Origin of the sequence: Nocardia halotolerans, from assembly GCF_042650145.1 — a bacterium.
GTDB classification, from domain to species: domain Bacteria; phylum Actinomycetota; class Actinomycetes; order Mycobacteriales; family Mycobacteriaceae; genus Nocardia; species Nocardia halotolerans.
In genome coordinates this window covers 55884-112543 of record NZ_JBHSDL010000025.1, presented here as the reverse complement: position 1 = coordinate 112543, position 56660 = coordinate 55884, and the positions used below count along the sequence as shown (strand labels likewise).

Genomic DNA, 56660 nt, shown 5'->3' with positions numbered 1-56660 from the left:
GAGAGTTGGAGCCGGGGGATCGAAGCGTGAGGCTGGCCTGGGTCGATGTTTCGGCCGGCGTGGCGGGAGACATGCTGCTCGGGGCCCTGGTGGATGCCGGGGCGCGACCGCAGGTGCTTCAGGCCGCCGTCGACGCCGTTGTGCCGGGTGCGGTGGAATTGGTGCGCTCCGAGGTCGTCCGCTGCGGAATGCGGGCCTGCAAGATGGAACCCGTCGTCCGCACCGATGATCTGCCGCACCGGCACTGGTCCGAGATCCGGGCCATGGTGGCGGACGCGGCGCTCCCCGAGGCTGTGCGGGCCCATGCGCTGCGGGTGTTCCGCCGTCTGGCGGAGGCGGAGGCAGGCGTTCACGGCATCGAGGTCGATCGGGTGCATTTCCACGAAGTCGGTGCCCTCGATTCGATCGCCGACGTGGTCGGCGCCTGTGCGGCGCTGCACGATCTCGCCATCGACCGGGTGGTGGCCAGTCCCATCGCCCTCGGCTCGGGCACTGTCGCGGGGGCACACGGCACCATCCCCGTTCCCGTGCCGGCGGTGCTGGCCATGACCGGCGGCTGGCAGGTACTCGCGGGCGGTAGCGGCGAGCTGGCGACACCGACGGGGGCCGCGTGGACGACCGCGCTGGCGCAGGAGTGCACGGCGCTGCCGCCGATGCGCCTGGAGTGTGTGGGAGTCGGTGCGGGGACCAAGGACTTCCACGACCGCGCCAACGTGGTCCGGGTCGTGATCGGCGAGAGTGACGATGACCCGTCCACCGCCGCCGACGTGGTCGTCGAAGCCAACGTCGACGACCTGGACCCCCGGGTGTGGCCACATGTCCTGCGCAGAGTCCTCGAAAGCGGGGCCGACGACGCCTGGCTGACCCCGATTCTCATGAAGAAGGGCCGCCCTGCCCACACCGTGCACGCGCTCGCGCCCGCGCGGTACGCGGACGCGGTGTCGTCGGTACTGCTGACCGAGACCAGCACGATCGGCCTGCGCCGGTTCGCGGTGCACAAGACAGCGCTACCACGCACCTGGGTCGAGGTCGAGGTCGAGGGCGCCCGGGTGCGGATCAAGATCGCGCTCGACAACGACCGGATCAGCCAGGCCACCCCGGAATTCGAGGATGTCGCCGCGGTCGCCCGCGCCACCGGGCGCCCACTGCGCGCGGTCCTGAGCGAAGCGGCGGCAGCGGCTGTCGCCGTGGGGTTGGTGGCGGGTGCGCGGCTACCGGATCCGGGACAGGCCGCCGACGGCGGAGGAATCAGGTGAACGGCGCGGCGATCTGTGCGGCGAGATGGCCCGCGCCGTAACCATTGTCGATATTGACCACTGCCACACCGGGCGCGCAGGCATTGAGCATCGACAACAGCGGTGCGAGCCCACCGAAGGCCGCACCGTAACCCACCGAGGTGGGCACGGCGACCACCGGAGCGCTCACCAGCCCGGCGACCACACTGGGTAGCGCACCGTCCATCCCGGCGACGACGACGATGACCCGGGCGCCGCGGAGCAGTTCGAGATGCCCGAGGACACGGTGCAACCCGGCCACCCCGATATCGACGACCATTTCACACCGGCGTCCGAGATAGGTCGCAGTCGTCCAGGCCTCCTGCGCTACCGGTAGATCGGTGGTCCCGGCCGCGACGACCACAACCTTGCCACCGGCCGGCGCGGGCGGATCCGGTGGCCAGACGACTATCCGCGCCACGCTGTCGTGGCGGGCCTCGGGCAGTACCCGCTGGATGGCCGCGGCCTGACCGGGCTCGACGCGGGTGAACAGCGTGACGGCTGCGCGCTCACCGATCTCGCCGGCGATCGACTCCAGCTGTTCGATGGTCTTGCCCTGGCAGAATATCGCCTCGGGGAAGCCGCGCCGGTCGGCTCGATCGTGATCGAGTGCGGTGAACACCGTTGGTACAGACCAGGAGCCGGTCATCGTAGCGACACCAAGGGCAGCGTGAAGGCGCCGGATTGCAGACCGGCCAGATCCAGGGTGGCGAATCGGAATCCCGCCGCGCGTACGGCCGCTTGGATCTGATCGCGTAACGGGGCGGTGGCCGCCCGCGCGATGTCCTCGGGCGCCAACTCGATGCGCGCCACCTCGCCGTGATGGCGCACGCGCAGTTCACGCAATCCCGCACCTCGCAAGGCGTGCTCTGCCTGTTCGATCTGGCTCAGTTTCTCCGGTGTCACTTCCGAGTAGTGCGGTATCCGTGATGCCAGGCACGGGGCGGCGGGTTTGTCCGCGTTGGGCAATCCCAACGCGTGGGCGATGCGGCGGACCATGGCCTTGTCGATGCCCGCCTCGGTCAGCGGCCGCAAGACCGAGAACTCGGTGGCCGCGCGCGTTCCGGGCCGGTCGGGCCGACGGGCATCGTCGGCGTTCTCGCCGTAGGCGATCGCCGCCCACCCCTCGCGCTCCCGCAGTTCCCCCGAAATATGCTGGAACAGGGCATGTTTGCAGTGATAGCAGCGGTCGGGGCCATTGGTGCGGTACTCGGCGCGGTCGCCCTCACGGGTGGTCACCTCCAGCACCCGTACACCGATGGTGGCCGCCACCTCGCGCGCGGCTCGGAGCTCGGACTCGGGCAGGCTGGGGGAGACCCCGATGATCGCGCACACCCGGTCGGCACCCAGCGTGCGGGCGGCAAGGGCGAGCAGGACCGATGAATCCACACCACCGGAGAACGCGACTCCCAATGGTGCGTGCGTACCCACCAGCTCCGCGACCCGTTCGGCCGCTCGTGCGAGGTCGCCGGTCAGCGGCGCCGTGTCGGTGTCTGTCATATTCGTACTCCTGTCGTTCATGTCGGATGGCGATTGCCGGTGCAGTCGCATGACACCCGCGATGTGGGACGGCATATCACCGCACACCTTTGACACCGAACCGGATCACCAAGCCGGCGAGCAGGACCAACGTTGCGGCGATCAGATAGAGCAGGGTGTAGTTGTCGCCGCCGCCGATGGTCAGGACCAGCGGGGCGATCAGCGGCGCGGTCGATCGCGACACCGTGTGCGCGAGCCCCGCGATGGCCATGAACCTGCCCGCTTCCCGCAGATCCGGCAGAATGTCGAGGGTGATTGCCTGATCGACAGCGGCGAAGGCGCCGATCCCGAAATTGCACAGACAGGCCGCCGCCATGAATGTCGCGAGATTCGGCGCGAAGGCGTAAGTCGCCGCACCACAGGCGTAGACGATCGCCGCGACGAGGATGAACACCCGTCGGCGACCGAGGCGGTCGGAGAGATATCCGGCGCCGATGGACCCGAACGTCGCGGCCGCGACTCCGGTCAGGCTGACCCACGCGACAGCGTGCGCGACTTCGGCCACCTCCAGCTCGAGGCGGTGGGCGAGGAAGAAGGTCTGAAAGGTGGTGGCGAGCGCCAATCCGCTGTAGAAGCAGAATTTCCCGAGCCACTCCCAGGAGAAATCCGGATAGTGCCGTGGGTTGTACCGGTACTTCCGCATCATCGTCGGCACGGTCAGCGGTTCATCGAATGTGGCTGCGCGCGTGTCGGCCTCGGCGGCGAACAGGACCAGTGGCAACAACAGCGCCAGCCCGATCAAGCCCGGTACCAGGGTGAGCAACAATCCGTGGTGCGCCAGCAGCCCCGCGACGACCACGCCGAGCACCGGAGCACCCTGCTGGGCGAACCCGGTGAATCCGGCCACGGTGCCACGCTGGTTGCCCGGCAGCTTGTCGGCCTGCAAAGCCGTGATGGAACTCATCGCGGCGCTCCAGCCCAGGACGGTCAGCACCCAACCCAGCGCCAGGACACCGAGATTCGGCGCGAGCCCGACGACGGCCAGCGCCGATGTGCCGACCACCGCACCGGTGACCAAGACCGGCCTGCGGCGCCCGAACCGAGTCCGCACCCGGTCGCTGAGCACGCCGACGACCGGCCCCGAGACCAGCGAGACGACACCGCCGAGACCGGCGAGATAGCCGAGGTATTCGGGATGTCCGGGGGCGAGCGCGTCGACCCGGACGGCCAGCGAGAAGGCCAGCACGGTGATGTAGGCCATGAAGGCTCCACAGCCACCGAGCATGAGCATGGCGATATAGCCCGGTCCGACCTTGGGCCTGTCCGGTGCGGGGGTCGTCGGGGGCGCCGCGACGGGCTCTGTCGTAGGGCGCACGAATCTCCTCTCCGCCCGCGACGACCGCGCGGTTGCTCACCGACCATTCAGCGGACCGGCCGCGGTCGACGGCAAGCGGTTGCCATCACTTGCCCGCCCCCGGTGGCAAACGGTTGCCAAGCCGCAGACGCGTGGCTACTCTCACGGCCACGATGAACGAAGTCTCACGCTCGCCCACCATCTACGACGTCGCAGCGGCGGCGGGTGTGGCGCCCTCGACGGTCTCGCGTGCCTTCTCCCGACCGGGCCGGGTGCGGGCGGAGACCGCGGCGCGTATCCAGGCCGTCGCCGCCGAGCTGGGATACCGCGCCAACCCACTCGCCCGAGCCCTGCAGAACGGCAGGACATCGACGATCGCGCTGGTGGTTTCCGACGTGACCAACCCGGTGTTCTTCGGCATCATTCGTGGCGTGGAGGCCGCGGCCGCGGCCGCGGGGTACGCCATGCTGCTGGCCGACACCCAGGAATCGGAGACGCTGGAGCGAACGCTGCTCGATCGTCTTCTCCAAGGTGTCGACGGGGTGGTTCTGGCCAGTTCGCGGCTGTCGGACCGAACCATCCGCACAGTGGCCACGCAGCGTCCGGTGGTGGTGCTGAATCGGATCGTGTCGGGGACCCGCTGCGTCGTCCCCGACACCGAGTCCGGGGTGCGGGCCGCACTCGGGCATCTGGCGGACTTCGGTCACCGCTCGGTGACGTACCTGGCGGGTCCCGCGGCGTCCTGGGCCGACGGCATCCGGTGGCGTTCGGTGCTCGACACAGCGGGCGAGACCGGGTTGAAGGCCAACCGGCTCGGCCCGTACGTGCCGACGATGGCCGCTGGTGTCGCCGCCGCGGACGAGGTGTTGCGCCAGACACCGACGGCCGTGATCGCCTACAACGATCTGCTCGCCATCGGTCTCATCCGTGGTCTCGGCCAAGCGGGGGTCAGAGTGCCGGAACAGGTGAACGTCATCGGATTCGACAATGTCTTCGGTTCGGATTTCTGCACACCGCCGTTGACCACTGTGGCCGCGCCGTTGCGTGGTATGGGCACCACGGCGTTCCGGGAACTGCACCGCGCGATTCGCGGTGAACCGATGCACGCGCAGGCGATCGTGTCACTGAGCACTCAACTGGTCGTGCGAGGATCGACAGGCCCGCGTAAGCGAAAGAGCACCTCGCCCGCGTCGGGGACGACGAGGGCCGCCGGATCGGCCCGCCAGGCATCGACGTCGATTGCCGCGGGGTCGAGGTAATCCAGTCCGGCGGCGCGCACCCGGTCCTCGGGTATGCCGGTGGCGAGAGTGACTGTGACCCTGGGATGTTCACCGGTGACCTCGTCGAAGGTACCCGCCCCGCGCAGGTGGGTCGAATGTGCGAGGACGCCCCAGTGCAGGTGACGGAAGCGGTCCCACTGCCGGACGAAGTAGTCGCGAGTGTGGTAACCGATGTCCTCGATCTCCGGATGCATCTCGGAGATGGAGGTGATGCCGGGTGCGTAGATGACCACCTGACCGCCGTCGGCGGTGATCGGTTCCACCTTGTAGAAGCCCTTCGCGGCGGTCCACATGTCGTCGTACTTGGCCGGCATGAGCGAGAGCACCCGCCGGACCGGGGCATCGAGGTACCTGATGTGTACCTGGGCCGATACCGCCGCGGCCGCGGCCCACGCCGAGATCGGGTCGCCGAAAGCGGCACTGTGCAGGGCCTCGCTGCCGGATCGCACCACCAGGCACAGGGCGTGGCGCTCGCCGGGGACCAGGGACGCGGCCTCGTGGATGAGCGCCCGCACCGGCGTGATGCCGGTGGTCCCGATGATGTCGCGGCTGGTGAGCAGCGCGCCGAGCCAGTGGGACACGTCGATGACCTCTGGACCGGACAGGCCGGGGAAGAGGTATTTGTTCCCGCCGGAGAAGCCGACCACCTCGTGCGGGAAGACCGGACCGACGATGATCGTGACATCGTGCTCGACGACCGCGCGGTTGACCCGCACGTCGACACCGGTGCGCAACAGTCCATCGGAGAGTTCGGCGATCCGCTCGGCCGGAATATGGCCCGCCGTGTAATACGTTGCCGGGTCCCACCATTCGTGGTTGAGCACGGTCATGTCCGGATACTTCTCGCCCGGCGCGCCGGGCGGGTAGCCCAGCCAGTGCGCCAACCGGTCCGAGTTCATCGCCGCGTGCGTGCCCAGGGCGATGAGGACCGTCATCCGGGTGACGCGGCCGTGCAGCTGCCCGTGCAGGATCGACAGCAACAGCGGCAGCGGACAGCTGCGAGTGGCATCCGGGACGACCAGGCAGACGCTGCGTCCGTCGAGATCGAGCCCGGCCAGTTGCGCGGCGACGAAATCGCCCAGCCGGCGCGCACTCAGCTCATCGTTCGGGCCGCCGATGGTCGCGGCACGCGATTGCGACATGATCGTCTCCCTCCGCAGGTATCACGAACCATGGCGTCGGCGACATCGAGTCGGCAAGGCCCGATGACAACTCGAGGCAACCGATTGCCAATACTCCGGACAACCGCAGACCATGATGGCTATGTCTACCGTTTCCGCGCCGCACCGGGCACCCCACCCCGACCGGTTGTTCCCGGCCGACCCCGGGGTGCGGTCGGTCGCGCAGCGCATTCACCACACAGTGCGCGACGAGCGGATCATCTCACCACACGGTCACGTCGACGCGCGCGTGCTGGCCGACGACGAAGCCTTTTCGGACCCGGCCGCGCTGTTGATCACCCCGGACCACTACGTCACCCGTCTGCTGCACGCCAACGGCATTCCCCTGGACGCACTCGGTGTCGGCCGGGGCGAACTCTCCGAGGCGCAGGCGCGCTCGGTGTGGCGGATCGTCTGCGAGAACTGGGCCGTCTTCCGCGGCACGCCGGTGCGGTACTGGTTCGACGTCGAGCTGGCCGACATCTTCGGCATCACCGAGCAACCCGGCGCGAGCAACGCCGACGCGCTCTACGACCGGATCGCGGACTGCCTGAGCCGCCCCGAGTTCCGGCCGCGGCGGCTGTTCGAACGCTTCGGTATCGATGTGCTGGCCACGACCGACGACCCCTGCGACGACCTGAGCGCCCACGCGCGCCTCGCCGCGGACCCGGCATGGTCGGGCCGGGTGGTGCCGACCTTCCGGCCGGACAGATACCTGGAACCCGCACTGCCGGGATGGCGACAGGCCGTCGATCGGCTGGCGTCGGTGTCGGATGTCGATACCGATGACTTCGACGGGTACCTGAACGCGCTGCAGAAGCGTCGCCGTTATTTCATCGATCACGGTGCCACCGCGACCGATCACAGCCACGCGGACGTCGGCACTCAGCCCCTCGACCCGGCCGAGGCACGACGCATCTATCGTGGCGCCCGAGCCGGATCGGTCACCCTTGCGGAATCGACGGCGTTGCGCCGCCACATGCTGTTCGAGATGGCACGGATGTCCACCGACGACGGGCTGGTGATGATGCTGCATCCGGCCATCCGGCGCGGCCACCACCGCCCGACCGGAGCCGCTTTCGGACCCGACACCGGTCACGACCTACCGCTGCGCGTGGAATTCACCGACGCGCTACGCCCGCTGCTGGAGAACTTCGGTACCCATCACAACCTCAATCTCGTGCTGTTCACCGTCGACGAGACGGCCTACTCCCGCGACATCGCTCCGCTCGCCGGCTTCTACCCCACGGTGTTCGTCGGCGCGCCGTGGTGGTTCCTGGACGCGCCCGAGGCCATCCGCCGCTTCCACGGCGCGGTCACCGAGACTGCGGGGTATCGCAAACTCGCCGGTTTCGTCGACGACACCCGGGGGTTCTGTTCGATCCCGGCGCGCCACGACATGGCTCGCCGCCTCGACGCGGCCGGACTCGCCCAGCTCGTTGCCGAACACCGGCTCACCGAGGACGAAGCCGTGGTCGTCGCCGGCGAACTCGTCCGCGAACAACCGCGACGGGTGTTCAAGCTGTGAAGGCCGCGGTGCGATCGCGCGCTGCCACGTGGCCGACAGCGCGATACAGCACCGAAGTAGATCACGGAGGATCGTGTGCCACCCGTTGAGCCCGGACCTGTGGAACACCTGTCCCGTGTGCAGGACGGTCAGGTGGTCGCGACGATCGACTCGCCCCCCGCGACCACCGGGAATGATCTCGCGCCGGTCGACCGTGGCTTCGTCACGCGGCTGGTGCTGGCGATCGTCGGCACCGGGGTCGCCTACATCGCGGCGATGGCGTACTCCCTCGCGTTGCGAGTCGATCAGCTCGCGCCTGGCCACGAGGAGTATCTCGGCTACCTCACCGCCCTCGGCGGCGTGTTGTCGATAGCGCTGCAACCGATCATCGGCATGCTCAGCGACCGCACCCGGTCACGCTTCGGCCGCCGGCGCCCGTTCCTCGCCGGTGGCGCACTGGTCGGCACGCTCGGGCTGCTGATCATCGCGCTAGCGCCCGATATGGCGGTGCTGACAGCCGGCTGGCTGGTCACGGTCCTGGGCTGGTCGATGGCCGCTCAGATGGCCACCGGAAGTCTGCAGGCCGATCTCGTACCGGAAGCCCAACGTGGGCGCGTCGCGGGGCTGGCCGGATTCGCGACGCTCGCGGCGCCGGTACTCGGCGTCGGCATCGCCGCACTCGGCAGCGGCAACTCGATGGCGCTGATGCTGGGCCCGGCTGTGATCGGCGCCCTGCTCGTGCTTCCGCTCGTCCTCATGGGCAAGGAGGACAAGCCCGCCGTCGAACCGCCCGGGCCGCTGGATGCGCGCGAACTGTTCGCCAAGCTGCTGTTCGATCCGCGCCGATTCCCCGACTTCTCGTGGAACTGGCTCGGTCGCTTCCTGTTCTATGTCGGACTCACGTTCAACACCACCTTCACGACTTTCCTGTTCGCCCAGCGCCTGGGCAAGGACGTCAGCGAGGTCGGCGCTCTGGTGACCGCGGTCGCGGGCGCGGGGCTCGTCGCCACGACGATCGGCGCGCTGGGCGGCGGCTTTCTGTCCGACCGGTTGCGCCGTCGCCGTGTGCTGGTACTGATCGCCGGTTGCGTTTTCGCCGTCGGCGCGGTCGTCATGGCGTTGTCCGGCGGTGTGGCGGGCCTGATCGTCGGCGCTGCCCTCTCCAACCTGGGGATGGGTGCGTTCTCCGCCGTCGACCAGGCGGTGCTGCTCGACGTGCTGCCGGACCGCCGAGAGGCGGGCCGGTTCATCGGGATCATGAACTACGCCACCCAGATCCCACACGGCATCGCCCCGTTGGCGGCCTCGGTGCTGCTCGCCCTTGGCGCGTCCGGGGAGAAGAACTACGCGGCGCTCTATCTGGTCGGTGGTGCGTTCACCGTCCTCGGTGGAGCCGTGATCCACCTGCGGGTCAGGGGAAGTCGCTGACGGCACGCCGGCTGTCGGCCAACTCGAACACAAGGATTCCTATGACAACCGAATTCCCTGCCGGATTTCTCTGGGGCGCCTCGACCGCCGCCCACCAGATCGAAGGCAACAACATCAACAGCGATTGGTGGCAGCGCGAACACCGCTCGCCGCACCTGCAGCACAGCGGCGACGCGGTGGACAGTTACCACCGCTATCCGGAGGACATGCGCCTGCTGGCCGAAGCCGGGCTCAATGCCTATCGATTCAGTATCGAGTGGGCGCGGATCGAGCCGGCGGAAGGCCACATTTCGCGGGCCGCGCTCGCGCATTATCGGCGAATGATCGATACCGCACGGCAGTACGGGCTCGAGCCCGTGGTCACCGTGCACCACTTCACCGTTCCGCGCTGGTTCGCCGAGGACGGCGGCTGGATGGGTGACCGAGCGATCGAACGGTTCGGGCGCTACGTCGAAGCGGCCGCCACCATCCTGGGTGACCTCCGCTGGATCTGCACCATCAACGAGCCCAACATGCTGTCGATGATGATCGCCCTGCAGGAGGCGGCGAGTGCAGGTGGGCCGGGCCCGACCATGGAACAGCGGCGTGCTCGCCGTCTCCCCGACCCGGACACCCGGGTGGGCGAGCGGTTGGCGCAGGCGCACCACACCGCGCGGGCGGTCTTGAAGCGGCACACCGATGCCGCGGTCGGCTGGACCGTTGCCGCCGGCGCCCTCACCGCGACCCCGGGCAATGCGGAAGCGTTGCGCGCGATCCGCTACGTCCGCGAGGACCAGTATTGGGAAGCCGCGCGTGGGGACGACTTCGTCGGCGTGCAGTCGTATTCGAGCCAGGCGGTGGACGAGAACGGCTTGGTCGGGCACCCGGACAGCCCGGACAACACGCTCACCGGAGCCGCCTACCGCCCGGATGCGTTGGGTATGGCGGTTCGCCACGCCTGGGAGGTGACCGGTGGGGTCCCGATTCTGGTCACCGAGAACGGTATCCCGACCACCGACGACGCCCGCCGCATCGCCTACACCGACGCGGCGTTGCGCGGTCTGTTCGACGCCGTGGCCGCCGGCGTCGATGTGCGGGGCTACCTGCACTGGTCGGCATTGGACAACTTCGAATGGGGGCACTGGGAGCCGACTTTCGGCCTCATCGCTGTCGATCGCGAAACATTCGAACGAACCCCGAAGCCGAGCCTGGCCTGGCTGGGCGCGACCGCACGAAAAGGCGGACTGGTATGAGTAGCGACCCCGGCTCGGCGGTCGGCGCCGCAATGCCCGTGGATGATTCCGGTTTCCACGCGATCGGCAGGATGCCGATGCACGGACTTCGGCGCGAACCCGAATTCGCGTTGGACGGTACCTGGGATTTCCAGTTGCTCGACACCCCCACGCAGCCACTGGGCGACCGGTGGCGATCGGTGACGGTGCCCGAGCTGTGGACCATGCGCGAAGACTCGGATCGCCCGCAGTACACCAATATTCCGATGCCCTTCGAGGAGATGCCGCCGCGGATCCCACAGCGCAACCCCACCGGCGTCTACCGGCGAACGGTGGAATTGCCGGCGCTCGGCGATCGGCGGGTGATCCTGCACGTCGGGGCGGCTGAGGGCCTGCTGCGCGCGGTGGTCAACGATCGGCCCGTCGGATTGAGCACCGATTCACACCTCGCCGCGGAGTTCGACATCACCGACGCCTGCGGGCCTGGTGTCAACACGGTGGTCCTCGTCGTCTCGAAATGGTCGTCGGTCTCGTATCTCGAGGACCAGGATCAGTGGTGGCAGTCCGGGCTGAGCCGTTCGGTGTATCTGTATACCGTGGCGCCGCAGCGGATCGCCGATCTGCACGTGCGCGCCGACTTCGAACCGGCCACCGGGCGCGGCGCGCTGCGTGCCGAGATCGCCACGGCCGGCCTGGAACATCTCGCCGAATCCGGATGGACCGTCGACTGTCGGATACTCGGCCGGACCGATACGCTGCCGGTCGAGCCGCGCCGTCCCGCGCCGGCGCTCCCGGCGCCGGTCGACGAGCGAGGCGTCCGGCCCGAACCCCGTTTTCCCGTTGACATGCTGGACCTGCTGAGCCTGCGAGCCGCGGACGCGCCGATTCCGGACCGGCTCGCGCCCTTCGCCTCCCGGTTCGGGCAGTCTCTGCACTCGGGGCCCGCGCCGGGCAAGGCCGTCCTGGAGCGCGACGACCTGGACGTGCGAGCGTGGTCGGCGGAGACCCCGCACCTCTACGAACTAGAGGCACGTCTGCGCGCACCGGACGGCACCGTGGTCGACACCGCCCGTTGCCGGATCGGATTCCGGCGGGTGGAGATCGACGGCCGGGATCTGCTCGTGAACGGCAAACGCATCCTCATCCAGGGCGTGAACCGCCACGATGTGCATTCCAGGACCGGTCGGGTGATCAGCAGGGAAGATCTGCTGGCGGATCTCTCGGTGCTGAAAAGGGGCAATGTCAACGCGATTCGCACCTCGCACTATCCGAATTCGCCGGAATTCACGCAGCTGTGCGACGAACTCGGCTTCTACGTCGTCGCCGAGGCGGATATCGAGGGCCACGCCTTCGCCGCGACGCTGTGCGACGATCCACGGTATCTGCCCACCTTCGTCGAGCGGATCTCGCGGATGGTGCTGCGCGACCGCAATCACCCCTCGGTGATCATGTGGTCGCTGGGAAACGAGACCGGTTACGGCGCCAACCACGACGCCTCGGCAGCCTGGTTACGTCGCTTCGACTCTTCCCGGCCGGTGCACTACGAGGGCGCGATCGCCGCCGACTGGCACGGTGGGCACGCCGCGACCGACGTGGTGTGCCCGATGTATCCGTCCTTCGACGCGGTGCGCGCGTACGCCACGGACCCGCGTGCCGACCGCCCGTTCATCATGTGCGAATACGCGTACTCCCAGGGCAACTCCACCGGCGGCCTCGCCGAGTACTGGCGGATGATCGAGACACTGCCCGGGTTGCAGGGCGGCTTCATCTGGGGATTCAAGGACCACGCGCTCGACCCCGCCGGTGATGGAAAGTACCGGTACGGCGGCGATTTCGGTGACGGTCCGAACAACGGCCCCGCCCTGCTGTACGGGATCGTCTTCGCTGACGGCACACCCAAACCGGCGTGGTACGAGGCTCGTGGATTGTTCGCTGCGGTGCGGATCGTCTCCACCGCGGAGCAGGCGCTGGCCGGTGAGCTCACACTGCGCAACCGGCACACCTTCGCGGATCTGAGTCGCTACGACATCGAAGTCCAGGTCGAAACCGAGGACGGTCCCGCCGCGACGACGCCGCTCGACGTGGGCGCGCTGGCGGCCGGGGCGGAGACGACCGTCGAACTACCCTCGCGCATCATGGCGCTGCTCGCCGAGCACCCGCTGGCGCTGACGGTGACCGTGCACACCAGCGAGACGACACCATGGGCACCCGCGGGAACGGTTCTCGCGCACGAACAGGTTCGGTTTCCACGTCCGGCGGTGACCTTCCCCGGCCCCGCCGCGGTGACAGTCGAGGTGGACGCGGACGGTGCACTGTGGCACCCGCTCCTGCGGCGGGCGCCGCGGCTGTGTCTGTGGCGTGCCCTCACCGACACCGACCGTGCCGTGAAGATGGACCAGCGCTTCGTCCGTTCGGGCTTCTTCCAGCTCACCCAGAAGTCGGTCGAGATCGGTCGCCGCGACGACGACGTGACGATCCGGACGCAGTTCCTCACCGCCTTCGGCGATGAAGTACAGCACACGCGCACGGTCCGTGCGGTCGCCGCGGCCGACTACGTCATCACCGAAGCGGTCAGGTTGCCCGACGGGACACCGGACGGGTTGCGGGTCGGCGTGGAATGGGAGCTCGTCGACGGGTTCACCGACGCGGAATGGGTGGGGCTCGGCCCGTGGGAGAACTACCCCGATCGCCGGAGTTCGGCTCAGCTGGGCAGGTGGCACAGCACGGTCGACGACCTGTCGACGCCGTACCTGCGCCCCCAGGAGAACGGCGGACGTGGCGAGGTCACCGAGCTGATCGTGACGGGCCCGGCCGGGACGGTCACAACGACCCATCAGCCATTGCACGTGACCGTCGGCAGGCATTCGACGGCGCAGCTGGAGGCGGCGGCGCACTGGTGGGAGCTACCCCCCTCGGAGGCCACGGTCGTCCATCTGGATGTGGCGCATCGCGGACTCGGCGAGATCCTCGGTCCCGATACCGCGCCCGAGTTCCGGCTGGACCGCACCGACTACACATGGCAGTGGCGGTTGCGGCTCGAGCCGGGGATGTCGTGAGCGAGCCGCGCCCCCTGATGCGCGACCGCCCGGCTCCGCCCGTCCGCATCGTGCATCTGGGTCTCGGCAACTTCTTCCGTGCCCATCAGGCGTGGTACACCGCGCACGCCACCGACGCGGACGACTGGGGGATAGCGGCTTTCACCGGCCGCGGTCCCGCCACGGCCGACATCCTGAACGCGCAGGAGGGGCTGTACACGCTGGTCACGCGGGCGCCCGGCGGCGACGAGTTCGAAACCGTGTCCACGCTGAGCGCCAGGCACGGTGCCGACGACCATGGCCGCTGGGTGCGCTACCTCGCCTCGCCGGAAGTGGCGATGGTGACCATGACGGTCACCGAGTCGGGATACACCCGCGGCGGTGACGGTGGGCTCGATCGCGAGATGCCCTCCGTCGCAAAAGATATCGCCGCTCTGCGGGCTGATCCGCGGGCGGTCGTCGGCACCGCTGTCGCGCGGGTGGTCGCCGGACTCGCTGCCCGCGCGGCCGCCGGAGGAGGGCCGATCGCACTCGTGCCCTGCGACAATCTGCCGGACAACGGGGCCGTCCTGGCCCGGCTGGTCCGGGAATTCACCGATACCGCCCTGCCCGCGCTCGGTGGCTGGATCGATGCCAACGTCAGCTTCGTCACCTCCGCCGTGGACCGCATCACGCCGGCGACCACACCGGACGATGTGGTGGCGATCGAGAGCGCCCTCGGCTACCGGGACGCGGCGCCCGTGGTCACCGAGCCGTTCCGTGAGTGGGTGCTGTGCGGCGACTTTCCCGCAGGTAGACCGCGGTGGGAGGCAGCGGGCGCCGTGTTCACCACCGACATCGCACCGTACGAGCAGCGAAAGCTGTGGCTGCTCAACGGAGCTCACTCCCTGCTGGCCTACACCGCGCCACTACGCGGACACCGCACCGTAGGGGAGGCGGTCGAAGATCCGGTGTGCCAGGTTTGGCTGGAGCAGTGGTGGCGGGAAGCGGGCCCCTACGTCGGCCTACCCGACGCGGAAGTGCGCTCCTATCAGAGAGCCCTGCTGGACCGCTTTTCGAATCGTCGAATGCGACACCAGCTCGCCCAGATCGCGATGGACGGGTCACAGAAGCTCCCGGTGCGTGTCCTCCCGGTGCTCAGGCACGAACGCGCGGCCGGACGTGTCCCAGCGGGAGCTGTGCGGGCCATCGCCGGATGGGTGTGTCATCTCCTCGGTAACGGTGTCCCCGTGACAGATCCGCGTGTGCCCGGCGTCCGCGATGTCGGCTCTGCGCTGGCCCTGCTCGATCCGGCACTGGTGCCGGATCGAGACCTGCGAGTGGCGATCGAAGAGGAAGTGCGGCGGCTCCAGGGACATTGAGCGCCCGCTCGACGGACAGCGCAGGGAAACCCCGCCCGGGATGAGGGGATCAAGACCGGGCGGGGTTTCGGGACTGGAGACTTCCGCTCAGCCGAGGCTGAAAGGCTGCCCCCAGAGTGTGACGTCCTCGATCGCGTGCTCGGTTTCTATCTCCACCCGTACGAACGCGCGAGCTTGAGCGTAACCGGCACAGCCGGACAGGCCGATGGTCGAATTCTTCCAGGAGACCCCGCCCTTGCCGCTGCGGAAAGGATTGAAATTCGTATGGGTGCTGTTGCCGAACGGATCTTTGCGCTCCTGGTCGAGGATGTAGAAGGACTTGGCCTGACCGGGGCCCAGGCTCAGGTTGCCGCCGAGGTTGGTGCTCGGATTGGGCCGGTTTCCTTCCCAGTCGGAGCTGTATCCGGCACCGCCGGAAACGCCGCCACCACCGATGTTGACCTGGCAACCGACGACGTAGCCGGGCCGGATCTTCCCGAGTTTGAGGGGATTTCCGGTCGCGACCACTTCAGCGGTGCCCGACACCCAGGCATTGCGATGCACCGGTGTCGAACCCAGGGACGGACTGATGTTGGCCGATTCACCCACGAGTTTGACGTTGACGACGGTGCCGTCACCCAGGGTTTCGGTGATCTCCCCGCCGGGAAGCGGGACGAACGTGTCGCCAGTGGCGGTCCCGGTCGCCAGCAGCCCCACGGCGGTGGCGGTTGCGACGCACAGGCCTGCGGCCCGGGCGATCTTCTTGGGGTCAGTCATGATGTGAGAACCTCTTCGGGTTGGAATTCGCCGCGGCGAGAAATGGATCTGTAGCTCCGGACCGCGTCAGCCGATACTGAACGGCTGCCCGTAGAGGGTGGCCTTGGAGTGATGCTCGCCGATGATTTCGATGACGGTGTAAGAGCGTGCCTGGGCGTAGCCGGCGCAACCCTGAATCTCGATTTCGAAATCCCGGTATCCCACGGAATAGTGTCCCGGCTTGAGAATGTCCTTACCGCTGACTCCGACGAATTTGACGTCGCCCGGCCCGAGTTTCAGGCCGCCGGAAGCATTGACGCCGAATCCGTTTGCGCTCATGTTCGCGGACAATCCGGCCGAAACGGCATTGTCGGAGATATTGACCTGGCAACCGACGATGTACCCGGTATTGATCCGGGATGCGCCGTGTGTGTAGGAGTTGTCCGAACCGGGCCGGTTGCTGGGTGCCGTACCCGGACCGGCCTTCTCGACGATTCGCGTTTCGGTGACGTCGGCGGTGATGTCCGCCGTCACCCAGACGACACGACCGACTCCATTGGCCGCCATGGAGGCTGACACGATCGCGTGTTCACCGGTACGGGCGATGGATGCGCCGCGAGTCGACTCCGCGCCATCGGGCAGCGGAACGAACACGTCCGCGGCGGCCGCGCCGGTCGACAGCAGGCCGATGGCCGCAACGGCAGCGCAGCCGAGCCCGGCCAGACGGGCCGCGGTGACCGCCCCGGCGGCGACCGGATTAGTTGAATTCATCAGGTTGACCCTCATCTCGATCGAAATGATGCAGGCATTCGAAAATGCCCTTCCGTGCGGTTCGGAAAACTCGCCGGAAGTCTTCGGAGGCTCGTTTACCACGACGCTTTCTCGGACGTGTGTGTCGCGAACGCCGTGTTGTGATTGGCCTCCATTGCATTGCCTGTGATCAGGCAGGAGGTCCGACAGTGGTCCCGATCACATGGTGTGGTCATACTGCATAGCTGAACGAATTGACCGCAACCTGTTGCCGTGAGTTGCCGTTCCTGTGGCGCTCCGTCGAGAGGGGGCGGCCCAGGTGTGACCTGCATCGTTGCCGCTGCCCGATGTCAGGGTAGTCCGCGGGCTATGGGCCTTGCCGCGAGGCGGTAATCACATTACCGTAGGGGAGAATCCCGTTACCACCAGGAACGGATCCCGTGAGCAGGGAGTTGCCATGAGCGAGAACATCCTCGATGCCATCGACATCGCAAGGCCACTCGTCGACGGCCCTCAGCGCGGTCTCGACACCTCGATCCGTCTCGGGTGGGAACTGACCGAGCCGCGCGAGATCACCGGTGTGCCTCACTTGCCGAACGCGGCACGGCGCGATCCACGGGAACTCAGCAGCACCGAATGCATGGCCCTGATCGATGATTTCGGTCGGGTAGGCGTGTCCCACGTCGACATCAGTGGTGGGGAACCGACTGTGCGTGAGGGCTTCTGGGACTTGCTGACCCACGCCACCGGCCACCGGATATCGGTCGGATTCTCGACCTGTGGAGCCGGGATCACGCCCTCGGCCGCGGCCACCATCGCCACCAGCGGCCGGGTGGATGTGCGGATCGCGCTCGCCGGCGCCACCGAGGTGGCCAACGACGCGGTGGCAGGACCGGGCTCGTACCGGACCGCGGTGCGCGCGATGGAACTGTTCGCTTCGTCGGGGGTATACGATTTCGGGCTCTCGGTGGTGGTGACCAGGCACAATGTCGGTCGACTCGACGCGTTTGCGGCGATAGCCGACCTCTTCGGTGCGCGGCTTCGGCTGAGCCTGCCACAGTCGTCGGGCCGCGGCGCCGGCATCGGGGACGACCACCATCTGCTGCCCGAACAGTACGGTGACCTGCGCCGCTGGTTACGTGATCACGGCGAAGGGGTACACACCGGCGACTTGTCGCTCCCGCTGTTCGGTGACAGCGAGTCGCTCGGCTCGGCGGTCGGCGACCTAGGGATCGTGGCCTGTCTGATCGATTCGATCGGTGACGTGTATGTCCGTCCAGCTCTCGGCCAGGCGGCCCGTAGCGCGGGAAACGTCCGTGCGCCAGGCGGTTTCGGGAGGATCTGGCGGAACTCGGCCGACCGCTCGCGCTACGACGCTCGGCGCACCGACGACCTTCGCGCGTGCTCGTGACGAGGTTCCCGCGATCCACTGCAGTTGAGAGGAAACCGTGATGCGCACCTCGCGCCGACTGGCCGACCTGTCCTGGACTGATGCCCGTGACCTCGCACTGTCCGGTGCGCTGCTCGCGATTCCGCTGGGCGCGACCGAGCAGCACGGCCCGCACCTGCCGTTGTCCACCGACACCGATGTGGCCGTCGCGCTGTGTGACGAACTCGCCGAGACACGTTCGGATGTGGTGGTGGCGCCGGCCGTGTCGTACGGATCCAGCGGTTCGCACGTCGGGTTCGCTGGGACCTTGTCGATCAGCGAGGCCGCCATCGAGCTGCTGGTCACGGAGTTGGGACGATCGGCGTGCCGGACTTTCGGGCACGTGCTGTTCGTTTCCGCCCATGGCGGCAACGCGGCAGCAATCGATCGGGCCGTGCGCAGGCTGTGCGCGGAATCCTGGGACGCGCGGGTTTTCACGCCCCGCTGGGTCGACGACTCCCACGCCGGTCACACCGAAACCGCATTGATGCTGGCCATTCGGCCGCTGTCGGTACGGATGCACCGCGCCGTTGCCTGCAGCGCCGAACCGGTGGGTGCGTCGCGAGGTGAACTACGCTGCGCCGGTGGTTTTCCCGCCGTGAGCGAGACGGGGATTCTCGGTGATCCGGTCGGTGCGACCGGACTGCACGGCAACCTGCTGCTGGATTGTCTGTTCACCGAACTGACGATGGACGTGGCGCAGTGGCGCGGCGAGCGGGCGGCGTGAGGGGGTGCGGTACTGATGTCTGTCAGGGAAGCCGGGCGCGAGGCCTTGATCGAACCGGCGCCGGAGCTGCCGGTTCTCTCGGTGCTCGGTGAGCCGCGCTGCTACCGAGCCGGCGAGGCGGCAGCTGCGGCGGGTATCTCGCTCACGCGAGCACGACGGTATTGGCGCGCCCTCGGGTACCCCACCGTCGCCGACACGGTGGTCGAGTACACCGCCACCGATATCGAGATCCTGCGCTTCATGGCTCGGTATGTCGCCGACGGAGTCGTGGACGAGCCGGAATCGCTGCGCTTGATCCGGGTGATCAGCAGCTGTATCGCGAGCCTGGTCCAGGTGCAGATGGAGATTGTCGCGGACCGCTCCGAGCGGCCGGGTGGGGTGGATGTGCCGCTGGCCGAGCTGGCGAATCGGGTGCCCGAGATCCAGCAGCTTTTCGGTCAGATCTGGCGTCGACAGCTGGACGGGGTCATGTACGGTCGCGATCCGGCGGGTGCCGGCGCCGATCGAGCCGCGACCGGGGTGGGTTTCGTCGACATCGTGGGCTTCACCGAACTGAGCAGGCACCGGTCCGACGTCGAGTTGAGCCGCATCGTTGCCCGGTTCGAATACCGCACGACCGCCGTCGTGGCCGAATGCGGTGGCGCGGTGGTGAAGACCCTCGGCGATGAGGTGTTGTTCACCGCCGAGGGAGCGGCCCCGCTGGCCGATATCGCGACGCGGTTGCTGGCCGGTTTCGCCGACGACCCCGATATCGGTGGTCTTCGAGTGGGATTGGCGCTGGGGCCGGTGGTCCGGCAGCTGGGTGACATCTTCGGCAACACGGTCAACCTCGCCAGCCGGCTCACCCGGCTGGCCACGCCGAACACCATCGTGGTCGACCCCGCCGTGGCTGGTGCCCTCACCGAGCACCTGAATTTCGGTCTGGTTTCACTGCCTGCCGCCGAGATCAGGGGGATCGGCACAGTCGTGCCGGCGCTGTTGCGTCGGCGCTGACCGTCAGAGTGCCCGATGGACGATGTGGCCGTCGACGATCGTGGCCGCGACCAGATCAGAGCTGGATGTGCTGCCGACATCCGCGGGCGGCACCGCCAAGAGCGTGAGATCGGCGACTTCGCCCCGTTCCACGGTGCGCGGTCGTGCGGGCCGGTCGGCCCGGCCGCAGAACAGGGAGACCGCGGCCGACAGACCGATGCGCTCGCCTCGACGGTGGTCTCGGATGCCGGTGAGCTGTCCCGTGGCGGCACGGATCACCGACCAGGGGTCCGAACTCCCGAACGGCGCGTCGGTGCCCGCCGCCACGTCGACACCCACCGCGAGCAGTGAGCCGAGCCGCCACAGGTCCGCGTGATCCGCGCGGGGGACCTCCCGCGCATACTGCTCGGCGCGTTCGACGGCGAAGTGCGGTTGGGTGACGACGGTGATTCGCCGCTTCCGCAACCACTCCCGCGCCTGCGCCGGAATGATCGCCCCGTGTTCGATCCGATCCCCGGCGAACTCACCCGCCTGGTCCATGGCCGCCATGGTGAGCGCCAGCTGTACCCGGGTGACACAGTGGACGGCGACGGGGCGTCCCACCGCGTGTGCGCCGCGGATGCGATCGACGAATTCGTCGAAGGTCGGCAGGGTGTGGTCGTCGAGCAGGATCTTGGTCGGTCCGCCGGTGAATCGAGACACCGGCGGGGCGGTAACCCCCGGCGGCGCCATACAGTGCACCCGCTGCGCAATGCGCCCGGCATCGACGTCGCGTGCCAGATCATCGACTTCGCGCTGTGTGAGATCCGGTGTGGCGTCGGTGAATCCGGTGACGCCCCAGCGCGCGGCGTGCCGGCTCGTTGCGGCCGAATCCAGCGTGCGTCGGCGCAGGCGCTCCCGCAACCAGGAGTCCATGCGCCAGAGCCGCCCGGTCGCGCGGCCGTGCGCATCGCGTTCCACCCCGGGGAGCGGGCAATCGTCCAGCCCCACTTCGGTGCAGGCGCGTGAATTGAGCATCCACAGCGCGCCGGAGCGGTGCTGTATCCGGACCGGGCGTTGGCGCACGGTGGTGTTCAGAACGTCGCGATCCAGCCGTCCGGCGACGGATTCGTGATAGCCGACACCTCGAATCCATTGCTCAGCAGGTAGGTCCGTGTCGGCTCGCCGCAACCGGGCGGCGAGGGCCTCCGGACCGGTGACATCCGGTGGCCCGAGCCGCACCGAGTCGACGGTGGCGGTCAGGGCGCGAAGATGCACGTGATGGTCGTGCAGGCCGGGCAGCAGCCAGCCGCCGCCCGCGTCGATCACCTCCTCGCCCGGAAGCGGCCGCAGGCCGACCCCGCAGTCGGCGATGTGACGCCCGCGGTACCGCACATCGGTGTACTCGGCGCCGAATACCGTCGCTCCCCGGATCAGCACGGCGGCCCGGCCTCGCCGAGTGGTCGAGGAGCCGCTACCACTTGCGTGCGGTCCGAACAGTCGACGAACCACGCACCGTTCTCGGACCGGACGTGGTGCTGCCCGTGCGAAAAGTTCGGCGCGGCAGCGAACGCCGCGGCGACGGCCCGCATGGACAGATCCAGTAGAACTCCACCGCCGGCGCGCACCGCGCACACCACCGCCAGCGCACCACACAGTCCGGTCAGCGGATCGGTGATGGCATCGCCACAGAACACCGGGTCGGCGCCTGCCCACCCCACCAGCCCACCGGCCACGGCGGCATCGTCGCCGAAGGCCACCTGCAACGGCTCGGCACGGCCGTAGCCGGTGAGGCTCAACCACACCCGGCCCGCGCGGTGCGGGCGATCTTCCGGCGCCAGCCCGAGCTGAGCCAGTGCCCGTGGTCGCGACGCCTCGATGACGATGTCAGCGGCGTCGAGCAGCTCCGCCAACGCTGTTCGGCCGCACTCGGATCGGAAGTCGATGACACGGACCTCGTGACCCGTGTGCAGCGATTCGAAGAACCGCCGATCGCCGACGCGGGCGCCGTCACGGCGATGCGCGCTCTCCACCTTGACGACCCTGGCGCCCGCCGCGCCGAGTATCCGGGCGCACAACGGTCCGGCCCACAGTGACGACAGGTCGACCACCAGGCGGCCACGGAGGGAAGTGGCGGATGTGGACGCGGCGATTTCGGTTGTTCGCCACGGCTGAATCCTCGCCGACGGTGCGGTACGGCCGGGCAGCGCCGCCGCGGGCACCCCGAACAGCTGTGCCCGCTGCGCCAATGCGACCGCTGACCAGCGTGGGGCCGCGGATTCCAGTGCCGCCCATGGTTCGTCGATCTGCCGGCTGCCCAAAAGCGCTGGAACGGAATCGAAGTCGTCGGCACGGGCGAGCGTGATCGCACACCAGCCGTCCTCGGTACGCAGCAGGCGACTCGCACCGCCCGCGGACCACTGCCCGCGACGGCGCAAGCCGAGCAGCCCCGCGCGGCCGAACAGTGCCTCGGCCGGATCGACGTCGACGGCCGTGCCCACCTCACCGGTCACCCGGTGCAGCATGCGCGTGATCTCGCGGGCCAGACCGAAGGCCGGGGCGGGGGAGAGCACCGGGGCACCGCCGGCATGCCCGGTCAGCGCCATCCCGCCCGATGCCGCCCACGCCAAGGCTGAACAGTGACCGGCGTCGTCGGTGTGGCCGGTCGGCGCCGTTCGGCCCGGCGCCGTTTCTGCGAGTGCGGGGCAGTGATCGATGTCGTCGTCGGTGTACCCGGTCAGCGCCGTCCCGCCCGGCGGCGCTCCCGCCGGTGCCGAGCAGTCAGCGGTGTCCTCGTCGGCGTGCCCGGCCGACGGGGCAAGGTTGGTCACCCAGGCCTCTGGGGTCGGCCGCTGGATGCCGAGGCGCCGTGTGCGATACACCTGCTCGTTCATCGGCCTGGTTCCTCGATGCGGTCCACCAGTCCCCAGCGTAGCGCCGTGTCGGCGGGCAACCGCTGCCCGGTGAGCATCAGCCAGGCGGCGCGCCAGCGTCCGATTCGGCGGGGAATGCTCACCGTGCCACCAGCACCGGGCACGAGCCCCATCCGCACCTCGGGGAGCAGGAAGTGGGTGTCCGGGGCCGCGACAACCGTCGCGGCGAAGGCCGCGAACTCGGCGCCCGCGCCCACACACGCCCCGTGCACGCGCGTGGTGAGCCGGTCGGCGAGCCTGTCCATGATCCGCCACGGCGCGCGGTCCAGCCGGACCAGATACGCCGACACCGGGTCGGCGGCCGTGCCGAATTCGTCGAGATCACCGCCGCTGCAGAAGGCCGTTCCCGCGCCGCGGAGTTCGATCCGCGTGATACCGGGATCGGCCGCGGCGACGTGCACGGCGTCGAGGAGTTCCTCGCGCATGCGCGCGCTGAACGCGTTGCGGCGCTGCGGATGATCGAGCACGATCGACAGGAGGCCCGCCGAGCGATGCAACCGCACGAGCGCTGTTGACTGCGGCCGCACCGCGCGGGCGGGGCCACGTTCGGTCAGCCATCGAGCGAATTCGGTGCCGCCCAGCAGCATCGAATACACCGCGGCCTCGGCGGCGAGCGCGCTTCCGGTGTCCAGCGGTCCGGTCTGGCGTAGCAATTTCCCGCATGCCAGCGCCGCCCGAGGCGAGTGCGTCACCGCGCTACGCAGTTGCTCGAGTCCGGTCGCGAGATCGTCCACCGCAACGACTTGGGGGAGCGGATCCGAGTCCCGGTGCTCGGTCAGCGTGAAGGTGGTGGCCGCGAGAACGGGACCGAGTGCGGCAGTCGGTGGCCGCCGCAGCACCCCGACCACGAGCGGCAGCGCGTTGCCGGCGGCTTCGGCGATCCGGGAGACCGTCGCCGGATCGGCGTCGTGGAGGTCATCGAGGTCGATGACGAGCAGTGGTCGGTGCGGCGCGCCGGTCGCGGAAAGCTCGAGCTCGGCCGAGACCAGCAGGTCGTGGACCCTGGCGTGCCGCAGTGCGGCGCTCTCGAAATGGGGCGTGGTGTTCACCATGGTGCGCAGGGCATTTCGTCTGTCGCGCGGCTAACGGAGATAGCGCACGAGATGTTCGGCGACGCAAGCGGGGCGAGGCGCTCCCGCCGCGGTGATGGTGATCGTGCGAGTCGCCTGCACCCCGTCCGAGACGTCGGTCACGGCTGTGAGCTCCACGGTGCCGTTGACCCGGCTGCCGGACAGCACCGGGCTGATGAAGCGAACCTTGTCGAGTCCGTAGTTGATCGCCATCCGCGCCGAAGCCACCGACATCACCTGCTGACTGATCGGCGCCAGCAACGACAATGTGAGGAACCCGTGTGCGATCGTGGTGCCGTACGGTCCGCCCGCTGCGCGATCCGGGTCGGTGTGGATCCACTGGTGATCACCGGTGGCCGCGGCGAACAGGTCGATCATGTTCTGATCGACGGTGATCCAATCGCTGGTGCCCAGCTGGGTGCCCACGGCGGCACGCAGGGCAGCGAAATCGGCGAAGACAGTATTCATGGGTAGTGCACCAGTTGCTCTTTCATCACCTTGCCGGTCGCGTTGAGCGGCAGTTCGTCCAGGAATCGCACCGAGCGGGGCACCTTGTACCCGGCCATGCGTTCCTTGCTCCATGCGATCAGTTCTGCCTCGGTGAGCCGGGTTCGAGCCACCACGAAGGCTCTGCCCACCTCGCCCAGCCGTGCGTCGGGCACCCCGATCACCGCGACCTGGGCGACGGCCGGATGCTGCAGCAGCACGGCTTCGATCTCGGCGGGACAGGCGTTGAAACCGCCGACGATGAAGATGTCTTTCTTGCGTCCGTCGATCCGCAACCTGCCGTCGTCGTCGAGACTGCCGAGGTCGCCGGTGTGCAACCAGCCTTCGGCATCGATGGCTTGGGCGGTGGCCACCGGATCATCCAGATAGCCGCGCATCACGCTGTAACCGCGCACGAGCACTTCGCCGTCGGTGGCGATGCGCACCTGCAGTCCGTCGCACGGTGCGCCGACGGTGGTCGCGAGCCGCTCGAAGGAGTCCCCGGGCCGCGACGCGGTGACCGTGCCCGCCTCCGTCAGGCCGTACCCGGTCATGATGGAGCGGAACGGCAGTTCGTCGCGCATCCGCCGGATGAGTTCCACCGGAATGTCGGCCGACCCGGTGACCGCCGCTCGTAGCGAGGAAAGCTGTGGTGACCCCGCGACTTTCAGCAGTTCGTGGTACAGCGTGGGCGGGCCGGGCAACATGGTCACCTCTTCCCGGCCCACCAGATCGACGACATGGTCGATGTCGAAAACGGGAACGGGAAGAATCGTCGCACCGCGGATGAGCGAGGCGATGACGCCGGCCTTGTACCCGAAGGTGTGGAAGAACGGGTTGACGATCAGATAGCGGTCGCCTTCCCGCAGGTCCGCGAGATCGCACCACTCGGCGTACATGCGCAAGGTCTGGCCGTGGTCCATCATCGCGCCCTTGGGTTTGCCCGTGGTACCCGAGGTGAAGACGATATCGGCGATGTCGCTGCCGTCGACCTTCCTTTCGAACGGCGAACCGCTCGAAAGGAAGCCGGACTTCAGATCGATCGTCGGCACCCCGGGCCGGCCCGGATACTCCCGGCCGAGAAAACTCCGCTGCACCAGCACGATCTTCGCGCCGCTGCGGCCGATGACGTCGTCGGCTTCGGCCGCGGTGAATCGGGTGTTGACCGGAACGAGCACGCCGCCCGCGGTCACCAGACCCAGGGCCGCGACGATCCATTCGACAGAATTGGGAGCCCAGATCGCCGCGCGGTCACCCTTGTCGATCCCCGCCCGCGCGAAGGCTCCCGCGGCGCGGCGGATCCGGTCGGCGAGTTCGACGAAGGTGACCCGTTGCGAACCGTCGACGACCGCTTCGGCATCGCCGAAGCGGTCGGCCGCACTCAGGACCATCTCGGGGATGGTCTCCCACTCCATACCGCCGGACCTCAGACCGACAGCAGCCTGGCGAGGTTGCCGCCCATGATCTTGGCCTGATCCTCGACCGGCAGATGGCCGAGTCCTTCGGCGAAGGTGGTCGGCTGCGACAGCCCCTCGGGGTGCGGGTAGTCGGATCCGAAAAGCACCTGGTCCACGCCGATCAGGTCGATCAGGTCGTTGACACCCTCCTCGTAGAACGGGCTGAGGAAGACCTGTCGTTTGATGGTTTCGATCGGGTCCTGCATACCGAAGCCCTCGGGAGCCTTCTTGAACGTATCGGCCAGGCGCTGCATGAGCGGGCCGAGCCACGCCGCGCCGCTCTCGATGATCGCGACCTTCAGCTCAGGGTGCCGTTGCAGCGCGCCGTGGCACAGCAGCGAGGCGAGCGCGTCCTCGACCGGTCGCCACTCGTTGACCATGCTGAAGGTGTTGGTGACGAACGGCAGCATCTCGGCGTTACTGCCATCCCACTCCTGGGTGTAGCGGGCATAGCCACTGTCGGAGGTGTGCATGGTCACCGCGACACCGAGTTCCACCACGCGCTTCCAGAACGGATCGAACTCCGGTACCGCGAACGAGCGCGGGCCCCGGAAACCGGGCACCGGCGCCGGGCGGATCAGAACGGCCTTGGCGCCGCGTTCGACCACCCACTCCAGCTCCTTGATCGCCTCGTCCACGATCGGCAGGGTGATCACCGGGACGGCGAAGATGCGATCCTTGTAATTGAACGACCACTCCTCGTGCATCCACTGGTTCAGTGCGTGGACGATGGCGTGGATGGCCTCCGGATCGTCGCGCAGGCGCTCCTCGACCAGGCTGGCCAGGGTGGGGAACATCAGGCTGCGCTCCACCTTCAGCTCATCCATCAGTGCCAGCCGTGGTCCCGGTTCCCGGAAGGCGTCGATGGCCTTCATCGGCTTGCCGAAGATCTCCCGGCGGCTCTTACCTTCCGGGTTGCCGTTCTTGAAGTAGTCCTCCATGGCACCCGGGCGGGCCACCACCTCGAAGGTGGGGTTCGGGATGTACTGGCTGATCTGACCACGTATCGCGATCTTCGTCCGGCCGTCGACCTCGACGTACTGGATGATCCCCTGGTAGCGCTTCGGCAGGTACCTGGTGAGCGCGTCCTTGGTCTCGTAGAGGTGATTGTCGGCGTCGAAGAGCGGATACGGCAGTGTGCGGGCCGTCATGAAATCCTCCTTTGCGATTTTAGAGAATCCTATTCTCATATGGCCCGCGCCGCAATGTCACCGCGAACCCTGTACTTCTGGACCTTGCCGCTGGCGGTTCGAGGGAAGTCGTCGACCCGGTGCAACTCCTCGGGCCACTTCTGTTTGGCGGCCCCCGCCTGGGCGAAGTGGTCGCGCAGTTGCCCCATGGTCGGCATCGGATGCTCCGGTAGCAGGCGGAGTACGGCGGCGGCACGCTCGCCGTAGCGTGGATCGGGCACGGCGACCACGGCGGCCTCCGCGACGCCGGGCATGCTCAGCAGCACCTCTTCGACTTCGAGGGCACTGATGTTCTCGCCACCGCGGATGATGATGTCGGACTTGCGATCCGTGATCGTGAGGTAGCCGTCCTCATCGAGAACGCCGATGTCACCGGTGTGGTACCAGCCGTCGCGGTCGAAGGTGGTCGCGGTGAGTTCGGGATCGGTGTAGCCGATGCAGAGATCTGGCCCGCGACTGAGGATTTCGCCGTCCTCGGCGAGCTTCGTCTCCACCCCCGAGGTCACTTCGCCATCGGTGAACAGCCGTTTGTCCTCGGGCGCGGTATAGCGCGAACAGGTGATCGAGGGGTGTTCGGTGCTGCCGTAGGAGCGAAACACCGTGATGCCGAGTCGCGCCAGCCGTGTGGTCACCGCGGCGGGCACCGATGATCCGCCGAGACCCGCGTATCTCAGGTGCGGGAGGTGAGCGGCGGTGAAATCCGGATGGTCGAGCAGGCTGGTGACGAAATAGGTCGCACCCCCGCCCATGGTGAGGTCGTGTCGCCGCAGCAACCCGAGCACGCGACCCGGATCCCACACATCGACGAGGTTGACGGGCAGGCCGTCCAGTACGGGAATGAGGAACGCGTTGAGCATCCCGATGAAATGACCGATCGGTGACCCGGTCAGCTGATGACCTCGGTCGGGCGGGAAGAGCTCGGCGAGCTGCCTGGTTTCGTGTCCGAGCGTCTGGTGGCTGTGGATGACACCCTTGGGTTTGCTGGTGGTTCCGGAGGTGAAGGCGATCAGGGCCGGACCCGTCGGGTCGGCGGCCAGGAGACCGGGCATCGGCTCGGCGTCGAGCAGGTCGTCGAAGTCGCGGCCGACGACGCCGACGATCGGGACATCGCGGCACGCGTCATCGGGGAAGGTCGTGCTCGCGAACCGCTCCACGCCGATGAATACCCGAGGTCGGGTCACCTCGAGGATGAAGCCGACTTCTCGTCGCCCGTAGAAGTGGACGATGGGCACCACTGTCGCACCGAGGAACGCCGAGGCCCAGAAAGTGGCGGCGGCTTCCATCCAGTTGGGTAGCTGAAAGGCGACGACATCGCCGGGCCCGACACCGCGCCGCCGCAGACCGCTCGCCAGCCGGCGGGCGATCAGTTCCACCTCGCCGAATGTGCCGTGCCATGGCCGGAACTCCGAGTGGACCCGGAACGGCGTATCCGGTGCCGCGTTCAGGCCCTGCGTCAGCAGGTCGCCGATGGTGTCGTTGGTCCACCACCCTTGCGCTCGGTATCGCTGGGCGAGTTCGTCGGGAATCGTTCGCATGAAGGGGCTCCAAATGCCCAGCTGCGTCATCGACGCGCAGGCGGTGTCAGATCGTTCCGAACAGGGGCTTCGTAGGTGAATATGATATTCTCCTAAAGTAAGAACGTAAATATCACGTCTGGAGAACACTGCATGGTCGACCTCGAGTTGGACCAGGGATCGGCGATCATCACCATCGACCGCCCGCACGCCCGCAACGCCATCGCGCCCGAAACCATGGACCAGTTGGACAAGGCCATCGATGCGGCGAGCGGTGCGCGGGCTCTGGTCATCCGGGGAGCGGGGGACCAGGCATTCGTTTCGGGTGGAGATCTCAAGCAGCTCAGCGAGATTCGCACCCTCGCCGATGCGGAGGCCATGGCTTGGCGTATGCGGCTCATCTGTGACCGCCTGGCCGCCTTCCCGGCCCCGGTGATCGCGGCGCTGAACGGTCACGCCTTCGGTGGTGGTGCCGAGGTCGCGGTCGCTGCCGACATTCGGATCGCTGCCGCCGACGTCAAGATCGCGTTCAATCAGGTGGCGCTGGCGATCATGCCCGCGTGGGGTGGTGCCGAGCGCCTCGCCGCGCTGGTCGGCCGCGGCCGCGCGCTCATGCTCGCCGGCTCGGGTATCGCTCTCGACGCAGCCGAGGCGCACCGGCTCGGTCTGGTCGACCGCGTGCTGGCGCGCGATGACTTCGATGCGGGTTGGCGCGCCCTGGCGCGCTCGCTCGCCAACCGTCCCGCGGGCGAGATCAAGCGCGTGCTGGCGGGAGCTTCGCCGCAGGAAGCTGTCACGGCCTTCGCGCGCCTGTGGATCGAAGACGAGCACTGGACCGCGGCGGACCGAGTGTTGAACCGCCACAAGTAAGCGAGGTCGGCATGCTAACACCCACGACTGCAGACAAATTCTCCTTCGGACTGTGGACGGTCGGCTGGCAGGGCCGCGATCCCTTCGGCGACGCCACCCGGCCGGAGCTCGACGCGGTCGAAGCCGTACATCGGCTCGCCGAGCTGGGTGCCTACGGCCTCACCTTCCACGACGACGACCTGTTCCCGTTCCACGCGACCGCGCAGGAGCGCCGGCGGCGCATCGACCGCTTCCGGCAGGCGCTGGCCGAGACCGGGCTCGTGGTCCCCATGGTGACCACCAACCTCACCGCCCACCCTGTTTTCAAGGACGGCGGTTTCACCAGTAACGACCGTTCGGTCCGCCGCTTCGCGTTGCGTAAGGTACTGCGCAATGTGGAGTTGGCGGCCGAACTCGGCGCGCAGACCTATGTGCTGTGGGGTGGGCGCGAAGGTGCGGAATACGACAGTGCCAAAGACGTCCTCGCCGCGCTCGATCGATACCGCGAGAGCTTGGACGTGTTGACGCAGTTCGTCACCGATCGTGGTTATGACCTGCGGTTCGCGATCGAGCCGAAACCGAACGAGCCGCGTGGCGACATCCTGTTGCCGACCGTGGGTCACGCGCTGGCGTTCATCACCACCTTGGAGCACCCCGACCTCGTCGGCGTGAATCCCGAAGTCGGGCACGAGCAGATGGCGGGGCTGAACTTCGCGCACGGCATCGCCCAGGCGCTGTGGCAGGGCAAGCTGTTCCACATCGATCTCAACGGGCAGCGCGGGATCAAATACGACCAGGACCTGGTGTTCGGGCACGGCGACCTGTTCAACTCGTTCGCGCTCGTCGACCTGCTCGAGCACGGCGGTGTCGACGGCGGGCCCACCTATGACGGGCCACGGCACTTCGACTACAAGCCCTCCCGCACCGAAGATATCGGCGGCGTGTGGGATTCGGCGGCCGCGAACATGCGCAACTACCTGTTGCTGAAGGAGCGGACCGCCGCGTTTCGCGCGGACCCGGAGGTGCGGCAGGCACTGTCCGACAGCGGCGTACTCGATCTTCGGGTGCCCACGCTCTCGCCCGGTGAGAGCGCGCAGGACCTGCTGTCGGATCCGGAGTCCACCGGATTCGACCCCGACAAGGCGGGCGAGCGCGGATACGGATTCGTCCGGCTCAATCAGCTCGCACTCGAACACCTCATGGGCCGGCGCGGAAAGTAGGCACCCATGACACTCGTCGCCGGAGTCGACTCCTCGACTCAGTCGTGCAAGATCGTCGTCCGCGACGCCGACACCGGGCAATTGGTCCGTGCCGGCCGGGCGGCGCACCCGCCCGGCACCGAGATCCATCCGGAGCATTGGTGGCGCGCGTTTCAGGAGGCGAGCGCGGCGGCGGGCGGCTTGGACGATGTGGCCGCCCTCAGCATCGCCGGGCAGCAGCACGGGCTGATCTGCCTGGACGACAGCGGCGAAGTGGTCCGGGACGCGTTGCTGTGGAACGACACCAGGTCCGCGACGGCCGCCGCGGACCTGGTCGGCGAAGCAGGGGCGACAGCTTGGGCGCAGCGGGTCGGACTCGTGCCGGTCGCCGCGATCACCGTGGCCAAGCTGCGCTGGCTGGCCACCCATGAGCCCGGGAACGCGGCTCGAACAGCGGCCGTCTGCCTGCCGCACGACTGGCTGACCTGGCGATTGCGCGGGGACCGCGATCCGGCCATGCTGACCACCGACCGTTCGGACGCGTCCGGAACCGGCTACTTCGACTCCCGCCGCGGCGAGTACTGCCCCGACCTGATCGACTTGGCGATGGGGCGCACAGACCTGGTGTTGCCACAGGTTCTGGGTCCGCGTGAGTCGACTGCGATGACTTCGGGCCCGCGGTTGGGTGCCGGCGCCGGTGACAATGCCGCCGCCGCGCTCGGACTGGCCGTGGGCACGGATGCGATCGTCTCCCTGGGAACTTCGGGAGTCGCCTGCGCGGTCTCGGCCGACCGGCCCGCCGATCCGACCGGCACGGTCGCAGGTTTCGCCGACGCCACCGACCGCTATCTGGCCCTGGTCTGCACGCTCAACGCCGCCCGGGTACTCGAGGCGACCGCCCGAATGCTCGATGTGGACCTGGCGCGCCTCGGCGACCTGGCGATGTCGGCCCCGCCCGGTGCCGAAGGAGTGGTGATGGTCCCGTACCTGGACGGCGAACGTACGCCGAACCTGCCGACCGCGACGGGCGCGCTACACGGACTCACTCCGGCCACGATGATTCCGGCGAATATCGCCCGCGCGGCCATCGAGGGCATGCTGTGCGGTCTGGCAGCCGGGTTGGCAGCGCTGAGCGCGCAGGGTGTTGCGACGAATGGGGTGAGCCTGATCGGGGGCGCCGCCGCCCTGCCCGCGGTCGGGCGGATCGCACCGAGCATCTTCGGAAAGCCCGTGCGGGTACCCACGCCTGGTGAGCACGTCGCCGACGGTGCGGCGCGACAGGCCGCATGGGCCATACGCGGCGGTGATGTGCCGCCGCAGTGGGCAGAGCGCGCTCGCGCCGCCGAACTGTACGAAGCTCCGGTAGCCACCGCGGTACGAGAGCGCTTCCAGAACGCGGCATCGAGGTACCTGGAGCGATGACACGATCAGCGGGCCCGGTGCATCTACGGCATGTGCGGAGAGACAACCTGAAGGCCGTTCTCCTCCGCGATACAGCCGCCCACCGGCGACGATGCTGATGTCGATACCGACGTCGCCGGACACATGACCCGGTCGATGGCACCGAGGTCCGGTGCGCAGCGGCGAGGCTGTCCCAGAGCACGAGAGAAGGGCCGGTCAGGGTGGACGATGATCTCGAATTGACGGCGGCGGACGTCACCGCCCGCATTTCCCCGTGTCTCGGGGGCAGACTCACCGGTCTGGTCATCGGCGGAACCGAACTGCTGCGCCAGGGCGACCGATACGGCTCGTTTCCGATGGCGCCCTGGTGCGGCCGCCTGCGCGACGGCCGTTTCACTGTCGATACGAACGTTCACCAGCTGGCCTTGAACGCGCCGCCGCACGCCATACACGGAACGGTCCGGTCCGGTGCGTGGGAGGTCACGCAGGCATCGCGAACCCGTGCGACACTCGTCCGCTCGCTCGCCGGACCGTGGCCGTTCGCCGGGCAGGTGCTGCAGCGGTTCGAATTGTCCGAACACGCTCTCACCATGGAAATGGAGATCACCTCGGAGGCCGACCGCTTCCCGGCCCAAGCCGGTTGGCACCCGTGGTTCCTGCGCCGACCTCGACCCGACATCGCTGATGTCGGTGTGGCTTTCGAGCCGGCCTGGCAGGAGGAACGTGGCGCGGACCATCTGCCGACCGGGCAGCGGATACCGCCCCGGCCCGGACCGTGGGACGACTGCTTCGCGATGCCAGGGGGCGTCGATGTCGTTCTCGAATGGCCGCCGCTGTTGCGCTTGCGTATCCGGAGCCCGGAGCGGTGGGTGGTCCTCTATGACGAGCAGGTGGAGGCTGTCTGTGTGGAGCCGCAGTCCGGTCCACCGAACGGCCTGAACACGATGCCGCGATTCGTCACCCCCGCGGACCCGCTACGAACGGAAACTGTGTGGACTTGGGAGTACTGCGAGGAGGTGAGCTGAGCGCGCTGCTCGTCAGCGAGCGTCACCGGCTGACAGGTGGCACGGCGGTGTGACCCACAGATTCCGCGTTCGCGGTTCTCGCGGGGTTCACCGGCCACCAGACCCTGTCACCCAGGAGCTCGAACAGTGCCGGAACCACCAGGGTGCGGACCACGAAAGTGTCGAGCAGGATACCGATTCCGACGACGATGCCCAGCTGGGTGAGCGTGATCAAGGGGAGTACGCCCAAAACGCAGAACACCGCGGCCAGCACCGCGCCCGCGCTGGTGATCACCGCACCGGTGGAGGCGACGGCGCGGACCATTCCCCGGGTGGTGCCGTGCGTGCCGGCCTCCTCGCGGGCTCTGGTCACCAGGAAGATCGTGTAGTCCACGCCGAGCGCGACCAGGAACAGGAAACCGAACAGGGGCACGCTGGTGTCCAGCGCCGGGAAACCGAACACTGTGCCGCTGATCCAGCTGCCCGCGCCGAGGGCCGCGAGCGCACTGAGCACCGTGACGCCGACCAGCAGCACCGCCGCCGGGACGGCTCGCAACAGGGCCAGCAGCACCAGCAGCACGACCACCAGGATCAGCGGGATGACCAGCGCCTGATCCCGTCGCGCGGCATCACGGATGTCGAGGGCCTCGGCATCGGAACCGCCGACGAGCGCTTCGGCGCCGGGAACCGCGCCGAGTGCCGTTCGCATCCGCTCGACCGTGCTGAACGCATCGGCCGAGCCGGGCGGTGCGTCCAGGACCACCGACCAGCGCGTCGTGCCGCTGTCGGAGGTGCCGGTTTGCGTAGCCCGCGAAACCCCCTGCACGGTATCGAGTTCGGACTGCACCGATGGTGCTGTCGCGGTGCGCGCGATCACCACCGCGGGGTCGGCGGAGCCGGAGGGGAAGTGTTCGGCCAAGGTCTGCAGTCCGTCGACGGATTCGGCTTGCACACGGAACTGCTCGGTGCGCGACAGGCCGATGTCGGTGGTGGCGAGACCGGTGGCGAAGACCACCAGGACCGCCGACGCGGCCCCGGCGACGAGGGCCGGGCGGCGCACCACGCGCAGCGCCACGGCGGCCCAGAAACCGTGCTCGGCCGGGTCGCGACCGTCGGCGCCGGGTACGAACGGCCAGAACACCTTTCGCCCGCACAACGCGAGAGCCGGGGGCAGGGCGAACAGCACGAATACCAATGCGACGACCAGTCCGGCCGCGGCGAACGCGCCCAAGCTGCGGGTGTTCGGCAACGCGGCCAGCAGCAGGGTGAGCAGAGCGAGCACCACGGTCACATTGCTGGCGAGCACGGCGGGCGCCGCACGGCGTACCGCGGCGCGCAAGGCGGCGCGATGGTCGTCGTGGCGATGGAGTTCGTCGCGGTACCGCGAGACGAGCAGTAGGGCGTAGTTCGTGCCGGCGCCGAAGACCAGGACGCTGGTGATGCCCGAGGTCGAACCGTCGAAGGTCAGGCCGGTGAGTTGCGCCAGCACGGTGCCGACGCTGGTGGCGACGCGATCGGCCAGGCCGACGACCGTCAACGGGACGAGCCAGAGCACCGGTGAGCGGTAGGTGATGATCAGCAGCGCCATCACCACGAGCGCTGTCACGATCAGCAACAGGGTGTTCGCGCCGGAGAAGGAGTCGGCGATGTCGGCGCCGAAGGCGGGCCCACCGGTCACCTGAACGCGCAGCGGTTCGGGTAGGTCCATGGTGAGGGTGCTGCGCAGCTCGTCGATGCGATCGGTGAGCGCGAAGCCGTTGAGGTCGGCCGGCACGGGAATCGGGGCGATGGCGGCGCGGCCGTCGGGTGCCGCGATGACGCGTGGGCCGCCGGTCGCGGGCACGCCTGCCCGGGTGAGGGCGGCGTCGAGAGCTGCCATATCGGGTTCGGTGAGCACGGCATCGTCGGTGCGCGTCGCCACCATGATCGCGGCGGCCTCGTCCGAACCGGGGAAGTCGTCGGCCGCGGCGGCGGCCCGGGCGGACTCGGCCGCGGACGGCAGCGACATCGGTGCCTGTCCGGCGCCCTCGTTGCTACCTGCCAACCCGATGACGGTCATCGCGGCCGCGGCCACCGCGAGCAACAGCACCCACGATCGCCGCCCGCTCACCATCCGGGCGAACCGATCCCATCCCAGCCCGTCGCTGTGTCGCATCACGGGAACGACTATTTCAGAAACTTAACTACCTGACAATGCCGGGTGCGGTAAAGCGGCTAAGCTCGCAGCCGGATCGAGAGGAGACAGGCGTGGGCACCCAGGACACCGAGGACGCCGATCCGGCCCGTGATCGGTCGGAGCTGGAAACCGAGATCGCCCGGGATCTGCGCGCGCTGACCGCGATCTCCGAACAGATCGGTCACGTTTTCGCCCGTTCGAACGATCTGCGTCCCAACGACTTCCGTGCCCTGATGCACGTCGCGACCGCGCAATCCGAAGGCGCGCCGGTGACCGCGGGCCGCCTGAGCAAGCTCATGGGCGTCTCCGCACCCGCGGTCACCTACCTGATCGAGCGAATGATCGAATCCGGGCATCTCGAGCGGGTGCCCGACCCCACGGACCGGCGGCGCGTACACCTCGGCTACACCGAGCACGGTATGTCCGTCGCAGCCGGATTCTTCGGACCACTCAGTACCCGCACCCGGGCGGCCCTGGCCGAGTTGCCCGCCGCTGACCTCGAGGCGGCCCACCGGGTGTTCGTCGGGGTAACCGGCGCGCTGCGCGATTTCTACAGTGAGCTGCCGGGGGATACCGAGGGCTGAGTTCGTCGGCGCGCCGACGTCGGAGGCAGGTCACCTCCCTCCGGCGACCCGGGTTCGGAAGCTGCTCGATCCAGCCGCACCAGCGCGAAAGCCGCGACAGCACCGATCGCGGTCAGGCCTGCCCACACCGCCCAATCGGCTCCCGCGTCGCGGGCGGCGCCGACAACGGCGCCGGTGGCGAGATTGCCGATCAGGATGCCGACGCCGACGACGGTGTTGTAGAAACCGTAGTGCGTGGCGACGAGCCGGTCACCGGACAGGGTGACGACGGTGTCCATTTCGAAGGGGAAGACCGCCGCCGTGCCGATCGCCAGCAATGCCGTCGTGATCAGCAGAGCCGCGATGGCGGGAACCGTCCCGAACGGGCTCGGACCCGACACCACGATCAGCGGGACGAACGATGCGGCGAGCACTGCCATGCCGGCGACCAGGCTGCGGCCCGGACCCCACCTGGCCCGCAGCCACGCGGTGATGCGCAGCTGGCCCGCGACCGCGACCACACCGGAGACGACGAACAGCGCCGAGACCAGGGCCTGAGCCTGAGCTCCCGCGATGAACTCCGCTTGCAGAGGCAATGCGAGATAGACCTGAAAGGACAGCACGTAGGAGCCGATCATGGCTACCGAGAACGCGAGGAACCGCCGATTGGCAACGACGGTGCGCCAATCCTCGAGCACGGAGGTTCGCACTGTCGAGATCTCGCCTCTGCGCGCGGGCAGGGCGAACAGCTGCGCGATGGTCAGCGCCGCGAACACCGCCGCGGCCACGGCCGCGGTGACCCGGAAATCGACCGCCATCAACGCCAGCCCCACCAGTGGGCCCGCGAGAATCCCCGCTTGGTAGAACATGTTGAACACGGCGAAGGCCTCGAGGCGACGCGCGCCGGCGTCGGCGGCGAGATACGCGCGAACCGCGGGGTTGAACAGCGCCCCGGCGAACCCCGTCGCCGCGGAGGCGATCAGGACGGCCGGCAAGGAGTCCGCCACGATCAGCAAGGCGAACCCGCCGGTACGCAGCAGACAGCCGGCGACGATCAGCGGTTTGTAGCCGAGGCGATCGGCCAGCGTCCCGCCGATCAGGAACATGCCCTGCTGGGAGAAGTTGCGAACACCCAGGACGAGCCCGACCGCCCACGCCGCCAGCCCGAGCGGACCGGCCAGGTAACCGGCCAGATAGGGCATCAGCATGTAGAAGCCGAGGTTGATGCCGAACTGGTTGATCATCAGCAGCTGTGCGGGCCGGTCGAAACCGGCGAATTTGGCGAACACGCTCATGAGGCGAACTCCCCGGCCGGCCACGACAACGGGGAACGCACGGTGGAGCACCTGGTCCAGCGCTGCACGACGCGGTCGCCCGGATGCGCGATCGTGTCGGGTTCGATCGGCGCCGTGGTGTCCAGGAGGCCGTGTTCGGCGCAGTAGGCGTCGTTGTAGACCGTGTCGAAATAGCGCAGCGGACCGTCGGGGAAGACCGCCGCGATATTGGTGTCCGGGTCGCTGACCCGGGCTAGCCAGCCTGCGACCACAGCGACCGCACCGACACTCCATCCGCCGGTGGCGTGATGCGTCGAGGCCAGGGTTCGGGCCGCCCACACCGCTTCCGCCGGGGCGACCCAGTGAACTTCGTCGAAGGCGTCGTAGTCGACATTGGCCGGGAAGATGCTCGAACCCAGCCCGCGCATCAACCGCGGGCCGGCGGGCTGACCGAAGATCGTCGAGGCGACGGTGTCGACCCCGACGAGCTTCATCGCCGGATCGAACCGGCGCAGCACTCGCGCGACGCCCGCGGAGTGGCCCCCGGTGCCGACCGCGCAGACCAGCACGTCTACGGTGCCGAGCTGTTCGATCAGCTCGAGCGCCAGAGATTCGTAACCATCGACATTGTCGGGATTGCTGTACTGGTCCGGGCACCAGGCGTCCGGGTCTTCGGCCAGCAGCCGGGTGACGCGCTCGCGACGGGCCTGCTGCCAGCCGCCGCTCGGGTGCGGTTCGGCGACCAGCTCGACTCGCGCGCCGTAGGCGGCGAGCATCTTGGCCACGATCGGTTCCAGACCGGGATCGGTCACCACGGTCACCGGATGCTGGTACACCATGCCGGCCAGGGCCAGACCCAGTCCGAGTGTGCCGCTCGTCGACTCGATGATGCGGGCACCGGGGCGCAGATCCGCGCGTTCACGGGCGCGCCGCACCATGTGGAGAGCGGGCCGGTCCTTCATCCCACCGGGATTGCAGCCTTCGAGCTTGGCCCAGAATCCACGTCCCGCCCGCGCCAACGGTTCCCCGATCCACAACACCGGAGTGTTGCCGACCAGGCCGCGCGGAGCGTGAGTGGCGTCCGGGGCGCCCAGCAAACGAGGGTAGTGGTCGAGCTTCTTGGTGAGCATGACCTTGTTCAAGGTATTTGTCTCTTCCTGCAATCGCGCTCGCAGTCAGCGGCGCGCCACGACGACGGACAGCGGTCCCCGGCCGACCTGTCGAGTCGGCCTGGCGCTGACCGGTCAGCGTCGGGCGATGCAGTGCAGAGTGAGAATGGCGCGACCGCGGCGCGACCACACGCGCCGCGGCGGGCCACGAATGCCGACTCCACCCGCCGGCGGTGTCGGCGTGGCGGCGAACACCGCCGCGATCGCCGCGAGCAGCAGCACCGAGAAGGCGAGTGCGAGGACACCCGGCGGGATCGCTTTGGCCGTGCAGTGGACGGCATCCGCGTCGCAGTGCGCAGCTGTGGTGATGTCGTTCAGAATGTCGTGGGCGCCGAGGATCGAGTGCGGTGCGGCCGCAGCGTGATGACCGTCGAAACCGGTGTGTTCACTCACCAGGGTGCAGTCGAGGGCGGGGACCACGAGCAGCGCTGCCAGCAGCAGCGCGGTCGGCCGACCGGCACGGCGCAACCGAACGATGAGTCGCGCGATGGCCCGATGGGACAACAGGCTCTGAGATCGTGACGCGCTGGGCCGCTCGGCAGCGGTCGGATGTCGGGGGAGGGTGCCTGAACGGTGCGTCGACGCTTCGAGCGAAACGCGCACTTTCAGACCTCCTCCGACAGACGTGTTGGTCACCGACAGCTCGGATGCCCGCGCGCCGGTGGTCGGCTCCTCGGCATCCGCTCGCCAAATTTACTGTCTTGCTACGCGATAGTCGCTGCGGGGTGATCAGGCACACGTCCGCGAGCACGTCGGTGACGACGCCGCACCGGGGTGGTGAAACGCGGGCCGCCACCTGACGCCGATCTCGCGGCGCACCGATCGCACGTGCGAACGAGAGCGCCCGTGGAGCTCGCGGAGCTGTCGGCGAAAGCGGTGCGTGAAGCGGTCGAGAACGCGGGATGGGCTGCGATGCCCACGATCACCCACGCGGTCCGAAGAACTCGGCTCGGGCGATGTCGATGCGTGCCTGGGCCTGAGCGGCGCCTTGGAAACTGACCGCCGCCGACCCGCCACCAGCGAGCCCCAGGGCGAGCAGACCGCCGATCACCGAGAGGAGATTCGGCTCGGGGAGGACGCTCGTGTCGCTGGTGGGTTCGACCTCGTGGACGGGAACCGCGGCACCCCCGCCGGGTGGTGTGGGCGCGGCGGGTGGGTCACCTGCTCCATCGCGCGCCGGCGATCCGGGTGACTCTCCGGTTCTGTCGGGAGCGGAGTCGTCGGGCGGCGCGGCACCGCCACCGCCCGGTGAGTCGCTGCCCGGTGCGCCGCCGGGTTCGGCGGTGTCCGGCTGAGCGGACTCCGGCTCGGGCGGTGTGTCGGGCGCCGGCGCTGCAGGAGGGGGTGCCGGAACCGGCGCCTGCGGCTCGGGCACGTTGCCGGGACCCGGGTTGTTGCCTTGGTTGCCGCCGCCGTTGCCTTGGTTGCCGTTGCCGTTGCCGGGGTTTTGGTTTCCGTTGTTGCCTTGGTTGCCGCCGCCGTTGCCTTGGTTGCCGTTGCCGTTGCCGTTGCCGGGGTTTTGGTTTCCGTTGTTGCCTTGGTTGCCGCCGCCGTTGCCCTGATTGCCGTTACCGCTGCCCGGGTCCGAATTCCCGTTGTTCCCGCCATTGCCGTGGTCTCCCGGGCCGGCGAGGATTCGGGTGGCGTCGCCGTTGCCGAGCCGATGACCGCCTGCGACCGTCGTGGAGCCGAATCCGCCGGCCACAGTGATCTCGTCGTGGACAACGATGGTCGGCTGGGCTGCCGCAAGCCCGCCGTAGCCGAGTAGCCCGAGGGCGCCCGCTGTCCCGGCCACCATCGCTGTTCGTCTGATCCGACCGACTGTCACCCGCGCTCCGTCCCATCCTCGATAGTCCAGCTCACATCATTGCGGTCGGATCGGGATCCCTCCGCGTTACGGACCGCCTCGGCCGTGAAATCGGGCACGACCGAAATCAGGAGTGCTGCCGTGCGACGAGGACCGGTACCGTGGCGTGATCCAGTACTGCCCTGCTCACCGAGCCGAGGGTGAACTCGGCCAGTCCGCGCCGGCCACGGCTGCCGACGACGACCAGCTGAGCGTTCTCGGATTCCTGGAGCAGCCGCCGGGCGGGGGCGTCCTCGGCGACTACCCGTCGCACCCGCACTTGCGGGTACTTCTCAGCGTGCCCGGCCAGGCACTCTGACAGGACCGCCTGCGCGTGCTCGGCGGTCTCGAGGTCCGCCGCACCGGTTCCTGGCGCTGTCCACGCGAGCACCGCGACGACCTCGACGTCTCGGGTGGCCGCCTCCTCGAACGCGACCTCGACCGCGCGCACACTGGCGGCCGATCCGTCGACGCCGACCACGACCGGACGATCGCGGGACGGCGGGTCGGCCGCGGGAATCACCACGATGGGGCAGACAGACCGCCTGACCAGCGCACTGCTGACGGAGCCGAGCAGAGCCCGATCGAAGGCATCCATTCCCCGAGAGCCCACGACGAGTCGTCGTGCCGTGCGTGACTTCTTGGCCAGCACAGGCGCCGGGGCCGGCCAGGCGAGGTCGATCGACACGTCGAGCGTGCCCGGTTCGGCTGTCCGGCGGGCGACGAGCTCGGCGGCGGCAAGCGCGGCGGCCCCTTCGTCGTGATAGGCCTGGTTGCGCAGGCTCACCACACCGAGGCGCGGGCCGAGGTCCCAACCGGTTCCGATCGCGTGCACCAGGTGCAGTGGCGCGTGCTGTAGCGCAGCCTCCTCGGCGGCCCACCGCACCGCCGACAGGGCGTGCGCGGAGCCGTCGACACCGACCACGACGGCGCCCGCGGGCATGGCCGTACCCCCACCAGTGCCGTCGGACAGCGGTTGCCGGTGGTTTCTCATGGTCTCCGTCCCGTGCTCGGTGCGTCATGCCGGAGCGGCGATGACATGTCGAGTGTCGCCGGTGAGAGCAAATCGAGCACCGGCTGGTCCTCACCGGGTCACCCATTCTGCGCGAACACCACCCGGATCACGGGCGGGTGCCGCAGACCTTGGCCGAGCACGCAGCACCGCTCCGTGAGGTCGGCGAGCTTCGGCAGCGCGGCGCGTCGACGCCTATCGTGGCCGAAGGCTGCTCGGCGTTCGAGCCCGCCGCTGTGGGCGTCCATCAAGAGCAGGCTGCCGCAACGACAGGGGCGCCCTGCGAGCTGGTCCGAACATTGAAAAGCCAAGGGCTACCTTGGTATCTTGGGATCGGGGAACCGCCGTTCGGGCTGGTGCACCGAGAGACCGCCCCGAGCATGATCAAGGGGCGCATTCGATGCCGGTATTCATGGTGGAGCGGCAATTCGCCGAACAGCTCGAAGTGGTCCCGGAGACGGCCGCGGAGATCAACCGGGTCAACGACGAGTCCGGTGTGCGCTGGCTCAGTTCCTTCCTGTCGCTGGACAAACGCAAAACCTTCTGTCTCTACGAAGCCGACAACGTCGACGCGATCCGTGCCGCCGCGGTCCGGGCCGGAATCCCGGCCGACGCGATCATGGAACTGTCCGGCACGCTCGCGCCGGACGGGTCTTTCGCGGCGCTGTGACAGCGGGCTGATCGGTCCGCTGCTAGAGCAGCCCGTGTTCGGTGGCGAAGACAGCAGCTCTGGTGCGGTTGGGTGCGGCTGTCTTGATCAGGATGCTGCGCACATGGTTGGCGGCGGTATTGGCGCTGATGAACAAGTGTTCGCCGATCTCGCGGTTGGACAACCCATCGGCGACGAGCCGCAGAACTTCCACCTCCCGCTCGGTCAAGCCGTTCGGCAGGGCCACGCGCTCGGCACGGGGCGCCGGCTCGGCGTCGAGCTCGCGCAGAATGCGGTGGTGTCCGATCCGCCGCGCCAGCGCGCGAGCCTCGGTCGCGAGGTCGGCGGCGGTCGGTCTGGCCACGGCGCCGGAATGCCGGAGCCGATGCCTGCTCCAGGCCGCCAGTGTCTCGGCCTGGTGGGTGACCGCGCCCATCCGGCGGTCCATGGCGAGAGCGCGCTCGAAATGCTGGTCGGCACTGCTCGCACCGAGTACGGAGTCGAGCTCGGCGAGGTAGCGGTCCGCGCTGCCGAAGACCGCGACGCTGGCACCGGCCATCAGGTTGGACCCGGCGTACTCGGCCAGCAACGGGCGCAACCTCGCCGCCGCCGCGGTGTCGTGAAGCCCGACCGCCGCCTCTGTGGCGAAAGCCAGCACCCCCGCCCATTGCGCACCCAACCGATGATCGTCGAGCCGGTCGCACAGGTAAGTCAGCAGGCGCGCGGCCGGCTGCCACATCTCCAACTCCGTGTACAAGGCCAACAGGCCGGGCAACCAGTGATCGCCGAAACTCTCACCCCCGGTGACCAGCGGACGAACCTGTTCCAGGCGGCCGGTGACCCGCCGCAGCATGAACTGCTGCACGCCCCACGATCCCTCGGTGGCACCGCCGAACTCGTGGGCGAACTGGTCGTCGAGCCAGTCGCTGATGCGCTCGGCGCCCGCCAGGTCGCCGACCGCGAAGCGGTGCGCGCCTCGGGAACATCCGGCGACATAGCGGAAGAACGGTTGTCCGCGCGTGAGAGCCAGCTCGGTCAGCTCACACTGGGCGCTGCTCCAGGCGGGCTCGTCGCCGAGCAGATAGGCGAACACTGCGCGGTGGAAGGCGGCGGGACCCCGGTAGTCGTCGTCGCCGAGGCGCGACCCGATCTCGTTGAGCTCGACCGCTCGGGCCAGCAGTTCGGGTGCCAGGTCTGGGCGGATACCCTGCCACAGCGTCGTGCTGAGGGCGTGCGCGAGTAGCTCCGTGTCGCCGATGGCTCTGGCGCGCGTCAAGGCGTCCTCACCGATTCGCCGAGCCTGCTGGAAGTCGCCGGTGAACGATGCGGCACGCCCCATGCTGGCACGAGCCCGGACCGTCAGCGGATCGTCACGATCCAGTGTGGAGGCGCTCAGCGCTTCGCTGAGCAACGCCAGCGATCGCTGACCACTCGCCGACGGGCGCCACGACGCGTTCTCGTAACCGATAGCGGCGGCCAGCCGGACACGGGGATCATCATCAGTGCTGAGATCCTCGTACAGCCGGCGCGCGGTCGGGAAGTCACCGCCGTGCAGGTGACATCGAGCCGCCGCTGAGAGGAGCTCGATCCGGGTCGGTCCGCGCGCGGCGTGCGCCTGCGCGGCGCGTTCGTACAGTACCGCTGCCTCGCGATGGGCGATGCCCCGCTCGGCTTGGCGTGCGGCGAGCACGAGGTAGTGCACAGCCTGGTCTGCGTATCCGAGGGCACGCGCCCGAAAATAGTGGTGAGCCAGGGCGGCCACCTGGGTGGAGTCTCGCGCTTCGATCGCCAGCGCGATCCGGGCGTGCGCGGAGGCGAGATCGCCCGCCGTCATCCGGTCCAGCACGGCTCGGCGTGCCAGGGCGTGCGCGAACCGGTAACCGCCGTCCGCACCCGCGACGAGCAGTCCGGCGCGCACCCCGACGTCGATCCCCGCGAGGACATCGTTCGAGTCGAGCCCCTCGGCCAGGATCTCGGGATCGACGAGGTCGCCCGCGACCGCGGCCAGTTCGATCACCCGCGCGTGGTCGGCGTCGAAGGCCGCCAGCCGGCGGGCGAGTGCGTCCTGGACCGATCGCGGTGCGGCGACGCCGGAACCCACTGCGGTCAAACCGCCTCGGGTCGCCAGGTCGTGCCAGTACTCCTGGAGAAAGAACGGGTTCCCGCCGGTGTGGTCACGCAGTACCGGCGCGGCCGACCTGGCCGATCCGCGTGACACTCCACCCGCCCGGACGAGGTACTCGGCCACATCCTCGGTACTGAGTCCGACGAGATCGATGCGCCCCACACCGTCGAGACGATGCAGTTCGGCGAGGGCGAAGCTGACCGCATCCGTGCGGTCCGGGGCGGTCGTCCGGAGGGTCGCCAGCACGAGTAGCCGTTCACCGGCCGTGGACTCGACCAGATGAGACAGCATCGCCAACGTCGGTTCCGGGGCCCAGTGCAGATCCTCGAGGACGAGCACCAGGGGACAGCGCTCGGCTGCCGCCACCAATATTCGCGTGAGTGCATCGAACAGGGCGGGCCGGGAGTCGCGGTCACCCGGATCCGGTTCCGCCGACGGCCAGTACCGCGACACGCTCGAGGTCAGTCGCCGTAGCGGTGCGGCCGCCGCGGGCGCGACAGCGCGCAGGACTTCCGGCGGGGTCTGCGCGATCGCCTGCTCGAGAATCGCGACGAAGGGCCGGTACGGAATGTCGAGGTCCTCGTGGCACGCACCCCACAGCACTGTGGCACCCTGCGTTCGCAGCGCGGCCGCCGCCTCGTTCACCAGCCGGGTCTTGCCGACCCCTGGCTCTCCGCCCACGAAGACGACCTGCCGTCGATCGCCCTCGACCGCTGCCCAGACGGCCTCGAGCCGCGCGATTTCCGCGCGACGACCGACAAAGGCCGTGGCACTGCTCGGCGGAGTCGATTCCGTCACTTCTCGACCATAGCTGGATTCGATGACCACCGAGATGGTCCGATCTGACCCCCTCGCCGCCGGACCGATTCGATCAGATCAGGTCAGGTGCGCAGGAACGGATCTCCGTAGCGTCACAGGTACCCCGACAGAGGAGTACATCATGGCAACGCCGATCCAGGATCTGCCCATCGAGGTCGCCCAAGGCGAGATGGTGACCCGGTACATCGAGTGGGGCGACATGGCGCTGCGGCACGCCAGCGTGCCGGCGGGAACCGACTTCGGTCCGGTCCTGCAAGGACTGCCCGCCGACCGTTGCCCCTGCCCGCACTGGGGAATCGTGTTGGCGGGGTCGCTGCGGCTCGAGCATGCCGACGGAACGGTGGAGACGGCGAACGCGGGCGAGGTCTACTACTGGCCGGCCGGGCACACCGCCACCTCGGCCGAGGGCGCGGTGTTCCTCGAGGTCGGCCCGGTCGCGCCGATGCGTCAGTTCCACGACCACGCACGGCGCTTGTTCGGCTGAGCGCCGCACCGAGTTCGATTCGACCTCCAGGGAGCAGAAATGAACGGCACGCCAGCACTGACCATGCTCGAATCGGTTCGCGGTGAGGTGATCACGGCGCAGTCAGCCGGGTACGACCAGGCCCGCTCGGTCTACAACGCGATGATCGACCGCAAACCCATCGCGATCGTCGGCGCGGTCGATGTCGCCGACGTGCGGACCACCGTCGACACCGCGCGCGAGAGCGGACTCGACCTCGCTGTTCGCGCCGGTGCCCACAGCGTCCCCGGTTTCGGCACCGTCGACGACGGCATCGTCTTGGACCTCGGCGCGATGACGGGCATCCGCATCGATCCCGAACAGCGGGTAGCCCGGGTACAGGGCGGCTGCACGTGGGGCGACTTCGACCATGCCGCGCACACTTTCGGCCTCGCCACCACCGGCGGGATCATCTCGACCACCGGGGTGGCCGGTCTGACTCTCGGTGGCGGCATCGGCTACCTCGCCCGTGCCCACGGGCTCTCCATCGACAACCTGCGATCCGCCGATGTGGTGCTGGCCGACGGCACCTTCGTGACCACGAACGCGACTGAGCACCCGGACCTGTTCTGGGCACTGCGCGGTGGGGGCGGAAACTTCGGTGTGGTGACCGAAATGGAGTTCGACCTGCACCCGGTGTCCACCATCTACGGCGGTCCCATGTTCTTCGAACTCGCCGATGCCGAAGAATTGTTGCGGACATACCGCGAGTGGATCGCCACGGCACCGCGTGCGATGGGGGCCTTCCCGGGTTTCCAGATCGCCCCGCCGCTGCCTTTCGTTCCCGAAGACCGGGTCGGTGAGCCGTTCCTGCTCCTGGTGTCGTGCTTCAACGGCACCGATGAGGAGGGCGAAGCGCTGCTCGCGGACCTGCGATCGGTCGCGAATCCGGTGGCCGAACACGTCGGTCGTATGCCGTACCCGGCTCTCAACAGCGCATTCGACGGTCTGTTGCCCCCCGGCTTGCAGCATTACTGGAAAGCGGCCTTTCAACCCGAACTCACCGACGGCGCCCTCGCCGCCCACCTCGAGTTCGGCCCGCGAGTGCCAGCGGTGCAGTCCACCATGCACCTCTACTCGGTCGACGGCGCCGTGCACGACGTCGCTGGGGACGCCACCGCGTTCGCCTACCGCGATGCGAACTTCGCTCCGGTCATCGCCGGCATGTGGCCGGATCCGATCGATAACGAATCCAATATCAAGTGGGTGCGCGACTACCATGCCGCGCTGGAACCGCACTCCGCCGACGGCGGCTACATCAACTTCATGGCTGCCGACGATCAGAGCCGCGTCCGCGCCAATTACGGGGCGAACTACGACCGCTTGGCGACGATCAAGAAGACCTATGATCCGGCCAACCTGTTCCATCACAACCAGAACATCGCACCGGCGAGGTAGCTGTGAGGCCCAGGAGGATCAGGTCGTTGCCGGGTCACCGATTCCCAGCAGGCGGCCTGATCACTGGTGCCGGCTCATCGCGAACAGCGCTGCCGCCGCCTGTTCGGCGAGGTCGGGAGCATGGTCGGGGATCTGCTGACCGGTCCTGAGGTAGCGCTTGATCATGGCGTAGGGCAGGTCGACCACGGCGAGGAGCGCGCGGTCGGCCGCGTCGTCGTCGGCCTGCTCTGTCAGCGCGGCCAGGGCGTCGTGCAGCGCGGCGTTGGCTCGCGCGGTCTCCGTACGAGCCTGCTCGCTCCAGTTCTGCTCGTCCAGTTCTCTTGCGCCCGCGAGCAGTACGTGCGCCTCGCGGGGATGGCGGCGTGCCCACTCGAGGCTCGCGCGGGCACTGCGCCGGATCGCCTCCTGCGGTTCTGCGAGGCTCAGTGCGGCGAAGAGTTCCTCGTGGAATCCCCGTAGCGCGCGTGACCACAACGCGGCCAGTAGCGCGGGGCGATCCGGGAAGCGGTGATACACCGACCCGCTCGGCGCACCCGCGGCTCTGGCCACTCCCGACATGGTGACAGCGGCCGGGCCGCCGTCGGCCAGGAGTTCGGCCGCGGCGTCGAGGAGTCGATCGGCATCGTGCCTCGGTGGCCTTCCCATGCAGCAGAGGATAGACGCTGATTTCTTTTTAGAGTAACGTCTCTAAAACTAGGTGATCGGAAGCCGCGCTGTCCGAACCGCATCCGCCGGTCGCGTCACCGACGAGGCGTGGGCAGGTTGCTACGCCGAGCCGAAACGAGGAGCCGATCATGGCCGTTGTCAACATGCACACACGCCACCTGCCCGTACCGGAGGGCGCGGTGGGCGCGCTGGTGGACTCCCTCGCCGGCGAAGACGACGCACTCTGGCCGGCACACCGCTGGCCCCCGATGCGATTCGATCGCCCCCTCGGTGTGGGCGCGGTGGGTGGGCACGGCCCGGTCCGGTACACGGTGGCGCATTACGAGCCGGGCCGCTGGGTGCGGTTTCGCTTCACCGACCCCCGCGGTTTCCACGGTTTCCACGAATTCACCGTTGCGCCCACCTCCGACGGCACCGATCTGATTCACCTGCTCGTCATGACTCCTCGCGGCCCGGCACGACTGACCTGGCCGTCGGCCTACCGGTGGCTCCACGATGCCCTCATCGAGGATTGCCTGGATCGCGCAGAACATGCCCTCCTCGGCTCCGTTTCCCGTCCCGCTCGGTGGACCCGCCGTGTCCGTTTGCTGCGCTGGATCGCCGCACGCACTGTGGGCTGACCGTGCGCCGGCCGGTGCCGCGCGACTTCCAGGAAGTTCCCAGGCCGGGCGCAGCTCGGTTCGGTCCGGTTCTCCGATCCCCCGGTGCGGTCGAAGGCTCGTCCGGGCTGCCGGATGTCGACGCCACCGCAGGACTCGGGCGGAGGACGCACCGACCGGACCCGACGTCGACTGGCGGGTGCTGACCACCACCAACTCCTACGGTTCGGTCACCGTCGGCACACCACTGTCGGAGACCCGGCAGACGATCACCGGGCTCGTGCTCGTCGCGGGCTCCATCGCCCTGCTGCTGCTCGGCGTGGTCGGCTACCTCGTGGTGCAGTGGAGCTTGCGGCCGCTGCGTGGGGCGGAGCAGACCGCGGCGGCGATCGCAGCGGGTGACCTGCACTGCCGGGTGCCGGTGCGCGACGTCGACACCGAAGTCGATCACCTGGCGCGCTCGGTCAATGCGATGCAGACCCGGATCCAGAACGGTGTCGCCGCGACGGAGGCATCGGAAGCGGCGGCCCGCCGCTCGGAGAGCCGGATGCGCGAGTTCGTCGCCGACGCCAGCCACGAATTGCGCACCCCGCTGACCACCATCCGCGGTTTCGCCGAGGTCTACCGGATCGGCCACCACACCGACCCGGAGGCGCTGTTCGGCCGGATCGAATCCGAGGCTGTCCGAATGGGCGGACTGGTGGCCGACCTGCTGATGCTTGCCGACCTCGATGCGAACCGCCCCCTCGATCGACCTGCTCGCCCTGGCGGCCGATGCCGTCGGTGACGCGCACGCCCGGGCGGCGGGCCAGGCCGATACGCGCACGATCGACCTGGCCGTCGCGGGCACGGGAGCCATGGTTGTGCTCGGTGACGAAGCACGGTTGCGGCAAGTGCTGGCGAATCTACTGGGAAACGCGCTGACCCACACCCCGCAGCGCACCGGGCCGCGGAGCGACCTTCACCGTGGTTCTGCCCCGCGCCGGTGGCTGACAGGCACGGTCCCGTGCACACCGAGGTTCAGGCAGGTCAGGACGGGAGCGCGCCGGGGAAACACACCGGACGCCACGGCGTGCCGCAGAAGAAGTTGTTCAGATCGGCGGAACCGCTGGCGATCTCGCCGTTGCTGATCAGCTGGTGTTCGACGGCCTGGGGTCGGGCGAGTGCCTCGGCTTGTGCCGGGGCGACCGACATCAGGACCGCACCGCCCAGCAGCGCGCTCACGATGAGGGGACGATTGACGCGAATCATGGGAAACCGATCTGCTCGAGTTGAATCCGGTCACGGATATGACCTCCGTGACCACATCGGTCGTTTGACCGGCTTCGTTAACAGCCCGAAAGCACTGTGGCATAACCGAACTGATTTTCAGCCGTGGCTCAGGAGGGCCGACCGCGAGCTGTGTTTCGATCCGGGGCCCTGACCTCACGCAACGTGGGGTAGCCGTCCCATGTCGACCGGAGCCGAACGGTGCCGTCTGTGTCGAGCGTGCATCGGGTCAGCTCGACGTACCGCGTGTCTCGATGCAGCAGGCCCACGAGCCAGCGCAGCAACGCCGGACCGCGCTCCTCTCGGCGTTCGTAGCCGAGCAGGCGAATCCGGTGCCGGCCGACGACCAGTCCCTCGACCACGAGCGCGGTCCGGTCGCCCTTGCGCACGGGAATCGCACGCAGGTCGAGTACGACGCCTTGGCGGCCGTCGGCATCCCACACCCGGGCGTCTATCAAGTCTCTAGCCCGCATCATCGGCTCCGGGTATCCGGGCGATGAGCCGGTCTCGAACCCTGCGCCCCGCCGGGCTCTCGGCGCGCTGCTGCGCGGCGGCGGTGATCTCGACCGCGGAATTCACCTCTCGCACCTCGTCGATCGGAACGTGGCGAGGTTCGGTGGAGCCGGTGAGGTCCAGACACCAGCGCAGTGGCCACCGGGCGAGGGCGGGCAGCTGCCCGAGCAGCGCGGCCGCACCGATCACCAAATCGCCGATCTCGAGTGTTCCGTCCTCGGCGCGAACCAGGGTGAGGTCGTCGACCTTGCCGACGGCGGCGCCGTCCGGGCCCATGACCTGCCGGTCCAGCAGTTCCGCGTCCACGTCGAGGGCATGGTGACCGTGCCAATCGTTCATGCGCCCATCCCTGTCATGATCATCAACGGTATGGCCGACACCGCGGCGAGCAGCACGACGAACAGGCCGGCGAGGCCGACGGTGTTGGCGAGGCGGCCGTTGATGTGCTCACCCAGATACCGGCGATCGTTGGCGACGACGAGAACCGGCAGGTATGTCAACGGCAGTGCGAGAGCGGAGAAGATCAGCGAATACTCGGTGATCTTGACCGGATCGATACCGAGCTGCACCACCAGCGCGGCGACCAGGATCGAGAGCCCGACCACGAGATGGAAGCGCGCCGCCTTCACCGGCCGGATCGATTTCCCCCACGACCAACCGAAATACTGTGCGACCGCGTAACCGCAGCTGAGGCCGGTCTCCAGCGCGGCGCCCACGGTGACGGCGAAGAAACCGAACAGCGCGACGGCCACTCCCGCGACGCCGAATGCCAGCGCGACGGGCAGCACCACCTGGCTCAGACTCTGCACATCCAATCCGGCCGGGAGCAGCACCACCGCCGCGGTGGCCATGATGCCGAGGGAAAGCATGCCGCCCAGCGGAAAACCGAGCAGCACATTGATTCGCTGACCACGCAGATCCTTGGCTGTCCACTTCTCCTCCACCCCACCGGAGGAGAAGAAGAACACCTCGTAGGGAGTCATCGCGGCCGCGAACAGGGCGACCGCGTAGAACAGGTAGGTCGGCACCGGTTCGCCGCTCGGCGGACTCAGGCTGCGAGCCTGGTCGGCCAGCGCCGACCAGTCGGGATCGAGCCACCAGACCGAGACCGCGAAGACCAGCACCGCGAGACCGGCCAGCCCGAACACCTGCTCCATCTTCTCGAAACCGACCCGCCACACGATCAGCCACAGTCCGATCGCGATGGGCATCACCCAGACCAGATGCGAGATTCCGCCCGCCAGCTCCACGACGAGCGCGATGCCGCCGATCTGCGCGGTGAGCGTCAACAGGGTGACCAGGAACGAACCGACGAGGTTGAGCAGGGCCGCGCGCGGACCGAGCCGCTCACGGACGATGTCGAAGACCGGGCGCCCGGAGGCCGCGACCACCCGGCCCGACATCTCGGCGTAGGCACAGATGCAGACCACCCCGACAACGAGCACCCAGAGCAGGCTGAGCCCGTATCGGGCGCCGATGGTCCCGCTCGCCACGATGTCACCGATGTCGACGAAACCGCCGACGGCAGTGAGCACGCCCAGGGTGAGACCGAGTAGTTTGCTCATTCCCGCCGCCACCGGTCGAGATCGCCGGACAGGGCCGACAGCTGGTCGCGGATCCGGCGCAACGCGTCGTCGTCACTGGTGTCGAGCGCGGCGCGCTGTTCGGGTAGCAGTTCGCGGGCGCGGTCGATCAGGGCGAGCAGTTCCGCGCGCCGGGGCTGCTCCGGTGACACCCGCACCACCTTGGTGGCCGCTTCGGCCAGGGCGGTGTCGGCGTCGTCGATCACGACGCCGAGCATCACTGTCGGCGCCGGGTCCGACACTCCCGCGACGGCGGCCAGACGCAAGGTCTGCACCTGTGACGATGTCTCCGCGGCCGCTTGTTCCAGCGGGCCGCCGGTGGAAAGGGCGAAGTTCGCGCAACCGAGACAGGCGCCGTACAGTGCGGCGAGCCAGACCGCGACGGCCAGCAGTCTCCTCGTTCTCGGCCAGCTCACCTCGCCCTCCGTTCTCGTCACCGAGTGCTCGGTTGTCCCGAAGGCGCCCGCTCGAACAGCGCTCCCGGCGGCCCCATGTGGTCGCCGTACCCGTTTGCGCTCTCGGGAATCAACGGTCGGCTTACCAGGACGCCGAGGGGGCTCGAACCGCGGCGATAGGGTTGTGGCCATGTTGCTCTGGATCAACGGTCCCTTCGGTGGCGGCAAGACCCAGACCGCCTTCGAGCTGCACCGGCGGCTTCCGGGCAGCGTCGTGTGCGATCCCGAATCGGTGGGTTTCGGTTTGCACCGGATGCTGCCGCCACGACTTCGAGGCGACTTCCAGGAATATCCGAGCTGGCGCCAAGGTGTGTTCGAGGTACTGGACCATGTGCTTCGCGAGCACGACGGCGTGGTGATCGCGCCGATGACTGTCGCCGAACCCCGATTCTTCGCCGAAACAGTCGGACGGCTACGGGAAACGGGACACGACGTGCGCCATTTCGCGTTGCTGGCCCGCAGGCAAACAGTGCTGGACCGCCTGCGTGACCGTGGGCTCGGGTTCGCGCCCCTGCTGCGCGCTGTCGGGCAGGGCGATCTGTTGTTGCGGGCGGAACAGTTCGCCGTGGACAAGCTCGACTTCTGTCTCGAGCAGCTCGGCAAACCCGAGTTCGCCGACCATATCTGGACCGACTCGACGCCGGTGGCGGCGGTGGCGGACCGAATCGCCGACGCAGCCGGCGTGCGGTTGGCGCCCGACACCGATGGTCGGATGCGCACCAGGCTTCGCCGCATGGCGGTCACCGTTCGTCATGCCCGTCTGTGAGTGACCCGATCGGCGTGCCCGTGGGGCGTGGGGAGCTGCGAGCGCCGCGACATCACTTCGCGCGTGGCCGTACTCTGTTGAGTGCCTGCATGTTTGGCGGCCGTAGCCCGTAGAATGGAGCCCGATGGACCACTCGGACCGTTTCCCTCGCCCTATTCCAGTCACGGTGCCGAAGCTGCTGGTGGGCTTAGGGGCGGTGTTGGTCGTCGCCGCGGCGATCGCCTCGTTCACCTTCACCTCCACGCTCGCGCGGGTGGCGGGGGTTCCGGAGCACCTGACGTGGCTGTGGCCGCTGGTGGTCGGTCTCACCGTCGCGCTGGTCGCCTGCACCTTCATCACGTTGGTGGGCATCCGCGACGAGAAGGCCACGTCTCTGGTGCGGTTCTACGAGTTGTTGCTCGTCGCGACCGTGCTGTCCAGCATCGGCGGGAACGTCCTGTCCATCTCCCGTGATCCGATCCAGATGGGATCGCTCGCCACCACGATCGTGGTCTCGGTTCCCGCGATATGTCTGATGATCTGCGTCGGCAACTGCCTGCTGCTCACCGCGGTCGTCCCGGTCCGGATCGTGGCCGCGATCCCCGAGGACGACTGGCGACTCAGAGTCCTCGGCATACCCAGCGCGCCGTTGCCGCCGAAGAACCCGGACCCCTCCCACCCCGACGGTGCCTCCTGGTGGGAGCAACACCGCAACGAGGCACGGACTCCGCCTACGACACCGAGAGCCCGGACGTAAGAAGCAGTCGGCGCGGGCCCATGGTGTTGATCATGTGTGCCCGGCGCCGTCGCACATCTCTGCCTCGAGTCTCGCACGTGCGAGGCCGGCCGCGCTTTCGCCCAGTGCCAGCCACAGTGCCGCGATGTCGTCGATGAGCCGGCTTCGGTCGACGGCGGCCGTGCCGTCCACCCAGGACAGGATGGCTTGCGCGGTTCCGCCGATGACGAAGGCCGGTGCCGTCGACGCGAGTGAGTCCTTCTCCAGTGCGACACCGTGAACGTTGCGGGCGTGGCCGACGAGAATCGCGGTGAGCCCCTGCATCGCATCATTGCGCCGAGCGTGAGCGGTGGGACTGTCGGCGACACCGCCGAGTAGTACCAGTGCCTTCCGGCGGTCGGTGCCCAGTGCGCCGACCACCGCATCGACCGCGGCGCGCGCTTGGTCGGCCAGCGGAAGGTCGATGGACACCACATAGCTGGCGACGGCCGCGTGACCGACCTCCGCTGCGACTTCATCGATCACAGCGCTCGCCAAGGTGTCCAGGTCGGTGAAGTTCTCGTAGAAGTACCGCTTGTTGAGTTGCGCCTCGTCGCAGAGTCCGGCGACAGTGGCTGACCGCCAACGGTTCTCGGCCATCGCTGTCAGGGCGGCATCGATCAGCTTGGCGCGTCGGCGCCGGACGCGTTCGGACGCGGATTCTCCCCCGTAACTGCGCTTACCGGCTGCGGACACGTCGGCCATTCTCGCATCCCCCGATGCGCCGACTTCCCGTTGACAGCCCGGAGCGACTCTGGCACAGTTTCGTACCAGTTGAATAGGTACTGTCCTGTACCAGATTGGGAGACGTGATGACCACGGATCTGAGGGGTTTCAGCGAGCCTGCCACCAAGCCCGGCCCGGCGGCGATGCTCGGCGAGCTGCGTGCTCTCGCCGAACACAGCCCCACGAGGGCTCGTACGGAAATGTGGTCCTACCTGCGGGCGCTGGGCCGGCGAGACGACCGGAACGCGTTGTCCCAGCTCTTCGGTGCAGGAACCGAACCCCAGAATCTGGACGGCAAACTCGAAGGCCAGATCGTCGGCAGGCTTTTCGGAATCCCCGAGGCGAAGCTCGCAAATCAACTCATGAGGATCGATCCGACCTGGCGGGGAAAATCCTTCGATCTCGCGTCCGGGACGGGTCTGAACCGGCTGTCGCCGCTCGCCATGGTGGCGATGCCCATCGTCACGTTCGGATACCGCCGGCTGCGGTTGGTCGGCGGGGAATCGGAAGGGTTTCATTTCAACCATTCCGTCGACCAGGGCCTGATCGAGCCGCGGGTCACAGTGCGCGCGTTGGATTACGGCGTGCCGCGCTACCAGAACCCGGGTGTTCGCACCTTTCCGATCCGAAAGACTCGCGACGAGATCGTCGAACTGACGCCCGGGGTGTACCTCGGCCGCGCACTGCTGTTCAAAGGGGCCGATGACATCCGCCTCATCGCCTACTTCGCGCTGCGGCACCCGGTGGGCAGCGCGCTGTGATCGAACTGGACGGAGCCCGGGTATGTGTCACCGGCGGCGCCCGCGGAATCGGGCGGGCCACGGTCGCCGAACTCGTCGGTCGCGGTGCCACGGTGTGGATCGGTGATCGTGATCTCGCCGCTGCGCAGGAGGCCGCCGAAACACTCGGCGCCCACGCCCATCACCTCGACGTCACCGACGAGAACAGCTTCCGGGACTATCTCGGTGCCGCCGCCGAGCACGGCCCGATCGACATGTTGGTCAACAATGCCGGAATTCAGCTCATGGGGCGCTTCGTCGACCAGGATCTCGCCGCCCTGCAGCGCGAGCTGGCGATCAATCTGGGTGCGGTGCTGACCGGCACCCACCTCGTTCTGCCCGGGATGATCCGACGCGGACGAGGCCACATCGTGAACGTGTCGTCGATGGCGGGCAAGATCACCACCCCGGGCATCGCGACCTACTGCGCATCGAAATACGGAGTCGTCGCCCTCTCGCGGGCGCTACGCGCCGAACTCGCCGGAACGGGCGTCACGATGACCACCATCCTGCCGGCCGCGACCCGGACGGACCTGACAGCGGGTGTCCGATTGCGCCTGCAACCCACGCTCGAACCCGAAACCGTTGCCGCGGCGATCACCGAAAGCGCCGCGCACGGCCGCGGCGAAGTCACCGTGCCGCGCTGTCTCGCCCCGATGGGCTTGCTCGAGGAACTGGTTCCCGAGTCCCTCATGTGGCAGCTCAAACGATTCGTCGGCGGCGCCGATTACGGCGCTTACGACCCGGCCGAGCGACAGGCTTACCTCGACCGAACCCGGTCCTCCTGAGAGTTACGAGGCCATGGTCCCGGGTGCGGCGGGCCGGCGGCATCTGTGTTCGGTGAGTGCGAACTGGCCGTCGGTCTGCTCGCCGGTCAGCCGCTACTGCATCAGGGAGCCCTGATGCCAAACGGCACGGCCGAGATCATCGGCGGCTTGGAAAGGCTGCGACATGATGGGTGGGTCCTTCGTTCAGTCGATGTGGGAACTGGGCGCGATTCCGGTCACCAGTGCGCGGACGACTCCGGTGGCGAACTCGCGCACCTGTTTTCGATGGTTGTCGGCGTCCGGGACGGTAGGGCCGTGGAAGTGGTGCAGGAAGGCTCGCTGGAAGCAGGCGCCCATCAGTGCGGCAGCGGTGGAGTCCGGGTCGACGTCGGGGTTCATCCGGCCCCGGGTCTGCTCGGCGCGCAGTAAGGCGGCCAAGTCCTGCAGGGGGAGGTGTGGGCCGGTGCCGAGGGCGGACAGTGCCGCGCGGTGGCGGCGCAACAGTGCCGGGTCGGAGAACAGTGACACATTGATCGCGAAACTGCCCTCGTAGAACAGCGTTGTCTCCACGGCGATGTCGACCAAGCAGTCGTGGAGGGATCGATCGCCCGGGTCCACGGTGAACTGGGAGATCAAGGAACCGAACGCGGGTAGGCGCTCCTGGAGCACAGCGACGAGCAGGTCCTCCTTGCTCGCGAAGTGCCGGTACAGCGCCGGCTCGGAACACCCGGCGGCCCGGGCGATCTCCTTGGTAGTGGTTCGTGCCAGCCCGCTCTCGCGCATCAACAGCTCGGCGGCTTCCAGGATGCGAGCGCGGGTGTCGATGCCTCTGGACATTGCCCTCTTTCCGTTGTTGGTGAGTGCTCACTATAGTAGGCATAGTGAATACTCACTAACAAGGAGCGGAAAATGAAACTCACTGTCCTCGGCGCCACCGGTGGCACCGGCCGCCACATCGTCGACCAAGCCCTCGAAGCTGGCCGGCACGTGACCGCGGTGGTGCGTGACCCGCGACGGATGCCGGTGTCACACCCGCACCTCGAGGTCGTCACCGCAGACATCACCGATCCCGTCGCGCTCCTTCCGGCCGTGCGGGGCAGCGACGCAGTGCTGTCCGCGCTGGCCGCGAGCACCGAGAACGGGGCGATCGCGACGACGGGAGTGCGGGCGGTTCTCGAAGCCATGGATACCGCTGAAGTGCGACGACTCGTCGCCGTGAGTGCTGTCCCGGTAGGGCCCGTGCCCGATGGGGAGACATTCATGATGCGGGCGGTGCTGACACCGATCATCAGCCGCGTGTTCCGCGACGCCTACACCGACCTCGCCGAGATGGAAGCCGAAATCGCAGGCAGTTCAGCGGAATGGACGATCGTCCGACCGCCACGACTGCTCGACACCCCGCGCACCGGTGCGTACCGGATGAGCATCGGCTCCAATGTCGCACGCGGACACCGGATCGGGCGAGC

At 68.3% G+C, this 56660-nt stretch carries 52 protein-coding genes and 2 pseudogenes (2 of these 54 cut by a window edge); 26 read left to right on the top strand and 28 right to left on the bottom strand.

Features of this window, described 5'->3' with window-relative positions; translation table 11 throughout:
• Positions 1–30 carry the 3' portion of a gluconokinase gene (locus ACFO5K_RS18990; RefSeq protein ID WP_378564480.1) on the top strand. It extends 480 nt beyond the left edge of the window, so the window shows 30 of its 510 coding nt (coding positions 481–510); its start codon lies beyond the left edge, outside the window; the stop codon is at positions 28–30.
• 2 nt (positions 31–32) lie between these two features.
• Complete coding sequence (gene larC, locus ACFO5K_RS18985; protein ID WP_378566171.1) at positions 33–1256, top strand: nickel pincer cofactor biosynthesis protein LarC; 1224 nt, start codon at positions 33–35, stop codon at positions 1254–1256.
• Here the strand turns inward: larC and larB are convergent.
• The 3 genes from larB to ACFO5K_RS18970 form a co-directional block, all read right to left on the bottom strand.
• Complete coding sequence (gene larB, locus ACFO5K_RS18980; protein WP_378564477.1) at positions 1249–1923, bottom strand: nickel pincer cofactor biosynthesis protein LarB; 675 nt, start codon at positions 1921–1923, stop codon at positions 1249–1251. The two genes, larC and larB, sit on opposite strands and share 8 nt — an antisense overlap.
• Positions 1920–2774, bottom strand: a complete 855-nt coding sequence (gene larE, locus ACFO5K_RS18975) for an ATP-dependent sacrificial sulfur transferase LarE (RefSeq protein ID WP_378564474.1) — start codon at positions 2772–2774, stop codon at positions 1920–1922. The genes larB and larE overlap by 4 nt, the downstream gene beginning before the upstream one ends.
• Before the next feature lie 76 nt (positions 2775–2850).
• Positions 2851–4128, bottom strand: coding sequence for an MFS transporter (locus ACFO5K_RS18970; RefSeq protein ID WP_378564471.1), 1278 nt, complete (start codon positions 4126–4128; stop codon positions 2851–2853).
• A gap of 152 nt (positions 4129–4280) precedes the next feature.
• Here ACFO5K_RS18970 and ACFO5K_RS18965 point away from each other — a divergent pair.
• A pseudogene (locus ACFO5K_RS18965) lies at positions 4281–5204 on the top strand (LacI family DNA-binding transcriptional regulator); the annotation flags it as partial.
• 35 nt (positions 5205–5239) lie between these two features.
• Here ACFO5K_RS18965 and ACFO5K_RS18960 read toward each other — a convergent pair.
• A complete protein-coding gene (locus tag ACFO5K_RS18960) occupies positions 5240–6529 on the bottom strand; it encodes a lactate racemase domain-containing protein (protein WP_378564468.1) in 1290 nt (429 codons plus the stop codon).
• A gap of 121 nt (positions 6530–6650) precedes the next feature.
• Here ACFO5K_RS18960 and uxaC point away from each other — a divergent pair, with 121 nt between their 5' ends.
• From uxaC to ACFO5K_RS18935, 5 genes are all read left to right on the top strand, one after another.
• On the top strand, positions 6651–8075 hold the full coding sequence (gene uxaC, locus ACFO5K_RS18955) for a glucuronate isomerase (protein WP_378564465.1): 1425 nt from the start codon (positions 6651–6653) through the stop codon (positions 8073–8075).
• A gap of 75 nt (positions 8076–8150) precedes the next feature.
• Positions 8151–9482, top strand: coding sequence for an MFS transporter (locus ACFO5K_RS18950; protein WP_378564462.1), 1332 nt, complete (start codon positions 8151–8153; stop codon positions 9480–9482).
• Between the two features lie 41 nt (positions 9483–9523).
• Positions 9524–10714 (top strand): glycoside hydrolase family 1 protein, encoded by a 1191-nt coding sequence (locus ACFO5K_RS18945; protein WP_378564459.1) that lies wholly within the window; start codon positions 9524–9526, stop codon positions 10712–10714.
• A complete protein-coding gene (locus ACFO5K_RS18940; RefSeq protein ID WP_378564456.1) occupies positions 10711–13749 on the top strand; it encodes a glycoside hydrolase family 2 TIM barrel-domain containing protein in 3039 nt (1012 codons plus the stop codon). Before ACFO5K_RS18945 ends, ACFO5K_RS18940 begins: the two co-directional genes overlap by 4 nt.
• On the top strand, positions 13746–15089 hold the full coding sequence (locus tag ACFO5K_RS18935) for a mannitol dehydrogenase family protein (protein ID WP_378564453.1): 1344 nt from the start codon (positions 13746–13748) through the stop codon (positions 15087–15089). Before ACFO5K_RS18940 ends, ACFO5K_RS18935 begins: the two co-directional genes overlap by 4 nt.
• Before the next feature lie 87 nt (positions 15090–15176).
• Here the strand turns inward: ACFO5K_RS18935 and ACFO5K_RS18930 are convergent, their stop codons facing one another.
• Both ACFO5K_RS18930 and ACFO5K_RS18925 read right to left on the bottom strand, forming a co-directional pair.
• On the bottom strand, positions 15177–15845 hold the full coding sequence (locus ACFO5K_RS18930) for an MspA family porin (protein ID WP_378564450.1): 669 nt from the start codon (positions 15843–15845) through the stop codon (positions 15177–15179).
• A gap of 66 nt (positions 15846–15911) precedes the next feature.
• Positions 15912–16610, bottom strand: a complete 699-nt coding sequence (locus ACFO5K_RS18925; protein WP_378564447.1) for an MspA family porin — start codon at positions 16608–16610, stop codon at positions 15912–15914.
• Between the two features lie 421 nt (positions 16611–17031).
• On the opposite strand from ACFO5K_RS18925, the gene ACFO5K_RS18920 reads away from it, so the two are divergent.
• From ACFO5K_RS18920 to ACFO5K_RS18910, 3 genes are read left to right on the top strand one after another with little or no spacing between them, the layout of a single operon-like run.
• Positions 17032–17985 carry a radical SAM protein gene (locus ACFO5K_RS18920; RefSeq protein ID WP_378564444.1) on the top strand — a complete coding sequence of 318 codons (954 nt, stop codon included), beginning with the start codon at positions 17032–17034 and terminating at the stop codon, positions 17983–17985.
• A gap of 40 nt (positions 17986–18025) precedes the next feature.
• On the top strand, positions 18026–18730 hold the full coding sequence (gene mftE / locus ACFO5K_RS18915; RefSeq protein ID WP_378564441.1) for a mycofactocin biosynthesis peptidyl-dipeptidase MftE: 705 nt from the start codon (positions 18026–18028) through the stop codon (positions 18728–18730).
• Positions 18731–18745: 15 nt separating this feature from the next.
• Positions 18746–19723 (top strand): adenylate/guanylate cyclase domain-containing protein, encoded by a 978-nt coding sequence (locus tag ACFO5K_RS18910; protein WP_378564438.1) that lies wholly within the window; start codon positions 18746–18748, stop codon positions 19721–19723.
• A gap of 3 nt (positions 19724–19726) precedes the next feature.
• Here the strand turns inward: ACFO5K_RS18910 and ACFO5K_RS18905 are convergent, their stop codons facing one another.
• The 7 genes from ACFO5K_RS18905 to ACFO5K_RS18875 are packed head-to-tail and all read right to left on the bottom strand — an operon-like array spanning position 19727 to position 28352.
• The gene (locus ACFO5K_RS18905; RefSeq protein WP_378564435.1) at positions 19727–21121 is read right to left on the bottom strand and encodes an amidohydrolase family protein; all 1395 of its coding nucleotides are present in this window, start codon (positions 21119–21121) and stop codon (positions 19727–19729) included.
• Positions 21115–22575, bottom strand: coding sequence for a CoA transferase (locus ACFO5K_RS18900; RefSeq protein ID WP_378564432.1), 1461 nt, complete (start codon positions 22573–22575; stop codon positions 21115–21117). Before ACFO5K_RS18900 ends, ACFO5K_RS18905 begins: the two co-directional genes overlap by 7 nt.
• Positions 22572–23666: an enoyl-CoA hydratase/isomerase family protein gene (locus tag ACFO5K_RS18895; protein WP_378564429.1), complete on the bottom strand. Its 1095-nt coding sequence runs from the start codon at positions 23664–23666 to the stop codon at positions 22572–22574. The genes ACFO5K_RS18900 and ACFO5K_RS18895 overlap by 4 nt, the downstream gene beginning before the upstream one ends.
• A gap of 30 nt (positions 23667–23696) precedes the next feature.
• The gene (locus ACFO5K_RS18890; protein WP_378564426.1) at positions 23697–24152 is read right to left on the bottom strand and encodes a MaoC family dehydratase; all 456 of its coding nucleotides are present in this window, start codon (positions 24150–24152) and stop codon (positions 23697–23699) included.
• Positions 24149–25585, bottom strand: coding sequence for a FadD3 family acyl-CoA ligase (locus tag ACFO5K_RS18885; protein ID WP_378564423.1), 1437 nt, complete (start codon positions 25583–25585; stop codon positions 24149–24151). Before ACFO5K_RS18885 ends, ACFO5K_RS18890 begins: the two co-directional genes overlap by 4 nt.
• Positions 25586–25596: 11 nt before the next feature.
• A complete protein-coding gene (locus ACFO5K_RS18880; RefSeq protein ID WP_378564420.1) occupies positions 25597–26778 on the bottom strand; it encodes an amidohydrolase family protein in 1182 nt (393 codons plus the stop codon).
• Positions 26779–26813: 35 nt separating this feature from the next.
• Positions 26814–28352, bottom strand: a complete 1539-nt coding sequence (locus ACFO5K_RS18875; RefSeq protein ID WP_378564417.1) for an AMP-binding protein — start codon at positions 28350–28352, stop codon at positions 26814–26816.
• 132 nt (positions 28353–28484) lie between these two features.
• Between ACFO5K_RS18875 and ACFO5K_RS18870 the strand changes: the two genes are divergently transcribed.
• The 4 genes from ACFO5K_RS18870 to ACFO5K_RS18855 all read left to right on the top strand — a co-directional run bounded on the left by ACFO5K_RS18870 (position 28485) and on the right by ACFO5K_RS18855 (position 32805).
• Positions 28485–29201, top strand: a complete 717-nt coding sequence (locus ACFO5K_RS18870) for an enoyl-CoA hydratase/isomerase family protein (RefSeq protein ID WP_378564414.1) — start codon at positions 28485–28487, stop codon at positions 29199–29201.
• Positions 29202–29212: 11 nt separating this feature from the next.
• On the top strand, positions 29213–30400 hold the full coding sequence (gene xylA / locus ACFO5K_RS18865; RefSeq protein WP_378564411.1) for a xylose isomerase: 1188 nt from the start codon (positions 29213–29215) through the stop codon (positions 30398–30400).
• Between the two features lie 6 nt (positions 30401–30406).
• Complete coding sequence (locus ACFO5K_RS18860; protein ID WP_378564408.1) at positions 30407–31801, top strand: FGGY family carbohydrate kinase; 1395 nt, start codon at positions 30407–30409, stop codon at positions 31799–31801.
• A gap of 200 nt (positions 31802–32001) precedes the next feature.
• Positions 32002–32805 (top strand): aldose epimerase family protein, encoded by an 804-nt coding sequence (locus tag ACFO5K_RS18855; protein ID WP_378564405.1) that lies wholly within the window; start codon positions 32002–32004, stop codon positions 32803–32805.
• A gap of 22 nt (positions 32806–32827) precedes the next feature.
• Here the strand turns inward: ACFO5K_RS18855 and ACFO5K_RS18850 are convergent, their stop codons facing one another.
• A complete protein-coding gene (locus ACFO5K_RS18850) occupies positions 32828–34939 on the bottom strand; it encodes an MMPL family transporter (protein ID WP_378566167.1) in 2112 nt (703 codons plus the stop codon).
• A gap of 92 nt (positions 34940–35031) precedes the next feature.
• On the opposite strand from ACFO5K_RS18850, the gene ACFO5K_RS18845 reads away from it, so the two are divergent.
• Positions 35032–35544, top strand: coding sequence for a MarR family winged helix-turn-helix transcriptional regulator (locus ACFO5K_RS18845; RefSeq protein ID WP_378564402.1), 513 nt, complete (start codon positions 35032–35034; stop codon positions 35542–35544).
• Here ACFO5K_RS18845 and ACFO5K_RS18840 read toward each other — a convergent pair.
• The 5 genes from ACFO5K_RS18840 to ACFO5K_RS18820 form a co-directional block, all read right to left on the bottom strand.
• Positions 35511–36818 carry an MFS transporter gene (locus tag ACFO5K_RS18840; RefSeq protein ID WP_378564399.1) on the bottom strand — a complete coding sequence of 436 codons (1308 nt, stop codon included), beginning with the start codon at positions 36816–36818 and terminating at the stop codon, positions 35511–35513. The two genes, ACFO5K_RS18845 and ACFO5K_RS18840, sit on opposite strands and share 34 nt — an antisense overlap.
• The gene (locus ACFO5K_RS18835; protein WP_378564396.1) at positions 36815–37927 is read right to left on the bottom strand and encodes a PLP-dependent cysteine synthase family protein; all 1113 of its coding nucleotides are present in this window, start codon (positions 37925–37927) and stop codon (positions 36815–36817) included. Before ACFO5K_RS18835 ends, ACFO5K_RS18840 begins: the two co-directional genes overlap by 4 nt.
• Before the next feature lie 114 nt (positions 37928–38041).
• On the bottom strand, positions 38042–38470 hold the full coding sequence (gene lpqS, locus ACFO5K_RS18830; RefSeq protein WP_378564393.1) for a putative copper homeostasis (lipo)protein LpqS: 429 nt from the start codon (positions 38468–38470) through the stop codon (positions 38042–38044).
• A 418-nt stretch (positions 38471–38888) separates the two neighbouring features.
• Complete coding sequence (locus tag ACFO5K_RS18825) at positions 38889–39794, bottom strand: hypothetical protein (protein ID WP_378564390.1); 906 nt, start codon at positions 39792–39794, stop codon at positions 38889–38891.
• 106 nt (positions 39795–39900) lie between these two features.
• Entirely contained in the window at positions 39901–40806 is a 906-nt protein-coding gene (locus ACFO5K_RS18820) for a universal stress protein (protein WP_378564387.1), read from the bottom strand.
• A gap of 418 nt (positions 40807–41224) precedes the next feature.
• Here ACFO5K_RS18820 and ACFO5K_RS18815 point away from each other — a divergent pair, with 418 nt between their 5' ends.
• Positions 41225–41494, top strand: coding sequence for a DUF4242 domain-containing protein (locus ACFO5K_RS18815; RefSeq protein ID WP_378564384.1), 270 nt, complete (start codon positions 41225–41227; stop codon positions 41492–41494).
• 22 nt (positions 41495–41516) lie between these two features.
• Here the strand turns inward: ACFO5K_RS18815 and ACFO5K_RS18810 are convergent, their stop codons facing one another.
• A complete protein-coding gene (locus tag ACFO5K_RS18810; protein WP_378564381.1) occupies positions 41517–44396 on the bottom strand; it encodes an ATP-binding protein in 2880 nt (959 codons plus the stop codon).
• Positions 44397–44538: 142 nt separating this feature from the next.
• On the opposite strand from ACFO5K_RS18810, the gene ACFO5K_RS18805 reads away from it, so the two are divergent.
• Both ACFO5K_RS18805 and ACFO5K_RS18800 read left to right on the top strand, forming a co-directional pair.
• Positions 44539–44901: a hypothetical protein gene (locus tag ACFO5K_RS18805; protein ID WP_378564378.1), complete on the top strand. Its 363-nt coding sequence runs from the start codon at positions 44539–44541 to the stop codon at positions 44899–44901.
• A 39-nt stretch (positions 44902–44940) separates the two neighbouring features.
• Positions 44941–46317, top strand: coding sequence for an FAD-binding oxidoreductase (locus ACFO5K_RS18800; RefSeq protein ID WP_378564375.1), 1377 nt, complete (start codon positions 44941–44943; stop codon positions 46315–46317).
• A 60-nt stretch (positions 46318–46377) separates the two neighbouring features.
• Here ACFO5K_RS18800 and ACFO5K_RS18795 read toward each other — a convergent pair whose 3' ends face one another.
• Entirely contained in the window at positions 46378–46962 is a 585-nt protein-coding gene (locus ACFO5K_RS18795) for a TetR/AcrR family transcriptional regulator (RefSeq protein WP_378564372.1), read from the bottom strand.
• Between the two features lie 149 nt (positions 46963–47111).
• On the opposite strand from ACFO5K_RS18795, the gene ACFO5K_RS18790 reads away from it, so the two are divergent.
• Positions 47112–47603 (top strand): SRPBCC family protein, encoded by a 492-nt coding sequence (locus ACFO5K_RS18790; protein ID WP_378564370.1) that lies wholly within the window; start codon positions 47112–47114, stop codon positions 47601–47603.
• A 157-nt stretch (positions 47604–47760) separates the two neighbouring features.
• Positions 47761–48517, top strand: a pseudogene (locus ACFO5K_RS18785) (HAMP domain-containing sensor histidine kinase); the annotation flags it as partial.
• A gap of 94 nt (positions 48518–48611) precedes the next feature.
• Here ACFO5K_RS18785 and ACFO5K_RS18780 read toward each other — a convergent pair.
• The 5 genes from ACFO5K_RS18780 to ACFO5K_RS18760 form a co-directional block, all read right to left on the bottom strand.
• Positions 48612–48833, bottom strand: coding sequence for a hypothetical protein (locus tag ACFO5K_RS18780; RefSeq protein ID WP_378566268.1), 222 nt, complete (start codon positions 48831–48833; stop codon positions 48612–48614).
• A gap of 128 nt (positions 48834–48961) precedes the next feature.
• Positions 48962–49327, bottom strand: coding sequence for a hypothetical protein (locus tag ACFO5K_RS18775; RefSeq protein ID WP_378564367.1), 366 nt, complete (start codon positions 49325–49327; stop codon positions 48962–48964).
• Positions 49314–49703, bottom strand: a complete 390-nt coding sequence (locus tag ACFO5K_RS18770) for a hypothetical protein (protein ID WP_378564364.1) — start codon at positions 49701–49703, stop codon at positions 49314–49316. The genes ACFO5K_RS18775 and ACFO5K_RS18770 overlap by 14 nt, the downstream gene beginning before the upstream one ends.
• Complete coding sequence (locus tag ACFO5K_RS18765; RefSeq protein WP_378564361.1) at positions 49700–50929, bottom strand: NRAMP family divalent metal transporter; 1230 nt, start codon at positions 50927–50929, stop codon at positions 49700–49702. Before ACFO5K_RS18765 ends, ACFO5K_RS18770 begins: the two co-directional genes overlap by 4 nt.
• Complete coding sequence (locus tag ACFO5K_RS18760; RefSeq protein ID WP_378564358.1) at positions 50926–51363, bottom strand: hypothetical protein; 438 nt, start codon at positions 51361–51363, stop codon at positions 50926–50928. Before ACFO5K_RS18760 ends, ACFO5K_RS18765 begins: the two co-directional genes overlap by 4 nt.
• Positions 51364–51532: 169 nt before the next feature.
• Between ACFO5K_RS18760 and ACFO5K_RS18755 the strand changes: the two genes are divergently transcribed.
• Entirely contained in the window at positions 51533–52168 is a 636-nt protein-coding gene (locus ACFO5K_RS18755) for an AAA family ATPase (protein WP_378564355.1), read from the top strand.
• A 166-nt stretch (positions 52169–52334) separates the two neighbouring features.
• Entirely contained in the window at positions 52335–52904 is a 570-nt protein-coding gene (locus ACFO5K_RS18750; RefSeq protein WP_378564352.1) for a DUF2637 domain-containing protein, read from the top strand.
• A gap of 30 nt (positions 52905–52934) precedes the next feature.
• Here the strand turns inward: ACFO5K_RS18750 and ACFO5K_RS18745 are convergent, their stop codons facing one another.
• Positions 52935–53627 carry a TetR/AcrR family transcriptional regulator gene (locus ACFO5K_RS18745; RefSeq protein ID WP_378564349.1) on the bottom strand — a complete coding sequence of 231 codons (693 nt, stop codon included), beginning with the start codon at positions 53625–53627 and terminating at the stop codon, positions 52935–52937.
• A gap of 107 nt (positions 53628–53734) precedes the next feature.
• Here ACFO5K_RS18745 and ACFO5K_RS18740 point away from each other — a divergent pair, with 107 nt between their 5' ends.
• A complete protein-coding gene (locus tag ACFO5K_RS18740) occupies positions 53735–54409 on the top strand; it encodes a hypothetical protein (RefSeq protein ID WP_378564346.1) in 675 nt (224 codons plus the stop codon).
• Entirely contained in the window at positions 54406–55215 is an 810-nt protein-coding gene (locus tag ACFO5K_RS18735) for an SDR family oxidoreductase (RefSeq protein WP_378564343.1), read from the top strand. Before ACFO5K_RS18740 ends, ACFO5K_RS18735 begins: the two co-directional genes overlap by 4 nt.
• Positions 55216–55398: 183 nt before the next feature.
• Here the strand turns inward: ACFO5K_RS18735 and ACFO5K_RS18730 are convergent, their stop codons facing one another.
• Positions 55399–56031, bottom strand: a complete 633-nt coding sequence (locus ACFO5K_RS18730) for a TetR/AcrR family transcriptional regulator (RefSeq protein ID WP_378564340.1) — start codon at positions 56029–56031, stop codon at positions 55399–55401.
• A 72-nt stretch (positions 56032–56103) separates the two neighbouring features.
• Here ACFO5K_RS18730 and ACFO5K_RS18725 point away from each other — a divergent pair, with 72 nt between their 5' ends.
• Positions 56104–56660, top strand: the 5' portion of a protein-coding gene (locus ACFO5K_RS18725) for an NAD(P)-dependent oxidoreductase (RefSeq protein ID WP_378564337.1). The gene runs 76 nt beyond the window's last position; only the first 557 of its 633 coding nucleotides appear in the window; its start codon is at positions 56104–56106; its stop codon lies off the right edge, out of view.

Bases quoted from the DNA above. Each gene is read 5' to 3' on its own strand.
- larB (WP_378564477.1), bottom strand. From the start codon at position 1,923: ATGACCGGCTCCTGGTCTGTACCAACGGTGTTCACCGCACTCGATCAC.
- larE (WP_378564474.1), bottom strand. From the start codon at position 2,774: ATGACAGACACCGACACGGCGCCGCTGACCGGCGACCTCGCACGAGCG.
- ACFO5K_RS18960 (WP_378564468.1), bottom strand. From the start codon at position 6,529: ATGTCGCAATCGCGTGCCGCGACCATCGGCGGCCCGAACGATGAGCTG.
- uxaC (WP_378564465.1), top strand. From the start codon at position 6,651: ATGTCTACCGTTTCCGCGCCGCACCGGGCACCCCACCCCGACCGGTTG.
- ACFO5K_RS18945 (WP_378564459.1), top strand. From the start codon at position 9,524: ATGACAACCGAATTCCCTGCCGGATTTCTCTGGGGCGCCTCGACCGCC.
- ACFO5K_RS18940 (WP_378564456.1), top strand. From the start codon at position 10,711: ATGAGTAGCGACCCCGGCTCGGCGGTCGGCGCCGCAATGCCCGTGGAT.
- ACFO5K_RS18930 (WP_378564450.1), bottom strand. From the start codon at position 15,845: ATGACTGACCCCAAGAAGATCGCCCGGGCCGCAGGCCTGTGCGTCGCA.
- ACFO5K_RS18925 (WP_378564447.1), bottom strand. From the start codon at position 16,610: ATGAGGGTCAACCTGATGAATTCAACTAATCCGGTCGCCGCCGGGGCG.
- ACFO5K_RS18920 (WP_378564444.1), top strand. From the start codon at position 17,032: ATGAGCGAGAACATCCTCGATGCCATCGACATCGCAAGGCCACTCGTC.
- mftE (WP_378564441.1), top strand. From the start codon at position 18,026: ATGCGCACCTCGCGCCGACTGGCCGACCTGTCCTGGACTGATGCCCGT.
- ACFO5K_RS18910 (WP_378564438.1), top strand. From the start codon at position 18,746: ATGTCTGTCAGGGAAGCCGGGCGCGAGGCCTTGATCGAACCGGCGCCG.
- ACFO5K_RS18900 (WP_378564432.1), bottom strand. From the start codon at position 22,575: ATGAACGAGCAGGTGTATCGCACACGGCGCCTCGGCATCCAGCGGCCG.
- ACFO5K_RS18895 (WP_378564429.1), bottom strand. From the start codon at position 23,666: ATGGTGAACACCACGCCCCATTTCGAGAGCGCCGCACTGCGGCACGCC.
- ACFO5K_RS18890 (WP_378564426.1), bottom strand. From the start codon at position 24,152: ATGAATACTGTCTTCGCCGATTTCGCTGCCCTGCGTGCCGCCGTGGGC.
- ACFO5K_RS18885 (WP_378564423.1), bottom strand. From the start codon at position 25,585: ATGGAGTGGGAGACCATCCCCGAGATGGTCCTGAGTGCGGCCGACCGC.
- ACFO5K_RS18880 (WP_378564420.1), bottom strand. From the start codon at position 26,778: ATGACGGCCCGCACACTGCCGTATCCGCTCTTCGACGCCGACAATCAC.
- ACFO5K_RS18875 (WP_378564417.1), bottom strand. From the start codon at position 28,352: ATGCGAACGATTCCCGACGAACTCGCCCAGCGATACCGAGCGCAAGGG.
- ACFO5K_RS18870 (WP_378564414.1), top strand. From the start codon at position 28,485: ATGGTCGACCTCGAGTTGGACCAGGGATCGGCGATCATCACCATCGAC.
- xylA (WP_378564411.1), top strand. From the start codon at position 29,213: ATGCTAACACCCACGACTGCAGACAAATTCTCCTTCGGACTGTGGACG.
- ACFO5K_RS18860 (WP_378564408.1), top strand. From the start codon at position 30,407: ATGACACTCGTCGCCGGAGTCGACTCCTCGACTCAGTCGTGCAAGATC.
- ACFO5K_RS18850 (WP_378566167.1), bottom strand. From the start codon at position 34,939: ATGCGACACAGCGACGGGCTGGGATGGGATCGGTTCGCCCGGATGGTG.
- ACFO5K_RS18840 (WP_378564399.1), bottom strand. From the start codon at position 36,818: ATGAGCGTGTTCGCCAAATTCGCCGGTTTCGACCGGCCCGCACAGCTG.
- ACFO5K_RS18835 (WP_378564396.1), bottom strand. From the start codon at position 37,927: ATGCTCACCAAGAAGCTCGACCACTACCCTCGTTTGCTGGGCGCCCCG.
- ACFO5K_RS18820 (WP_378564387.1), bottom strand. From the start codon at position 40,806: ATGAGAAACCACCGGCAACCGCTGTCCGACGGCACTGGTGGGGGTACG.
- ACFO5K_RS18815 (WP_378564384.1), top strand. From the start codon at position 41,225: ATGCCGGTATTCATGGTGGAGCGGCAATTCGCCGAACAGCTCGAAGTG.
- ACFO5K_RS18805 (WP_378564378.1), top strand. From the start codon at position 44,539: ATGGCAACGCCGATCCAGGATCTGCCCATCGAGGTCGCCCAAGGCGAG.
- ACFO5K_RS18800 (WP_378564375.1), top strand. From the start codon at position 44,941: ATGAACGGCACGCCAGCACTGACCATGCTCGAATCGGTTCGCGGTGAG.
- ACFO5K_RS18795 (WP_378564372.1), bottom strand. From the start codon at position 46,962: ATGGGAAGGCCACCGAGGCACGATGCCGATCGACTCCTCGACGCCGCG.
- ACFO5K_RS18790 (WP_378564370.1), top strand. From the start codon at position 47,112: ATGGCCGTTGTCAACATGCACACACGCCACCTGCCCGTACCGGAGGGC.
- ACFO5K_RS18780 (WP_378566268.1), bottom strand. From the start codon at position 48,833: ATGATTCGCGTCAATCGTCCCCTCATCGTGAGCGCGCTGCTGGGCGGT.
- ACFO5K_RS18775 (WP_378564367.1), bottom strand. From the start codon at position 49,327: ATGATGCGGGCTAGAGACTTGATAGACGCCCGGGTGTGGGATGCCGAC.
- ACFO5K_RS18770 (WP_378564364.1), bottom strand. From the start codon at position 49,703: ATGAACGATTGGCACGGTCACCATGCCCTCGACGTGGACGCGGAACTG.
- ACFO5K_RS18765 (WP_378564361.1), bottom strand. From the start codon at position 50,929: ATGAGCAAACTACTCGGTCTCACCCTGGGCGTGCTCACTGCCGTCGGC.
- ACFO5K_RS18755 (WP_378564355.1), top strand. From the start codon at position 51,533: ATGTTGCTCTGGATCAACGGTCCCTTCGGTGGCGGCAAGACCCAGACC.
- ACFO5K_RS18745 (WP_378564349.1), bottom strand. From the start codon at position 53,627: ATGGCCGACGTGTCCGCAGCCGGTAAGCGCAGTTACGGGGGAGAATCC.
- ACFO5K_RS18740 (WP_378564346.1), top strand. From the start codon at position 53,735: ATGACCACGGATCTGAGGGGTTTCAGCGAGCCTGCCACCAAGCCCGGC.
- ACFO5K_RS18730 (WP_378564340.1), bottom strand. From the start codon at position 56,031: ATGTCCAGAGGCATCGACACCCGCGCTCGCATCCTGGAAGCCGCCGAG.